The following is a 57,671-nucleotide window of genomic DNA, read 5'->3' as shown; positions in this document are numbered from 1 at the left end:
CGGCCGCATTGACGTAGCGGAGGATCTCAGTATTCCAGGGCACGAGCAGGTTTTTGCCGTTGGCGACATTGCAGCAAGCAAAAACAAAGCAGAAGAGATAGACCCTCAACTAGCGCCTGTAGCCATGCAAGGCGGCCAACACGTTGCAGAACAGATCATCCGGCACCTCAACGGAAAGCCGGCAACACCCTTCAGCTACAAAAGCCGCGGTATCATGGCAACCATTGGGCGCAATGCCGCGGTTTCTCAGCTCGACATAGGTATCCGCAACACCGGGTTTCTTGCCTGGGTTATGTGGCTCGTTTTGCACCTGATGCAACTGGTAGGTTTCAGAAATCGGTTGAACGTTTTGCTTAACTGGGCCTGGAATTATTTCACGTACGACCGTAGCGCCCGGCTTATTATGCCGGCAACTGAGGAAGCACCAGACCTGGTTGAATCTGCCCCTGATAGCCCTTCGCCGGCCCTCACAGAAGTGTAAGATTGAGCCTACCGTGCTTTTTGCACTAATCGGGCTGCGCCAATGGACCAGCCCGAGATGTGCCCCCGTAACGCAATTCTCTTTCTAATTGGCGTCTATGGCTGATTAGATCCCTTAGTTTTTTTTGTTCATTGGGAGCCCCACTACGCACCGCGGTTTCGATTCACCACCGAAGCTATCCCTGCAAGCAAAGGTTTCTACGCCGGCTCACCGATACTGCCGGCACCCTACCATCCCTGCACCACCATGCGCAGGCGACACGGCCATCCTTTCTGCAGATCTATTCCCTCCTAACTCAAAAGAATTTCAGGATGAGACGAACTTCTACCAGGTGGTGGCGCGTTGCGCTCACGCTCTTTTTCATGTTGCCGCTCATAGCAGCAACAGCTTCAGCACAAGACAACTTCCTCGCCCACGTTGAGACTGAAAATCTGGATACCTTCATATCAGATATTTCAGCAACCGGCGGCAGTATTACCAAAGTAATTCAGTTAGATGGCACCTCCGTTGTCTGTTTCAGCGGAGATCGGCAGGTAAAACGCTTTGCCCGGCAACACAAAGCGGCCAACCAGGTGGCCAACGATCCCAATGTAGCGTGGATCCAGCCAGACATGCAGGCCATCGTTGGCGCTGCAGAGACCTTCGGCAATCCACCTAACAGTGGCGATGACGATTTTTTCTTCGACCTTCAGTGGGGGCATGACGCTATCAATGCGCCCGAATCATGGCGAAAAAGGCGGGGCGCCGGCGTACGCGTGGCTGTCCTCGACAGTGGCATCGACGCAGAACATCCTGACCTTGCGCCAAACCTCAACAGTGCGTTGAGCAAGTCGTTTGTACCGAACGAGGACTGGAATATCCAGTCCGGATTTGGCTTTAACCATGGCACACACGTAGCCGGCACTATAGCTGCTGCCGACAACGGACTTGGTACCATCGGTGTTGCACCAGAAGTTGAACTGGTTGCCCTGAAGGTCCTTTCCGAATTCACCGGAAGTGGCAATTTCAGCTGGATAATCGATGCAGTGGTATACGCCGCTGACAACGATGTCGACATTGCCAACCTTAGCCTTGGTGCGGTTTTCCCTAAAGGAGGATCTGCTGGTGCTGATGGGCGGGCACTGAGAGAAATACTCAATGCAGTAGGTGAGTACGCCAACGAGCGTGGTACAATGCTAATCGCTGCAGCTGGCAACAACAGCCTCAACATAGACAACTGCTGTATCGCACTGCCAAGTGGTGCCAAGCACTTTCTGTCAGTTTCAGCAACTACACCAGTAGGCTGGGGGCTGAACCCGGGCACAAACATGGATGTACCGGCAAGCTATTCCAACTATGGAGACCGGCACATCGATTTTGCTGGCCCAGGCGGTGACGCCCTTTATGCCGGAGCGGAGACCTGTACGGTTGGCGGATTAACGCAGCCTTGCTGGGTATTCGACCTTGTCTTCAGCACAATCAACGAAGGCTGGGGATGGGCTGCCGGCACAAGCATGGCTGCCCCTCACGTGACGGGTGTTGCAGCACTGCTTAAGAGTTGGAAAAAGGGCGCCACCCCGGCACAGCTCAAAAACATGCTCAAGGCATCAGCTAACAAACTAGGTGACACACCTGGTGACGACACGTTCTTTGGCCACGGTCGCGTAGATGCAGAATCTGCACTGGGACTCTGGCGCACCAGAGACAACGGCGTTGCTGCAACGGACAATCTGGTAGCAACTGCCGGGTTTGATACAGAAACCCCGACCAGCTTTGCAATTGAGCAAAACTATCCTAACCCATTCAATCCGACAACAGCGATCAATTTCCATCTCGCAGAACAGGCAGATGTTCAGGTCGCGGTATACGACATGATGGGCCGCCAGGTCGCATCGCTGGTTAACCAGTCCATGGTTGCGGGTTCTTACACAACTTCATGGAACGGCAAAGATGCCGGCGGGCAATCGGTTGCTAGCGGGGTTTACCTGTACAAAATTGTTGCAGGCAACTTCACAGCATCCCGCGTAATGACATTGCTCAAGTAAACCAAAAAACTCAATACCCAACACAGCACCGCACAGTACCGGCGCGCCCTGCTCAGGCCGCCGGCTACTGTGCGGTTCTTTTTTAGTGAGGAGTGAGGAGTGAGGAGTGAGGAGTGAGGAGTGAGGAGTGAGGAGTGAGGAGTGAGGAGTGAGGAGTGAGGAGTGAGGAGTGAGGAGTGATTGAATTTTCCTTCGACATTAGGGGTTCCTTGTTCTGTGTTCGATATTTACCACCGCGCCTGCGCCAAACCTCCATCAATTCTCGGGCTTGCTGGCGCATGCGGCGTAGCCAAATACTGCTACACACTTCCGTCCTTGACCAATGCGACTTAAATAAGCCTGTCGTTTCTTTGGGCTGTAGTTAAAATCCCCTAAAAAGGAAGCCGTTTTGGTCTGGTTTTTGGCAGTAGTCCAAAACCAAAGCGCAAATCTCAAAAAAGGACTTCTTAGACAGCCTCCCTTCAGTCTAAACCCTTCTTGCTGCTTCAGCAACCCTCAAAACAGCTTGTCCACAGACCCAAATCAAGCCCCTACTGTAAGCCGTATGCAGTTGCTACGATTTTCTTTTTCAACAACCAGTTTTTATTTGCCGGCGCGTTTGCTGTTGGTTTTTGTCTTCTTATGCCTTGGCACACGCGTGGCGTGGGGTCAGAATAATTTTATTGCCCAGGTTTCGGACCAGCAACTTGGCGCACTCAAATCTTATATCACAGCTGAGCACGGCGAAGTAAGCAACGAAATAAATCTGGGTGCATCCCACCTGGTCTGTTTTCACGGCGACCAGGGACTTAAGGCCAGGGTCCGCAGGTTTGCTGGCGTATCGCTTGTATCCGATGATCCGGAAGTCCAGTGGATCGACCCCGCCAAAACCATTTTGCTTGGATTGCCCGAATCTGAGTTACCGTCAGAAGAGGCCGCCCAGGACCTATCCAATTTGCAGTGGGGGCTCGACGCCATCGATGCCGAGGAAGCATGGAAAAAAAGCAAAGGTCAGGGCGTCCGTATTGCAATTATCGACAACGGAATTGATCCGGACCACGTAGACATTGCGCCCAACCTCAATCAATCGCTGAGCAAGTCATTTGTCCCTACAGAAAACTGGGATGTCCAGCAAGATTTTGGATTTAACCACGGCACCCATATCGCAGGTGTTATTGCAGCCGCAAAAAATGGCAAAGGGACAACAGGCGTTGCCCCCGAAGCCGAACTGATCGCGCTCAAGGTTGCCTCACATAAAACAGGTAGTGGAGATTTCTCCTGGTTACTGGATGCGTTAGTTTATGCAGCAAACCAGGACGTTCACATCGCCAACGTCGGCCTCGGCAAGCTGTACCACAAAGACGGTCCAACGGGCATCCGGGCATCAGAGATGAAAGCGATGTTAGAAGTTGTCGGTACTTACGCCATTAAAAAAGGGGTCACCCTGATTGCGCCGGCTGGGGACGAGAAGAAAAACCTCGACACCTGCTGCCTTTACCTGCCGGCAAGTGCTACACCCTTTATAGCGGTATCAGCAACGGCACCAGTCGGATGGGCCTTTGATGCAGAAGCTAATCCTGAAAAGCCAACAAGCTACAGTAACTTCGGGGCCAATGTGATCAACTTTGCCGCCCCAGGCGGCGACATTGCTTATCCGGGGCGTGATTACTGTGTCAAAGAAGGGCTGAATCGCCCATGCTGGACTTTTGACCTTGTATTCAGCACCGTTGCCAATGGTTGGGGCTGGGCTGCCGGCTCTAGCGTAAGCGCTGCATTCCTGACCGGCGTTGCTGCATTGATCCATAGCAAAGAGAAAGACGTCACGCCCGGCTTGATGAAACACCTCCTTGTCGATCATTCCCGCGAACGGGGTTCCGATCCGGGACAGGACATGTTTTACGGACACGGTATTACCAATGCCTTTTTAGACGAACCTGCGCTTGCGCATGACCACGCAACCATCGCCATACTTGATGGCATTCTGATAGATACAAAAGAAGCGCACATTGCGCCGCAGGAATCAGAGCTCTACCAGAACTACCCCAATCCGTTTAATCCGCAAACGACGATAAACTTCCACATCTCACAGCCGGCAAGGGTACAGGTATCGGTATATGATTTGACTGGAACAGAAATCGCGACGCTGGTTGATCAGGACCTGGAAGTCGGCTGTTACAACACTTCCTGGAATGGCAGAGATGAATCCGGGCGGACCATGAGCAGTGGCGTCTACATGTACAAAATCGACGCTGAAAATTTTGTTGATGCCAAGGTAATGACTTTTGCAAACAACTAGGCACTGCATACAGCAACCGACATAATTGAATACAACATGCCATCTGATTGATTACCGAATATCGATCATGGGTTTCTGATTTGAGATCTAATGATTGATATATAAAAGATGTGATGACTGGTAATTAATTCACGAGTCAACAATCCTTGATCGATATTCGGCAGTCAGATCAGATGGCACAAAATTAAAAGGCGGACAGGGGAGAACCCTGCCCGCCTTTTTCGCACAGTAAATAAGCGGAGGAAGCTTATTTGATCAGAGATTTTGGTACACTTCTTCGGATTCAACAACATCTTGCTGCTGTGCACGCTGCGGTTTCAAGTGGTCTGCTTTGAAGTTGCTTTGCGCCCGGTGGTCGAGCACAAGCGTTTCTTCTTCCGAAAGATCTTTGGCCGGCGCTTCTTCTTCCGGCGTGTCATCTGCAGGTGCAGCAGAAGCCAGGATCATCCATCCTGCCACGCCGGCAACCAGCGATGCGACCAGAATACCTATTTTGGCGTTGTCGAGCACCGCACCTTCACCAAAAGCGAGGTTGGCAATGAACAGCGACATTGTAAATCCGATACCGGACAAAATGCTCACCCCGTAGAATTGCTTCCAGGTTGTATTGGAAGGCATGGCGGCGATGCCCATTTTAACGGCTGCCCAGGAGAAAGCAAATACACCAAGTTGCTTACCAAGAAAGAGGCCACAAATAATACCGAGGGTAACATTGCTGGTAAGGGCCGCAATGATGTCCCCTCCAACAAACGATACACCTGCATTGGCAAAGGCAAAGAAAGGCATAATCAGGAAGTTGATCCAACCGGCAAGCGCGTGCTCCATCCGTTCCATTGGAGATGAAACGTCTTTACAAGCCTGCTCCAGTTTGTGCACAGCGTGCTCCTGATCGTGTGTCAACTCGCTCTGCGAAGGCGCCGTAGAGCCCATGTATTTGTAAATCAGATCACGGCCCACTGCCATGAAGGCATAAGCACCCATCTTTTTACCAGAGGGAATTGTAAGCGCAAGTAATACACCGGCGAGGGTTGCGTGAACGCCACTCTGCAAGAACGCGACCCAAAGACCGATACCTAGCACAACATAAACAGCTGGCCGGCGAATACCCATGCGATTTGCGACCACGAGACTGGCAAGAAAACCTCCAGCAACGCCGAGCGCCAGGAGAGAAACCTCGGAGGTATAGAAAAACGCAATGACCAGCACAGCGCCGAGATCATCTACAATTGCCAGGGCAACGAGGAAGATCTTCAAGGCTGTCGGGACGCGTTTGCCTAGCAGAATTATAACCCCTAAAGCAAAAGCAATATCGGTGGCCATCGGCACACCCCAGCCACCCGCTTCGGGTGTGCCAGCATTAAAGACTACATAGAAAAGCGCCGGCACAAGCATCCCGCCTATGGCGGCAGCAATAGGGAGGGCTGCCTTTTTGGGCGAAGCCAACTCACCATGCAATACTTCTTTTTTGATTTCAAGACCTACACCCAGGAAGAAGATGGCCATCAAACCATCATTGATCCAGTGAAGCAGGTGCATCGAAATGGCCTGGTGGCCGATTTCGATCGCTATGTGGGCATGCCACATGTGAAAATATGCTTCCGCAAAAGGTGAGTTCGCCCAGATAATTGCGACCGCAGCACTGATCATAAGTAAGATCCCGGGAGCTGCTTCCATTTGGAAAAATCGCTTTATGGGGTTTCGCGATACCGGGTGTGCACTTCCAGTGTGCACCTGTGTGTCTTGGCTCATCTAATTCTCCATTTCGCCCTAGAAACTATGGGCACTCACAATCTGATATGGATGAACCTTGCCCAGCGGATATAATCGAATCTACAGCGGTGGACCGCAAATTCGGTTATGTACAATGGTTGTAACGTTTCTCTTTGAGAACGTAAACGCAGATACAGCGCCCAGGCCAAGCTATATAAACAGCGGTTTTACGGGGGTAGTGGGGACCGCCAGTTTATCCATGTATGTTTGTGAGTGCACGACTGTGCTTGTGGGGGATGTTGTTTTGGTGAGAAACAACGGGCACAGCTTGCAGTGCTCCTCGTATCGGCGCATCTGAAGAAAAGCTTAAGGGATTAACGCATTTTTAAAGGCCAATCCATCCCATTCAACGCAATGCCTGATGGATGGCGGCAGTAATTGTAGCCCCCACCTGTGCGGATACTGCATGATCTGTTATGCCCTCAATAAGAATAACCAGCACATAAGGATCGGTACCTTCAGGGTACACAAGGGCTGCATCATGGTGAATTGCAGTAATCCATCCTGTCTTATGCGCTGCACGCGCTGTTGCCGGCAATCCTGCTGGAATCATTTCGTTAAATTCCTGCGCCAGTAATACATCAACCATCTCCTGGTCTGCCGTTACAGAAACAGCCTTTCCATCGCGAATGGCAGCGAGCAAAACAGCGAGATCGGCAGCGGTTGTTGTATTGCTCATACCCAGATCAAAGGCTTTCAAGTCTTCAACTCCGCGCAGCACTTTCATATTTTTCACCCCCAGGGCTTCCGCTGTAGCCTGCACAGTGTCGGCTGACACAAAATCTATCAACAGGTTTGTAGCGAGATTGGAAGACACGGTAATCATTTGATATACGAGGGCGCGAAGGGTCATTTTTTGCCCAAGTTTTGTATAGATCGCATCGTCTGAATCATCCTCGATGCTGTAGCGGCTGCTATCCACTATAGAATGAAATGCGTTCACCACCTCCAGTTCATCATCCAGCGAAAATCGCCCCTGGCCGGCCTGCCGATACACCTCTATCATGACCGGTATTTTCATCGTGCTGGCCGCATGAAACGAACGGTGCTCGTTTAGCAGATACGTAGCCCCGGTTACCCCATCATCGAGGGCAACAGCAACCGTGGCTTCGGGGTGTGCAGCAAGGACAGAATCGACTGCGGCATCGATCGTTGCTTCAATCTTTGTCATCGGGTTGTTGCTATTTTCTGCTGCCGGCCCACATCCAGTAATCAACACCAGAACAGTCAGGAATAAAGATACACGCATGATTCGTGGGGTAAGTGGAGGCACATTTGTTAATCCATGGAATATAACCTACCTTGAATTAATGTTCTTTTATATATGCACACTGGTTCGACACCCGCAGCAATGCGGGGACGATTAAAAGGGAATCCAAGGTAGTCAGGTATTATGCCTGCACAACCAATCTGGAGCTGTACCCGCAACTGTACGCTGCTAAACGAGACAGACAACGATGAGCGTCTGGTCACTGCATGCCTGTTTGGCAAGTGGGAAGGCCAGAATGGAGTTGCCTGTTTTTCGCAGTAAGCCAGGAGACCTGCCACTGTGTATACCGTCAACCTCCGGGTTTTGAGGTTCGGGTAGAAAACAGTGTCATTCCTATCGTTAGCTTGATCATCAAGGTGGCGATATCGTGTGCATCTGCTGTTCTTGCCTGAGCCATTTTTATTGGGGTTCAGGTTTTTTTATGCGCTTTATTTTTGTCCTGCTTTTCTGTTTGCTGACATGTACCCCAGCTTTTGCCCAACCGCAAAAAGCTGATTCTGTGTATGCATTGCCGGCAATCAAGATAACAGCCCTGCGCCTGCCCCAGGCCACCCGCGATGCACCCGTCCACCTGACCACCATCAAGCGAGAAGACGTACTATCTTCGAACAGCCAAACCCTTGCCCACCTGCTCGACCGTGCCGGTAGTCCGTTTATTCGCAGCTATGGCAACGGACTTGCCTCCCTTTCTTTTCGAGGCACGGGGGCTTCCCAATCCCTCATTTTATTGGACGGCGTCCCGTTATCCGACCCACAACTCGGCCAAATTGACCTTTCCCTGGTTCCTGCGCAACTCATCAATAGCGCACAAATCCAACACGGACAGGGCGCAGCGCTTTACGGGTCGCAGAGCATTGGAAGCGTCATTAACCTGGCAACCCCCAATGCCGACCAACCGTTCTTTTTACAAACAACAGCCAGCACCGGACCGTTTGGTGAACGCGATGGATCGCTATCAACGGGCCTGTCGCGCGGGGCATGGCAGGGACTCCTGTCTTTTGCCCATAGCACCGAGCAGGGAGACTTCCCTTTTCTGAACCCATCCCTTTTCCCACCTGCCAACAGCCGGCGCGAAGGGGCTGATCGCACAACCTCTTCCCTGTTTGTCAAAGTAGCCCGGCTCCAACCAAAATCTGCCACACTGATCACGGGATGGTACAACACTGCTGAACGTGGCCTGCCCGGCGCGGCAACCACTTCACCAAAAGATGAGCGGCAATGGGATACGGGAAGCAGATTAATGGCCCGCCACCTCGTTACCCTTTCCAAAGGTGTTTTTGCCCTCACGGGAGCAACCCAGCGTGGTTCCTTGCGCTACAGCAACCCACAGTTGGCATTGGATCAGACGGGGCGAACGCGTGCTTACACACTCGACGCAGAACTCACCCTGGACCAGGCTTATGGCAGTATGAGTGCTGGTATATCCGGAAGCCAATACACAGCGCGACATCCCAACCTGTTGCGGAGCGCCCGTGAGAACAGGCTTGCCGGATTTTTAAGCAGTGTGCACCCGGTGTCCCGCCTTACCCTGTTCCCCGGACTTCGACTCGATACCTTTTTCCCTTCCAATGGCGAGCACCTGGTCTCGCTGAGCCCGTCGTTAGGCGTCAATTTTCAGCTACTACAAACAATACCACTGACTCTGAAAGCCAATGCCGGCAGCGGTTTTCGCGCGCCAACATTCAACGACAGGTTCTGGCAACCAGGTGGCAACCCAGAGCTTGCTCCTGAGCGCAGCCGGCAAATTGAAGGGGGAATCGTTTACACAATTAACCACCATGCAGTTGAAATCCTGATCGAAGCATCCGGATTCTACAACCGTATAAAAAACCAGATTACCTGGTTACCCTCTGCCGCAAACAGCAGCATATGGCAGCCGGAGAACATTGGCACAACGAAAATTCTAGGGACCGAATTCGCGTTGGGTAGCCATTTCAAAATGAACAAGCGCTGGTCAATCAGCAGCCATAACAGCTATACCCTTGCTGATGCCCGAGATATTTCCGAAGCGGATACACCGGCGTTTAACCAGCCGCTGCGCTATACCCCGCGCCATGTCGCCAAAACCCGGCTGGGCCTTTCGCACCAGCGCAACAAACTACAAGTACAGTTGGATGCCAGCCTTCGCCATATCAGCCGGCGCTACATCACAACTGATGGCCAGCAATTTTTGCCAGGATATACCACAGCAGATTTTCACCTGCGCGTTTCCAGAGCCCTCCCCAAAACCCGGGTCACAGCCGGCGTTTTTGTGGAGAACGTGACAGATCAGGCTTTTGAAGTCATCAAAGGCTATCCGGTCCCACCTCGAGCAATCCGATTTCAACTATCTATTCTGTTTGCCGGGGAAAATCAGGACACGCGCTAAATCATACACGACCACCCTAATAAAACAAACCAACATGCCCAACAAACCCGCTACTGCTATATCTAATCGGTCAAGCAAACTTGCTTGCATCCTGCTTACAGCGCTCTGCCTCCTCTTCCCGGTTAGCGCGCTGGGGCAACTATCAACCACATCGGTCTACATTGGTAACCAGGGGAATTTCTCCGATGCGAACGGTTCTGTTTCAATGTACACACCTTCGACAACCACTGTTGTAGCCGACGGCCTGCCAGACCTCAACACCCTCGTACAAAGTATCACATTGCATGAAAACACGGGGTTTGTTATGGCAAACACCTCCGACCGAATTGATATTTTTGACCTGCCCACAAACACCAGAACTGGCCAAATACTGGACGTCCCGAGCCCCCGGTATATGGCGGCTGTTTCAGACGACAAAGCCTATGTATCCAATCTGTTCAGCAGCAGTGTTACGGTCATAGACTTGACCAGCAATACTGTAGCCGGCACAATTTCCGCCGGCACAAACCCGGAAGACATCGCCGCTGTAGCCGGCTATGCTTTTGTGGCAAATAATGGTTTCGGATTCGATAGTACCCTCACACGCATCGACATCGCAACAGATGCGGTCGTTGACACTTTACAGCTCGGCTGCGACGGCCCACGATCGCTTGAAGTCGATGCAGAAGACGAGTTATGGGTTGTATGCAATGGCAAAACTGAATACAACAGCGACTTTACTGAAATCCTCGAGCAGACCAACGGGCAGGTACTCGTTGTTGACCCTGCAACCAAAGAAATAAAAGAGCGCCTAAACATTGACACCCAGGTAGGCGCCTCTTCAGCCGGCCAAGACACCTACTATGATGGCGTAAACAACGTGCTGTATCTCGTGCGCGGTAGCGAACTTCTCGCGTTCGATACAACAACCAATACGCAAGCCCCTTCAATTGCCATTGCTGGATCGGAAAGCCTTGGCGGCGTCGCTTTTGATGCTGCCAGTGGCCACCTGTACCTTGCACGTATCACCAGCTTTACAACGGCCGGCTTTGTATCAGTACATACGCCTGACGGTACTGAAGTGAGCAGATTTGACGTTGGCATCGCCCCAACTTCTATTGCACTCTGGCAGACTGGTACCTCAGTCGCAACAGAGGACCCACCTGGAGAGACGCCACAACGCTTCACGCTGAATCAGAATTACCCGAACCCATTCAACCCTTCAACAACCATAACTTTTGAGTTGACGCATGCAACCGATGTATCACTTAAAGTTTATAGTCTTCTGGGCATAGAGGTGGCAACACTAACTGACCGCGCCTACCAGGCGGGGAGCCATAAAGTTGACTGGCAGGCAACCGATTTGCCAAGCGGGCGCTATTTCTACACCCTGCAAGCCGGCGATGTTGTTGCAACGCGGCAGATGACCCTTATTAAATAATCGTCTCAGTTCCAAACCTGCAGCATATATGCTTGTTATCGATAAATGCCACTGTTTCAACCAAACCTTTGCTGCATTAAAGCGTGCTGCTGAAGCCTCAGGGAGTACTTCGATCCCTGAGCTTCAACAGCACGTGACGTTTGGACAAAACTGCAAACTGTGCCACCCATACGTCGCACGAATGCTTGAAACGGGCGAGACAGTCTTCAATGAAATTATCACATCTACGCCAACACCCTCTCAGTAGACTGTCTTAAAGCGTATCTTATGTTTCCAGATTTTCAGCAAGAATCGGGTCGTAGCAGACACAGGTTTGTTGTATTCTTGGTTTGTAACTGAATCAACACCGTCACGTGCAATACAGCCATGGAAACTGATTACGGCAGAATAGAACGCGCAATTCGATACCTGGAAGAAAATTACAAGGCCCAGCCCAATCTCGCCACCATTGCAGATCACATACACCTGAGCCCCTTTCATTTTGAGCGGCTGTTCAAGCGCTGGGCCGGCGTAACGCCAAAGCAGTTTGTACATTTCCTTACGCTGCATCACGCCAAAGACATGCTGAGCCAGGCACACTCGGTACTTGAAACGGCTTATGCATCTGGCTTGTCGAGCGGCAGCCGACTGCACGATTTGTTTGTAAAGATTGAGGGGATGACGCCAGGCGAATACAAAGCCGGCGGCGCCAGTCTGACCATCAGGTACGGGTTTCGGGATACGCTTTTTGGTTGCTGTTTTATGGCAGTAACCGATCGAGGGATCTGCAGCATGAGCTTTAATCCGCTTGATGATCGAGAGCGGGTGATCCAGGAATTACAGGACCAATGGCCCAGGGCGACGCTGCGTGAAGATACACAGGCCATTACTCCGCTCGTTGATCGCTTGTTTGTAGAAAATGACCCAAACGAACCGTTTCAACTACACGTGAAAGGCACCAACTTTCAGATACAGGTATGGCAGGCGCTGTTGAAAATACCAGCCGGACAGGTTGTGGCTTACGAAGATCTTGCGTTGTCCATTAACAAACCCAGCGCCACGCGGGCAGTAAGCTCAGCCGTTGCAAGGAATCCTGTTGGTTTTTTAATTCCATGCCACCGGGTAATAAGGAAGAGTGGGCACTTTGGGCAATACCACTGGGGTACAGCGCGTAAGAAAGCTATGATTGGATGGGAAGCCTCCCGTGCACTGGCGCAAGAAATGGAGCGTGCTGCGTAAAGCAAGCAATGCGGCTAAAAAGCCTCGCCCAACGTGAAGTAAAATGCCCCGCCATCTCTACCAACACCATAGTCGACACGGAAGTTGAGCCCTTCTTCGTTGATGAGCAGGCGAACCCCCGTACCGCCGGCCAAAACCAGATTTTCGCTTCCCAATGCATCGTACCGACGTTGCAAATCACCTACACTTCCAAACACCACAAATCCAATCGGGCCCATAACAATAAGCCGGTATTCAGCCTGTATAACGGCCAGAACGTTATCGCGGTATCTACCTTCGGAGTATCCACGCATTAACGAGCGGCCACCCACCTGCGGGAGCAACTGAAACGGCGCGGTACCTTCAACGGCCTGCGTATAGGCGCGTGCAGCGATCACGTGACGCCATCCAATCGGCCAGAACTTGCGGATGTCCATCGTCGCCCGGCTAAAGCGAAAATCGCCACCCAGCGCATCTCCAAAAAACATCCACGCACCGCGTACATAGAGACCGTTCGTGGTATAGAAAAAGTTATCTCTCGTATCCCATCGCAAAAACAGGCCAGCCCCCGTTGCATTACCCGGCATACTGCCCGGCAAGGTACCGGCCGCAAGTATACCGGTGGAATCTGTTTCTGTAATTTTCTCGAACCGGTACCAGGTCTGTAATCCCAGATTGAGGTTGGGGCGAATTTGCTGTTCGCCACTCAGCAATAAACTGGTTGTGCGCGCCGTGTACCCCTCACTATCCGAGCGCGGTGCATCATTGCCAACGCCAAAAAATACGTCGGGGAAGTTCAAGTAGAGCGCACTGGCAAAAAATCGACGCCGGCCGCCATCAAAAAACAGGTCGGGTACAAGGCTCAGCACCAACTGCTTGCGCGCCGTATAAACAAATGAAGCAGACACGCTGGAAGGTCGCACTCCAAGTTTTCTTCGAGGAAAGTATCTGACCGACCCGCCGCCGCCGAGTTTGGTTTTAGGGGAATAAAACAGGCTGGGCAACACAACCCAGCTAGACTTCACATAAAGTGCAGAATCTGCAGCGCTGCTACCACTTTGTGCCTGGCTTGCACACGGGGCAAGCAAGCCAACCATTGCCAGTAGTAAAGTTATGCGTGAAATGCGTATCCCGGATTTGAGCAGATTCATCCAACAAGAGGCCAACTGATAAGGAATAGACTGCGTACGCTATCCCAATTACATTAGATTCCTCTTACGCAGCATTTTGCAATAATACGCGCCGCCGGCATCAGCGCTACTGAAGCTCATCCAGCGCGATGGCCCGAAAGGCAATGCCCCGGTAACCATTCTCGCGGTCAGGGCCGGCTTCGAACAGGATGCCGATGCTATCATTGGGCAACCGCAACAGATCAGAATACGCGGCATGTCCGCTATGTACAAGCAGCGACTTGGGCCACGTTTTGCCGTCGTCATAGCTGGCACGCAACGTCATGTTTTCCCGGTGTGTTTTGCTTGCCGGATTAGAAAATAGCAATACGCCCTGGCCCTCATCTGCAAACTGGTAGCGCTGTAAGCTGGCCTGACAAATGGGCTCAACAAGGGTGGTGTCTGATTCCAAATCCGACCAGGTTGCGCCGCCATCAGTGCTGCTAGATATTTTACGATGCCGCTCCTCTGGCGCATAATTCCGCATGTTAAGCAAGAGGCTGCCATCTTCAAGCTCTGCTACTTCAGATTCGTTAACGTAGTGCTGTGGGGTTGACCCACCAAGCTGCCATGTTGCGCCGTTATCATCGGAGTAGATTACGTGCGAATAGTAGTGTTTTGTCTCAGCCTCGATGTGGTCACACGCAATAACCATCCGGCCCGCATGGGGACCCCGCGTTAACTGAATACCCGAACCCGGTCCGGTTGCATACCAGGTCCAGTTGGGTAATTTCACATCCGTTGTGATTTCTTTCGGAGATGACCAGCTAATCCCGTCATCGGAAGAAGACATAACGTAAATGCGGCGCGTGTCAACAGAGGTCTGATCAATTATGGCCGGCTCGCGATCTTCTCCACGATTCCACGTGGACAACAAATGAATTGTACCGGTTTGCGCATCCAAAACAGGTGCTGGATTTCCGCTTGTATTTTCTCCTGAATCCCAGACTACCTGCAATGCACTCCAGCTTTCGCCATTGTCTTCAGAGCGTTTCACGACAAGATCAATATCACCTGTATCCGAGCAACCACGTTTTCGGCCTTCTGCAAAAGCAAGCAGGTTACCGCTTGCCGTCGTGAGTACGGCAGGTATGCGGAAGCAGGCATAGCCCTCCTGTCCGGCTGTAAAAATGTAGTTGGGCACTGGCGTAACAGGCGCACCGGCATCATGCTCTGCGGCTTGCATACATCCGGTAATACCTAAAATAGCAAGAAGTAAAACGTTTGAATAAGATCGCGGGGAAGGCTTCATGGTTCAAAGGGAGGCATTTAAAAAACCGATGTGTCAAAATAAGACCGACACACCGGTTTTCCATATGTCAATGCGACTCCCGCACTTTTTGCACCTATCACACTGCCTGCATACGCAGGACGATACTCATGATTTGCCACTGCCCCTCTACTTTCATCAAAGAAATAAAATTATCAAAGCGGTAGGCTTTATTTACCATGGTTGCTTTAACACTGGCCATGTCTCCGTCAACTGCAACATGGTCGATTGTCAGCTTGCGTGGCTGGCCGCCAATTTTCTTTTGCTCGATCATGCCGAGGTAGACTGCCGTTTCGAGGCGGACCAGGCCGTTTTCTCCTTTAAAAAACTGCTGCGCTTCTTTGTGCAACACGCTACGAACACCAGCGGCATCTTGCTTATCTGCTGCGGTTGCAAACTGTTTTACAACCGCGCGTACTTCAGCATCATCTGACGCCGGCGTTGCAAATGTGGCTGCGAGGAAAATCAGGTTCATCAAAATAAAAGTTGTCATTGTTTTCAGGTTTGGATATTAACGAATGTTTATCAGGCAACAATTGCATAGGCAACTAATAATTGCTAACTGTTCACAGGCATGTCACCGACATGCAGATAACGCAGGCTCCAACTGTTTCCGCCTCGTTAAAAGCTACAGAATCAGTGTCACATTTAGTTGCCTATGTAATTATTACCAAAACAACATAAATTAAGTTTCGGACGCTTTGACTGGAGCATCGAAAAAAAACTATATTCTCCCATCCTGATTCCGTGTTCCACCGTTTAGTCCCCCCTCTAAATTCAAATAAAGTGAACCACATGAACCCAGCACTTGAGGTTTCCTCTACACCATCTGATGAAGATGCAAAACCCAATGCCTTCACCACCCCTTATGAAGGCAAGGCTGCAGTGTTACACAAAACCGCCGTTCTGAGCCTGACGATTATCCCTTTTATTGTTTTTATAGGCGCTGTTATTTACTACTGGGGGGAAGGCATTTCGCTGATGTCACTTTTGCTCCTGGTGGGTTTTTATGCAATTACAACCATGGGTATTGGCGTAGGCTACCATCGCTTGTTTACCCACAAGGGATTCCAGGTAAAACCCTGGCTCAAAGCAGTGCTGGCCTTAGCCGGCGCTTTTGCAATTCAGGGCCAGGTTATTCGCTGGGTTGCCGACCACCGCAGGCACCACGCCTTCAGTGACCGCCCCGGTGATCCGCATTCTCCTCACATCCACGAAGGTGAAACCTGGATCGACATGATCAAAGGCTTCTGGTATGCCCACATCGGCTGGTTCTTTGACCAGGAAGAGACAACTGCTTCGCGTTTTGCCCCTGATTTATTGAAAGACAAAATGCTTGTCTGGATTGATAAACAATATGGGTGGTGGATATTACTCTCGTTCCTGCTTCCCGGGCTCCTTGGCTGGTTGATCACAATGTCGTGGACCGGCTTCGTTGAAGGATTGATTTGGGGAGGGGCCGTCCGGGTTTTCTTCTTGCACCACGTTACATGGAGCATTAATTCTGTCTGCCACGTCTTTGGTTCGCGGCCCTATAAAACGCGCGATCTCAGCAGAAACAACTTCATTTTCGGAGTGCTGGCTTTTGGAGAAGGATGGCACAACAATCACCATGCCTTCCCCGCAGCTGCTGTTCACGGCTTCCGCTGGTGGCAGATTGACATCAATGGACTTGCCATCTGGGTATTTGAAAAGCTGGGGTGGGTCTGGAACGTGAATCGCGCAACTGCATCGCAAAAACAGTCAGCACACGTAACACATTAAGGCAAATTTGTACACCGAAGGCCGGCGCTAAATCCGGCCTTCGGTGAGCATAAGGTCACTTTCAGAACGATCAACGCGGCTGAAATAGAGTACGGATTCGTCGGGCGACACCGAGAATCCCCACCGGTCAAAATAATGCAGTGGACGCACCGGAATATTGCGCACCAGCGCTGATTGCCGTGCCTCAAGGTCGTACCGCCACACATTTATATGCAGGCTATCGCCTGGAGGTGTAAGATAATACAACCCGTTACCGGCCAGCGCAAAAAAGGAGGGATCTGCGTCAACAAGTTTGCGCTCCGGTCCTGAAGGTAGTGTTTTGTACCAAATACCCGTCGTATCTGCGCGCAAGAAATACAGGGTGCGGCCATCAGCAGATTCCCAGCCGGCTAGTCCGCCCGCTGTGGTCACTTGCTCAGCGTCTCCGGTTGCGAGGGTGTGACGCCAGACCTGCCATGCCCCACTTTTATCTGATCCGAAATACACAGCTTTCCCATCATGCGTCCAGGCAGGGCGCGACTCCTCGAAAGCAGACCTTGTGATTTGCTGCGGCTGGCCGCCGGCGGCATCAACAACAAAAATATCTGACTGCCCATCGCGCTGGGCTTCAAAAGCAATAAACTGTCCATCCGGAGACCAACTCGGATATCGGGTTGCCTGGCTTTTCATTGTAGTAAGGCGGATTTCCTCCTGCCCCATAGCATTGGCAACCCAGATCTCGCTATTGCCGCTTCGTGTGGATACAAAAGCAACGCGGCCGGCCGATGAAACTGCAGGCTGAAAATCGGAACGTGTAGAAGCTATAGCAGGCGTTTCGGGTAATGGATGGCTTGTCGCTACATCGAGGGGAAGGCGCCAGGTATTCACTTCATACGTCCAATCGGTGTAAACCAGTCGGCGACCGGTACGGTCGAGCACAACGCTGCCCGGGTCGTCAACACTAAAAGCACGCATCAGCACGGGATCGTAGGTGCCCGCAATGGTAGTTTTCCATAAACCATGCCGCTGCTCTCGGTTGGACGCAAAAACAATGGCTTTGCCATCAGACGTCCAGTCAAATCCGGTGATATTGACGCCATCCTGTGTGAGCCTTGTAGGAATGGCGGCCGGCTTTTGCCAATCCAGTAAATAAATATCACGGGTGGTGCGGTCGATTGCCCGTACAAAAGCGAGGGTTTTACCATCTGGCGAGAAACGGGGTGTCATGTCGCCAGCAAAAGTCGCCGGCGGTGAGGTGAGGCGGTGCTGGCTCATATTGCCCAGGTCAACAACAACAAGATGCTGGCTCTCTTCCTGCTCACCAGGCACGGAAACAACAAGGCCCTCACCATCTGGCACCCAGCCCATGCCGCCTAGGGCACAGGCGGAATCTTTGATTTTCAAGCCCTTCCCGCCGTAGGCTGGTATTTTATATAGTGCACATCCATCCCGCCCATATCCGAGGTAGGCGATGTGTTCACCATCAGGCGACCACGCGGGCAACAATTCAGCACCAACTTCATCGGTAAGTCGCACAGGCTGCGCCTCGCCTATCTGTTGCACAAAAATCTGGGAGACATCACCGCTATCTGGAAATACGACAAACGCTACCCGGCCCCCATCCGGGGAAAAAGCCGGCGAGATTTCTACACCAGACAACGTAGTCAGCGGCTGCACCCTGTCGATGGTTGTTTGCATCCCGTATTGCGGCACAAAAATCAAAAACAGTATCAGCACTATGCAGCACAATGCTGGAATCAGAACAAATGCCGTCGTTCGCCAGCGGTGCTTCCGCCCTTCCGGTTGAGCAACCATGTTTGGGGCCAGGTCATCTCCAGCAGCGCCATCTCCAGCCATACCGTCTCCGCTATGCAACAGTACCGGCGCTGAAGGCGAAACAACCGGAATGTCAACAGGAAATCGAACTGGAGCGATCAGTCGATACCCTACGCTTCGAATGGTTTCTATGTACGCCGGCTGCCGCGGCGTATCGCCAAAGAGCTTTCGGAGATCCGAGATTGCAATGGTTAGCGAGTGCTCAGTAACCAGCGCATCCACCCAAACCTGCTCAAGCAATTGTTCTCGCGTAACAACGCCGGGCGTAGCTGCTGCAAGCTGCAAAAGCACCTTCATCGTCCGCGGCTCCAATGATACAGTTCCTTCTGGACCGCTAAGCCGATTGAGCTGCGGCTCCACGTACCAATCGCCGATATAAAATGCAGTGTCTATCATGGCAAGCTGTCATGCACAGTCTTGAGAATACCTTCTTGAGAAAACCTTGCGATAGTCTTGAGGCTTGTTGATCACCGCAAAGGCTATACTGAAGCACGCATGGTAGTTCCATTCTGGTAAGGAGATGCAAACGCTCAATCCGCTGAAAGGCGGCCCAGTCCAGGGTGCAGCTTCAGCGTGTTGTAGCAAGAGTTGCATATGGGGGTGATTTTTTTGCCTGGCCGCAAACACCCCTGTATGCGCTCTTCTGGCACTTTTCTTTACGCCACAACCCACAATAAAGTTGATCATGAGAACTTGCAACAGCTATCCCCTTATTCTTGCCCTTTTACTCGTTTGTTTTGCTATCCCTGCCGTAGCACAGCCAGTTAATGACGGATATCTGTTTGACCAGGGGGTTGCGTATACCGAGCGCAGTCCACGTGCGCCTGAGGCACTCGACAAAATGAAAGATTTACTCGGGCAGTGGGATATACAGGTAACCACATTCACCCCGGATGCTGAACCGCGTGTTTCTGCAGGCATGGCTGAGGTTACCTATATGATTCGTGGCTATGCATACATGAGCAGGGTTCATGTGCCGGCGTATGACGGCGAACATGAACTAAACCTGTTACAGTTCATCAATTACAGCCCATCGCACGAAGCCTGGGTACTAGGCGAAGCCAATAGTTACACCGAGCATATTGCCATGTACAATGGCGAGCTAAAAGGCCGAAAACTGTCGCTAACTTCTGCTATCCGAAAGGGGGGCACGCCTGTACTCACCCATATTAAAATTGAGTACGCCATGCATTCTTCAGACTCCTTTTCGGTAACCCGGAGCCAAAAAACCAGCAGGGATGCAGATTGGGCAAAAACTGAAAAGCATGAATACAGCCGGCGCGAACACACTGCCGCATTTATGCAACCTCGCAAAGATACCGGCAATCCGAGCAAAAACAGGCCGGCCGCATCAAGCCAGTTTGATTTCTTGCTCGGCGAATGGCAGGCGATACATAACATGAACGTGGGAGGGCAGCAAATTCAGTTTCCCGTAAATGCTACGGCTGTACATGCAATGAACGGACATGCCATCCTTGAGCATAGCTGGTTTGATCTCGACCCTTCATTACCCGATGCCGCAACCAGCATCATTCGCCTTTACAACAGGGCTATGCGTCGGTGGGAGTCACTTTATCTGACCAACAGGGGCAACAGCCAGCTCTTTTTTGGCGGGCGACAGGAGGGGGATCAGATTGTACTGCACAATTTTGAAGCAAACACAACAGACGCAGTCATGGCGCGCTATGTGTTTCACGACATTGCAGGTGATACGTATGCCTGGTACGGGGAAAACAGCACCGATCGTGGCCAAACGTTTAATACGTTCTGGGACATTGCCTTTACTAAAAAATAGCCCGATCAGGTTCGGGTGATGAGGTGCCAGAAAAAGCTAAATTTATCTGTATGCTGGATGCTCAAATATACGCCGGCCAGCGCAATCAGGATAAACGGATTACCGAGCAATACGAGCGACGCACGCAGTAAACTGGGGCGGGTAATAGCTGCGTAGTCCCGATACGCGCGAATCGTAGCAGCAAACACAGCCAGGGTGAGCAATACAAAAACGGCAAGCGCCCAAATTGGGGCATAGGTTTTATCTAGCGTACTGATCACAATCGATGCGACCATGGCAATGATCACCGGCCATTGGGGCCAAACGATGAGCATAAACGTTTGGCCGGGCAGCAAACGACGCCGGCTCCGGGCGGTAATGGCCGACAAAATAGACGTCCAAATTGTAATTGCCACCGCAAAACAACTGCCCAACACCAGGGTCATCACCAGCTGATTTGACAACAAGGCAACCAGCGTGGTGCGCAGTGTTGCCGGCATCCAGCGCACCAAAGCGGAGAACGCTTCAGTCACCCGAACGGTATCCAGAATAACCGCACCAGCAATACCGAATGCCGTCATTACAGTAACAAGGAGTAACATGGTTGGCCCAAACAGCAGCTCCCTGCCTTCCTCTACTGCAGATCGATAAAAGCCATGTGCACCAAAATACCGCCGGACATTGGGGCCAAAGCGGGGGAAATACGCAAAACAAAATCCCAGCATGGCAACCGTAAGCCACCCGAGCAAGATGATCCAGGATGCCCCGGGCTGCTGTTCTTCTCCAACGGGAAACGCAAATACCTGCTGCGTTCCGGTGTAGATACCCTGCACAACATAAAACGACGCCCGACTCTTGCCCCTGTTCGTCTTCACTCCATACGGATGCCGGTAGGGATACTTGAGGTTGTGGGCAACCGAGGGAAAAGACAGCCTGATATCCCGCCAGCGATATACAAAAATCGAGGAGAGATCAACTGGATTGGTTGTTGAAAACAACTGATTCAGGTTGTGCTCCAGGTAGCGGGCCTGATACGAAGGGGAGTTAAGCAATTTATACCCATCGCGGGTTTCGTCAAAGGCATCTACCCACGTGCCCACTGCACCAAATCCAACGGGAGCATCGGGGTGGGTCTGTTTCCACCGCGTAACCATCGCCGGCAGGTCGGCCTTGTTGAGCCCATCGATAAGTACATAATCAACGGTGCCGGCACACTGGTCGTCTTCGATAAAGGTGGTTTCGTAATAGAACCGCACGGGTAGGCGCGTAACGCGGCGCGCCTCCTCTACAAGGGATTCAAAAAAAGCACAGGTGCCCGGATCGCTGGTATCAATATGTTTGGCGAGCCCGATGTCGCGTACAGAAGGATGGCGCTCAGCCCATTGCATGAGGTCACGTATTAACTGAAGCGCGGTATCCAGGGTATCTCGCACAGCGCGTTGCGAGAGATAGGAAAACGGAAGGTCTTGATAGAATTGCAAGCCGAGGGAATCAGCAAGGGTATACAGGCTTGATTCAATCAGCACAGGCGTCCGTACGGCTTCAACGCCGGCGGCCTTAATTTCGAGGAGTTCTGCCTGGGCACGCTCGGTATTTACGGGAGGATTCCAGACGATGCCGCGTGTGGGCTGGGCAAGCGCAGAACTGGCGCAGAGACAGGCGCAGGCAAACCAAAAAAGGAGCCCAAGAGCGGCAATATTATACCTGAATCCCGGCATGCGGCGTGGATAATGAAAAGCAGGAAGCAATACACAACAGGCCGGCAAAAACCGCGGCAAAACAAGCAGAATTGCCGTAATACCTGCTACTGGCAAATACCATGCACCGTCCAACGCGCCGGCTTCCGGCATGTTTTGCAAAACATAAGAAACCCCACTCGCCAGGGTGGGCGGACGAGTGGGGTAACGGCCTTGCTCAGGGGCCGTAAAAGGACCGGAGGGCCCTCTAGTAAAACTGGAGTGCGATGCCGAGTATGGAAAAGATGTCGATCAAGCCAATGGGTGCTTCACTCGGCCATTGGCAATCGCATATTACCTAGTCGATCATTTTGCGTAGGAACGCAGGCACATCAGTGTTGCCTTTGTTGATGCGTTCCCGGCGCTCTTTCATGTCATCACCTTGCAGTCGGTTGACCTTGCCAGCTTCTTCATCACCCCCGGCTTCAGCATCCCGATTTCCTGCAAAGTTGATCGTGTTGTTGCGGCGTTCAAAGGCTGGAATATCCAACTGACGCAGGTTTTCTTCGCCTTTGTAGCTCATGAAGGACTGCGGCGGCTCTTTGTCGAGCATCGTGTCGCGGTTGCGCTGGTCTGTCGTTGTGCGGCCTGGCTTGTCAAAGCCCGTAGCAATAACCGTCACGCGGAGGCTGTCGCCCATCGCTTCGTCGATCACCGTACCAAAAATGACTTCCACATCATCACCAGCCTCGCGCTGAATGATGCTGGTTGCCGTAGTGGCTTCGTGGATACCAAGATTTGATCCGGCAGTAATGTTCACGAGTGCATTCCGCGCCCCCTGGATGGCAACGCCATCAAGCAGCGGGCTTGAAATTGCCTCAACGGCTGCACGTTCAGCGCGGTTTTCACCAGACGCCGTAGCAGCACCCATGAGGGCAGTGCCACCGTTTTTCATGGTGGTCTCAACATCTGCAAAGTCGAGGTTGATCAAACCATGTACGGTAATCAGATCGCTAATGCCGCGGGTAGCATTGTACAGCACTTCGTCAGCTTTTGTAAATGCTTCGATCATGCTTGTATTTGGCTCTGCGATATCCAGCAACCGTTCGTTCGGAATAATGATCAGCGTATCCACCTGCTCGCGAAGCAGTTCAATGCCTCCCATTGCAGAATCCATGCGCCGACGGCCTTCACATTCGAAGGGTTTGGTAACAATGGCAACCGTCAGGATGCCCAGTTTGCGCGCAATGGCGCAAACAACGGGTGCACCACCGGTCCCCGTTCCACCGCCCATACCAGCGGTGATAAAAATCATTTCGTACCCACGAATGAGTTCTTCAATCTCTTCGCGGCTTTCTTCGAGCGACTCTGCGCCCTTGACGGGTCGTGCGCCTGCCCCCAATCCTTTGGTAAGATTGCGGCCGGCCTGCACTTTGTAATTTGCTTTGTTGACATCAAGCGCCTGCTTGTCTGTATTGATGGCGATAAATTCTACGCCATTAATGCCTTTGTCAACCATGTTATTGATGGCGTTTCCACCGCCACCGCCAACACCTACCACGGCGAGCTTCGGCCCATCCCCGGAGTCGCCTTCAAATGTAAATCGTGAGCTAATTAAGGTATCCATGATCCCTCCAGTTTTACAGTGCGATTTTTCGCGTTGTGATTATCGAGCTGAGCGGGCCCGATTTTTTGAGCATCGATTGTCAATCGATGGATTGTTGAATGGGTTTTGGCTTAATCAATCAACAATCCTGATTCGGCAATCGTTTTATTGTTAGAGTTCCTGAAACCAGCGCGTCATGCGTTCAACGATGCTGCGTGATCCAGAGGCTTCGACGCTCCCGTTGCTCCACTTGTCTTTGGTTGCCAGAAATTCCCTTCTGACAATTTCCGGACGCAAACCGTAGAGTACGAGACCAACAGCGGTTGCATATTTCGGATCGCTGACCTCTTTCACCATGCCGCCGCCGAGTCCGGTTGGTGTACCTACACGTGCTTCCACGCCAAGTACTTCAGCCGCCAGTTGGGCAGTGCCAGGAATCAGTGAACCACCACCCGTGATAACCACCCCGGTACCGAGATGACGGGCATAACCACTGCGTTTAATTTCGATGCCGGCAATCTCCAGAATTTCTTCCAGCCGTGGCTGAATGATCTGGGAAAGTGCACTCCGGCTAATCGTTTTTTCAGTGCGACCCCCAATTCCAGGAATGGTGATCAGTTCATCCGGCTGATTTACATCAACCAGTGCAACACCAAATTGGTGTTTAAGCTGTTCTGCCTGATCTTTCATCAGGCCGAGTCCTTTGCGGATGTCGTCGGTGACTTTGTTGCCGGCAACGGCAATCACACCGGTGTGGCGGATTGTGTTGTCTTCAAACACCGCGATATCCGTGGTGCCACCGCCGATATCGATCAGTGCAACGCCAACTTCTTTCTCATCGGAATGCAACACCGAGTAAGAAGAAGCCAGAGGCTCCAGTACAATATCTGCTACACTGTAGCCGGCTTTCTCTACGCAGCGATAAATGTTGCGCGCTGCAGATACCAGGCCGGTTACGATGTGGACATTGGCTTCCAGACGCACACCGCTCATCCCGATCGGATCAACAACGCCATCCTGGCCATCCACAATGTATTCCTGAGGCAGTACGTGCAGGATCTCCCGGTCGGCAGGCATCGCAACGTGGGTAGTGTCTTCCAACAGACGCTGTACGTCGTGCTGTGTGACAACACTGTCACGATGGGTTGTGATTACCCCGCGGCTCTGAAAACTCTGTACATGGTCGCCGGCAATACCGACAATCACGCTGTGCACCGTAACGCCGGCGGCACGTTCAGCTTTTTCAATAGCCTCCTGAATGGCAGCAACCGTCTTGTCGATATTCACGACAACACCCCTGTTGAGGCCTTCGGACTCCGCTATACCGACCCCCAGGATATTAATCCCTTCAAGATCATCTTCGGCAGCAACAACGGCACAAATCTTTGTGGTGCCGATGTCCAGGCCTACTACGATTTCTCCATCCATGATGGCTTCCTGTCTTTTTATGTTATTGGCTTAATCGAACTTCTTTTGTAATGATCTGGCTGTCAAAACGGAGGTCAATGGACGCAAAATCTACGTCCTCTTTTTCAAGTACCGCCTCGTGCCAGAAGGCATACAGTTTGGATAGCTTCTCCACAAACTGGTCGCGGCCGAGCAATACCTCGATCGATCCTCGCCCCGGTTTGGGTGTCGTATGCAAACTGATCTCACCACTCTCCTCTATCTCAAAGGCAGAGACAAGCGCATCTACCTCGGGAGGTACACGCTGCATGTCTTGCAACAATTTTTGTAACGCGCGGTGCATAATCGGCCGCATGCCCTGCATGGGTTCATTGAATCCGTGCAGCAGCGGGACATCATAGATGGCCCCTTTTACAAAAGGCATCTGAAACCCATCTACGTCCAGATATCTCACTGGCGCTCCACTATCATCCAGCGCAAGCAACGCCGGCACGCGTTCTTCGACGTCGACCTGCAATGTCGCATTTGGATAACGCTGTACCCGCGCCTCTTTCACCCAGGGGTGCCGACGCAACCGATCCGACACCATCACCGGATCAATGTCAAAAAACAGGTGGCTCGAATCGACCCGCATCATTTCTCGCAAGACGGTCTCTTCTGCATGCTGCACCCCTTCAATTTGTACATTTCTGACGACCACTTGCCCTTTCCACCACCAGCCAAAGCCGCCGGCTACAAGCACCAGCACAATGGTCAAAAAGCTCCTGAAGGGCCAATTTTTGTCTTCTGCACGCTGTTGGCGTATCGATTTTTTTGGCGCCTTTTTTCGAGATTTTGGTTTTGAGCCTCGCCGGGTCTTTGGGTTTGATCCTGATTTCGATCGCATATACGTAGGGCGTCCAGGTGATCTCTCGATCACCAGCGCATTAAGGTTGAATTTCCCACGGAAAGGTGTTTACCCGGACTACTTGTCGGGCCACCTTGCAAGGTTCATGTGCAGCCCAGTGGCTGCTGGTTCATGTGCAGCCCAGTGGCTGCAACTGCGGATGAGGCGTGTGGCCGGGTTAGGTACCCAGCGCGTTGAAAAATTTCCGGCTATAGCGCCAGATGCTGCCTGCGCCCAGCGTGATAACCACATCGCCGGGGAGGACTATTTCTTTGAGGTATTCGGCAAGCTCCTCGAGATCCGACACAAAGTGTACGTCTCGGTGCCCGTACTGCAAGGCAAGATCAGCAAGCATGCGCCCTTCTATCCCTGGTATCGGGGCTTCTCTCGCGCCAAATATTTCGGTTAACACAACAATATCTGCGTCAAAAAATGCCCGTGCAAAATCTTCTTTACAATCGCGCGTTCGCGAATACAGATGCGGCTGGAAAACCGCTACGATGCGCCGCTCGGGCCAACCGGCACTGGCCGCGCCAAGTGTTGCCCGCACTTCGGTAGGGTGGTGCGCATAATCATCAATCACGGTGATGCCATCCTGCTCCCCAATCAACTGGAAGCGGCGATTGACACCGGTGAATTTGGACAAGCCGGCGCAGATCAGTTCAAACGACATATCCAGTTCAATGCCTACCGCAATGGCGGCAAGTGCATTGTACACGTTGTACACGCCCGGGGCATTCAGCAACACATCACCAAGCTTTGTCTGATCGAGGTACACTTCAAACTTTGTTTGCAAGCCTACCGCCTGGATGTGCTCTGCCCGAACCTGTGCCTGGCGTGACATCCCGTAGGTTCTAACACGCCTGTCGATTTTGCCCATAATGGCCTGCACATTGGGATCATCAAGGCAAACAATTGCGGCACCAAAAAAGGGCACGCTGTTGGCATATTCGACAAATGCCCCCTTGATGTCGTCAAGGTCTTCGTAGATGTCGAGATGATCCACTTCAATATTCGTGATCACGGCCAAAGAGGGTGTGAGGCGTAAAAACGTTCGATCGTATTCATCAGCCTCGATCACAATGATGTCGCCTTCGCCAGCTACTGCGTTTGACCCGAAGGTGGCAACTTTGCCGCCTACAATAATGGTTGGATCAAAACCGCCTTCCGCTACAACCAGACCAGCCATGGTCGTTGTGGTTGTTTTACCATGCGTTCCGGCAATACCAATGCCGTACTTCATCCGCATCAACTCACCCAGCATAACAGCACGGGGGATCAAGGGAATGCGGTTTCGCTCAGCTTCCAGGGTTTCCGGGTTCTGGTCAGCTTTAATCGCACTGGAGTGTACCACAACGTCAGCGCCTTCAATATGCGCAGCGTCGTGGCCTTCGTAGATGGTTGCCCCCATCGACTCAAGGTGCGCGGTAATGTCGCTTTTTGTGAGATCCGAACCTGACACGTTGTATCCGCGGTGCAGCAAGACTTCCGCTATCGAGCTCATCCCGATGCCGCCGATACCGACCATGTGCACGCGGCGAATACGCCCAAGTGAAGGTTGCCGGCGTGCTACAGATTCCATTGTTTTCTCGTGTTTCAAAACAACTTCTCCAAAAGTTGTGTTTCTCTCCGGTAGTTCTCTCTCCGGTAGTTATCTCCCCGACCCCGAAATTGCCAGAACCGACGATGCGATGTGATCTGCTGCGTCTGGACGGCTCAGCGCCTGCGCAGCTGTTGCCATCGCGTTTCTGCGTGGCGCATCCTCTAACAGATCAGTAACCGTTTTTATCCAGTTGCTTTTCAGATTCTCTTCCGGCAGCAGCAATGCGGCGCCAGCATCTTCCATACTTCGCGCATTTTTGGTTTGATGATCCTCCGCTACGTTGGGAGAAGGGACCAGCACAGCCGGCGCCCCTGTAACCATCAACTCACTGCATGTGATCGCGCCGGCACGTGCCAGCACAAGATCGGCCGCAATGTAAGCCAGATCCATCCGGTCAATGTATCGTAGTAACCGCAACCGCGGATGTGTCGCTACCCGGGCCTGCAGCTTTTCGAAATAAGCAGAACCTGTTTGCCAGATAACGACCAGCTTTTCATCTTGCAGCAACTGTTGAATGCCTGCTTCCATTGCTGCGTTCAGTGCAGCACTACCGAGTGAGCCACCGAACATCAACAACACGCGATGATCGTCCGGGACCTCATAATAGTCCATTGCCGCTTTCCTTTCGCCGTGTTGCAATATCTGGCGGGTTGGATTTCCGCTCAGCACACAACGGTCTGCAGGAAAGAATCTTTTTGCCTCCTCGAAGGCCAGGTGTACCGTATGGGCATATTTGCCGAGGAGCTTGTTTGTCACACCAGGGAAAGCATTTTGCTCCTGCACGACAATTGGGCGCTTCCGTAAATGGGCAGCATACAATACCGGGCCGGCAACATATCCGCCCGTACCAACCACCACATCGGGGTCAAAATCACCAATCAGTTGCCAGCTTTGCCACAAGCCCTTTGCAAGTTTGAAAGGGAATGCCAGGTTGCGGGACATCTGCTGCCGATGAAAACCCTGTATGGTTATCGGATGGATGGCATACCCTGCTTTGGGCACAGCCCGCCACTCAATTTTGTGCTCGGTACCTGCAAACGCAATGGCAGCCTCAGGCACTTGCCGGCGAACGGCGTCTGCAATGGCAATTGCGGGGTAAATATGCCCGCCCGTTCCTCCTCCAGCAAACAATATGCGGGGTGCTTTGGATGTCATTGACCTTTGCATTCGATTAGTCTCTAAGGGCGTGCCGTGAGATATTCAGCAGTATGCCCATCAAGATCCCGTTAGCCAGGAGCGACGTGCCCCCGTATGAGACAAACGGCATCGGTAACCCGGTTACGGGTAACAAGCCGCATGTTACCGCAGCGTGCACAAACCCGTATAAACAAACAAGGGTTGTGATACCCACTGCCAAAATTAATCCGAGTGGATCTGCCGCCCTTCGCCCGATGCTCAGAAAGCCTCGAACGAGCAAAATGCTGAAGAGGGCCAGTAGCCCAAGCGCCCCCCACAAGCCATATTCCTCTGCAATAATTGCGAAGATGAAGTCGTTATAAGGTGCCGGCAGGAAGTCGCGCTGGGTACTTTTCCCAGGGCCGCGGCCGGTAAGCCCGCCCATTGCGAATGCAATTTTTGCCTGATGGGCCTGATAGCCATCTCCTTGCGGTATTTGATCAGCAGCCTCTGTTGTTTGTCCGCGCCCCAGGTATTCGTCTACGCGCGCCATACGTGCCGGCGAGCTAAAGAGGAACAGCGCAGCAAGCAGCAAACAGACGGCACCTAAACCCGATAGCTGCAGCACGTGGACCCGTGCTACAAAACACATCATAACCGTTGCGCCAAAAACAAGTGAAGCCGTTGAAAGGTCTTCGATACCTATCAGCACAACTGTAAGGATGATCCAGAGGAAGAGCGGCGTAAAGGCGCGACTGAAACTCTCAATGTAGGCCTGCTTTTTTGTAAGCAGGAATGCCACGTAGAGGAGCAGGGCCACTTTAGCCAATTCTGCCGGCTGAAACATGATAAATCCGAGATCGAGGGCGCGAACAGCACCTCCCGACTTGATCCCCACAAACTGCACAAGCAGCAGCAGGGCCGTCATCGAGATCAGCGCAACGCGGCCAAAACGCGCGAGGATCCTGTAGTCAATGCGACTAAAAATAGCCATTGCCCCGAGCGCCAGTCCGACATATGCCAGGTGGCGCAGTAGAAATTGCTCAGTGTTACCCCCAGCTTTAGTCTCTGCCAGAAACGCAATTGCACTGTATACGGCAATCACACCTACGGCAGACAAGACCAGCACAACCCAGATGACATATTTATCTGGTGGCGGTCGCTCGGGTGTCTGTTTGGATTGCCTTCGTTTCTTCATGCTGGTTAGGGTTAAGGATCAGTATGGGCCTGGCCCACAAAAACACTGCGCCTTAAAGGTTCATTACCGTTGTCTTGAACACATCACCCCGTTCTTCATAGTTGTTAAACATGTCGAACGAAGCACAGGCAGGACTTAGCAAGACCACTTCTCCGGAACGGGCCAGCAAGTGTGCTGCCCTGACCGCTTCTTCGAGCGATTCCATGATCATGTGTTCTTCAGCCAGTTCGCCTAATTCCTTGTCCACTTTGTCAGCGCTCTCTCCAATGGCAAGTACCATCCTGACATTGCGCTTTATGAGTGGTTTAAGGCTCTGATAATCGTTGCCTTTGTCGCGTCCGCCGGCTATAAGGATAATTTTCTCCTTGAAGCTTTCCAGTGCGTACCAAACTGCATTTACATTGGTCGCTTTGGAGTCGTTGATATAGCGGACGCCTTCCAGTTCGCGCACCAGTTCCAGGCGGTGCGCTACTCCTTCAAAACTCGACAGGCTTTCGCGAACAAAGAGACTGGGTATCTCCATCACACGCGCTGCCACTGCTGCCGCCAGGGAGTTGTACACGTTGTGCGGCCCCTGAAGGGCCAACTCTTCCTTGCGCATAAGAATTTCCTCTGCTTGATTAAACCGTATAACGAGTTCGCTTCCTCTAAGGAAAGCGCCATCGCGAATCTCCTGTTCTTGGCTTATACCGAGGGTTTTTACACAGTTAGGTCGAGGGGTGGCATCTGCTTTACATGCTTCCAGCAAATGCAGCACTTTCTCTCGAACAAACGGATCGTCGTAGCAATAAATCAGGGTATCTTCTTCGGTTTGATTCTCAAAGATCCTGAGCTTGCTCGCCGCATAGTTTTCGAACTGATATCCGTAGCGATTGAGGTGATCGGGCGTGATGTTGAGCAACACGCTGATATCAGGCCTAAATGTGTCGATGTGATCGAGTTGGAAGCTTGATACTTCCAGAATAACCACATCCTCTGACGAGGTATTTTTTGTTATATCTGAAAACGCCTTGCCAATATTGCCGGCCACATGTGTCTTTCGCCCAGCGTGGGCAAAAATGTGAGCCGCCAAACTTGTTGTTGTTGTCTTCCCGTTTGAGCCAGTTATGGCCACAATCGGTGCTTTGCAAAACCACGAGGCTACTTCTATTTCTGAATAAATTGGGATGCCCCGTTTCACTGCTTCGTGCAGCAAAGGAATGGTTGAAGGTACACCCGGACTTACAGCGATAAAATCGGCGTCAAGCGCCCGATCGGTGTGCCCGTCAAATTCTGCGGCAACCTGCATGGTTGCAAGCTGCGCCTTCACATCAGATGTGCCGGCACCAAATTCGGTAAGAAAAACCTGGGCAGATGCTTCATCCAGTAAACGTGATACAGCGATACCGCTGCGCGCAGCACCAACAACCGTTACTTGTTTGCCCGAAACCTCATGAGCTTCCATAATACCATCCAGGGAAGTGCGCCAGTAAAGTAAATGTCGGCCCCCTACAAACGTTGTAGTACTGGGGCATGATTGCAAGATCCAGGATCAGCGTGTAAGTTGCTTGCGCTGCGCGTTTCGTGCAGCTTTGTTTAGTGTAGGCGTAATATCAGAAATGCCGCCAGCACCGTAATTGCGGTTACAATCCAGAAACGCACCACAATTTTTGCTTCATGAACCCCTTTGGCTTCATAGTGATGATGGATAGGTGCCATCCTAAAGACACGCTTGCCTTCGCCTGTTTTTCGCCGGGTATATTTGAAATATGACGTCTGGATCAGTACCGAAATGGTTTCGATAAAAAACACGGCGCAAAGTATGGGCAGTAAAAGTTCTATTTTAATCATCAGCGCCAGCGCGCCTACTGCAGCGCCTATGGCCAGCGAACCCGTATCTCCCATAAACACAGAAGCGGGATACCCATTGTACCATAAAAATCCGAAGCAGGCAGCAGACATAGCGATGGCAAAAACGGCCAACTCGCTTGCACCAGGAAGGAAAATCAAATTCAGGTAATCTGACAGGTCAGCCCGGCCGGCTATGTAACTGATGGCAGTTAGGCCCAGCATCACAATTGCGGTGACACCTGTTGCGAGCCCATCCAATCCATCTGTAAGGTTCACGGCATTTGAAACCGCAGTGACGATAAATACCGCCGCCAGGATGTAGACAATCCAGCCAAGATCCAGAGGCCCAAACCAGCCTTCGTAAAAGTAATAATCGAACCTGTCTGCGCGTAAAAATGGAATATAGGGCAGGTATGTGATCGAGTTAATTGCGCTGAATTTGGGATGGAAGTACATCACACTGCCGACAATCACGCCTATGCTTACCTGACCAAACACTTTAATCCGTGCCGGCAGCCCACTTTTATCCTTTTTAATGACTTTGATATAATCATCAGCAAACCCAAATGCCCCCATCCACACCGTTACCAGCAGGATCAGCCATACGTACACTTCTGCGATGGCGCCCCACAACAGAGTAGCACCAATAACAGAAAACAGAATGACAACCCCACCCATCGTTGGGGTACCTGCCTTGTGTGAGTGATCTACTGCACCAGCAGCCTCTCCTTCGCGCGTTTTTTCTCCAATTTGCTTTTCGCGCAGCCAAACAATGAGGCGGCGGCCAAAGAATAGAGAAATAGCCAGCGCGGTTATAGCGGCCAGGGCAGCCCGGTTGTTGATAAATCGAATCAACTGAAACCCGGGCGGTTGGTAGAGTTTTTCTAGATAATCAATCAGATAATAAAGCATGGATCGAATTTAGAACTTCGATTGCCAAATATCGAGTTTAGGGTATAAACTGGACGTTTGAATCTAGGGAATTGACACCAAATGTCTGTGAAATTCCCGGTAGAACGGGGTATTTGGACAAATTATGCACCAAAAGCAGCTTTTGCCTCGAGCCGGTCGTCAAAGTCTATTTTTTCTGTACCTACAACCTGGTACGTCTCGTGCCCTTTGCCAGCAAGCAAGATGACATCTCCCGCACTTGCATGATCTGCAATTTCCTGAATTGCTGCTTTTCTGCTTACAATCCAGCGCACCTTATCCGGTTCAGAAATGCCGGCCCGGATATCGTTCAGAATCGCCTCAGGATCTTCCGTACGTGGATTGTCGCTCGTTGCAACGACAAAGTCGGCAAAGTGCTCCGCTATCCGGCCCATCATCGGACGTTTTTTTGCATCCCGATCGCCACCGCATCCAAACATGCACCACAAAGATGCGGTTTCGGGCTTCATTGAGCAGATGGTCTGCAGTACATTTTCCAAAGCGTCTGGTGTGTGTGCGTAGTCTACAATTACATGGCGGTTTTTGCTTACCAACAGCATTTCAAACCTGCCGGGCACAGGCATCGCCTGCATCAACACAGCCAACACCTCTTCTTTTGCAAAGCCAAGGGCAATACCCACGCCATATGCAGCCAGCAAATTGTAGGCATTAAAATGGCCTACAAGCTTGAACCGCCGGGGTTTGCCGTCTATTTCGAGCAGCAAACCTTCAATGGCATTTTCCAGGATGGTCGCCTGTAAGTCTGCCGGCTTCAAACAACTGTATGAAATGCCGGTTGCTGCCGTACCCGCGACCATGCGCTTGCCAGCCGCATCATCAATATTGTATATAGCCTTTGCCTTCTCATCCAGGTTATCAAACAATTTCTTCTTGGCCTCCAGGTACGCATCCATGGTTCCATGATAGTCCAGATGGTCCTGTGTGAGGTTGGAAAAAACAGCAACTTCGTAAGGGATGGTTCGGACGCGGTCTTGCATCAGGGCGTGTGAGGATACTTCCATAACACACGCTTTGCAGCCAGCATCAACCATTTTTCGCAACAGCCGGCATGTATCAAGCACATCGGGTGTTGTATGCGTGGCTTCTTCAACCTGCGCACCGATGCGATACTCAACCGTACTGATTAATCCGGCTTTAAGCCCCAGTCCCTCAAGGAGATGGTGCACCAGAAATGCCGTTGTCGTTTTTCCATTGGTACCCGTAATACCAACCATGCGCAGGTGCCTTGCGGGGTCGCGGTAAAAAGCGGCCGCTAGCTCAGCCAGCGCAGTTCTTGCCTGAGAAACCTGTACGAAAACGACGCCGGGGAAGCGCAAATGCACTTCCGCCGGCATCGCTTCGCACACGATGGCAATGGCTCCGTTTTGAACAGCCTTTTCAATGAACAGGTGCCCGTCGACGAGCTCGCCTTTAATGGCGATAAACAAGCCGGCCGGCCCGACCTTCCGGCTATCATTAGCCAAATGGTCGATATAAACTTTATTTACATCTCCAACCTGATCGACAAGCAGCCCTTGGGCTGAAAGCCGACCAACCAGAGTCAGTAAGTCAATCATAGATGATCCAGGATGCGTTTAACAGCTCCCTGTTAAACGTTTCAGGTTCCAATGGATCACCGACATCGCAAAACGGCAGTTGCCGCAAGTGGCTCACCGGGTTTTGGGGTCTGGCTGACCACCATGCCCTGGCCTTCGAGTTTCACGTCGACACCAGTTGCATGACTCCAAAAAACAGCTTGCCGGGTACTCAGGCCAGTTAAGTCTGGCATTAGCGCCGCCGGCATGGTATCCGCCGGCGCAATTTCAAGGTTGACTCTTTTGCCAAAAACCAAATCGTCTTTGACCGGCTGTTCCACTGCATGGACAGCGTGCATCGGTGCAGCATCGCGCACTTCAAATCCTGCTGCGCGCAACCGTGCAGCGGCAACCGCTACGGGTTGTCCGCCAATTTGTGGTATCAGGCGCGCAGGTTCAGATGCATGTTCTTCAGCAGCAACCTGCGGCGCAACCAATGCATCGGGTGATGAACTCATCCATCGCATGGCTAACCGCTTGAAAATTGGTGTTGTGATCGCGCCGCTATTTCCCTTCACTTTCGGGCGCGCCAGCATAAGCATGACAGCCACTGAAGGCTTTTCTGCTGGAAAAAATCCTACAAAGGAAGCGCGGTGTATTTCTTTGTTGTAAGCGCCATCTACAATGACACGCGCAGTGCCGGTTTTACCAGCGATTGTCAAGCCGTCAATGCGGGCCAATTTGGCAGATCCTGAGTCAACTACATCAACAAATGCCGGCAGCAAGGCTTTCACAGTTTCGCGCTTCAAGGCACGGCGAATAGAGTCCGGTTTGGCACGCCATAACGTCCGGCCACGCTGATCGCGCCGCTCGGAAACCACGTAGGGCTTCATCAGCAATCCACCGTTTGCAAGCGCACTGTAGGCAGTCAGCATCTGCAAAGGGGTAACATCCACCTCATACCCGATGCTCATCGAAGCGAGGGAAGCACCCGTCCAGTCTTTTGGTTTGCGCAACGTACCATCAACTTCGCCAGGTAAATCGATCCAGGTTTTTTGTCCAAATCCAAGGTTTCTGGCGTATTGATAGAATACACCCCGATCTAGCTGTACTGCGGTGCGTGCAACTCCGATGTTGCTCGATTTTGCAATGGCTTCCTGAAAATTTATTGTGCCGTAAGCATGAAGGTCGTGCATCCCGCGCCGACCAACGACGGCATACCCGTTACCAGTCTCCAGCGTGTCGCCCATGCTAACAATTTCTTGCTCAATGGCAGCAGCAGCCGTAACCAGTTTAAACGTAGAACCAGGCTCAAGCTGGTCAGCAATTGCTCTATTCCGGCGCGCCGATACATCCGACTTGTGGTATTCGTTGGGATTGTAGACTGGGACGCTTGCCATACCCAAAATGGCCCCGGTTTCCGGATCCATTGCAATGGCCGTACCCCAGGCTGACTTGGTTGCCGTAACGCCGGCCATCAATTCATCTTCAAGAATTGCCTGCAATTCCAGATCAATGGTCAGGTACAAATTCTGCCCATCTTCAGGTGTGACCGTATGGCCGGCTACATAAGCTTTGATTTCGCCATTGCGGTCCCGCTGGACAGCGCGCTGTCCAGACGTACCTTTTAAATAGTCTTCATACTGCAGCTCAAGTCCGTCGATACCCCGACCATCCCGGCTCAGGTGCCCAATTACATGGGCAGCCATTTCCTCGTAGTTATACCGGCGGGTTAGCGTACGGACAAGCAAAAGGCCCGGTACATCCCATTCGTCAACAACCTGCTTCTCAGATTCGATCAGACTGGTCCACAGCAGTACATATTTGGGGCTCGTGCGACCCTCGACTTTTTTCCTGAAGTAAGACGCTGACTGCCCGGTCAGTACAGCCAGGTTATCGAACAGTTGTTTTTCAACTTCCGACGTATAGCCATCAACAGTAGGATCGAGCGCGAGGTTGTAGCTTGCTGCATTTACAACCAGTTCGCGGCCGGCGCGGTCGTAAATCGATCCTCGCATGGCGGGAATATCCACCATGGTGCTCGCCTGCCGCTCCCCTTGTGCACTCAACTCTGTTCGGTCCGAGACATAGATCCCCAACAGCTTGAGTACAACAAGCAAGGGGAGGAAGCCAAGCCCCACCATGATTGCGTACATTCTCAACTGTATGTTTTCCTGGAGTTCCATTCTAGGATCTTACAATGCAGGCTATTTAGATTCTTTTAATTCCCAATGGACAACCGGCTCAAAAGCCAACCCTTCTTGCAGACCAAGCTCAAGTGCGCGTCGGTAAACGGCATTGGGGCTAATTTTTTTGTCCAGTTGTCCTTTCAGCTGGTTGTATTGCAGTTCGAGCCGCAAATTGGCGCGGCGCTGTTGCTCAAGGAGCGAAAGTGTATCTCTTGTGGCAAAAACATGGCTCACATAAAACCCAAGACTGATTGCCGCAACGAGCAGAACGATCACAAATTGGCCAGTAGATACACCACTTAACAAGGAGTCGACCTGCTTTCTGACGCGGTTTGACTTTTTCCTTTTATTCTTGCCGGTAGAAAGATCTGTCCATTCAGGCAGGGTAACCGATTCGCCGCCTACCCCAAGTGCAATCCAATCAGCTATACCAATACCACTCGAGGGTGCGCGTTTTTTTGCGACACGACGGCGCGTTGCCGGCCGCTTGCGGGCCTGCGTCTTACGCTTACGAGATTTGGTTTTTTGTGTAACTGTACTATTCATGATATGCTTGCACTCAGAGCAAAAGGTCAAGAATTGGATGATCTCGCCCGATCCGCTGCGGAAGAGCCATCTGGGGGCAATATTCTTTCTGCAATGCGCAATCGAGCACTTCGGGCCCTCGGATTTTGGTTAATTTCCCGATCATCAGGCTTAATTGCCTTTCGGGTTACAAGCCGCCACGGCGTAACCAGATGACCGTAGAAATCGCGGACGGGCGTTCCATCCAGATTTCCGTATTTCAAAAATCTTTTGACGCGCCGATCTTCGAGCGAGTGATAACTAATCACCGCGATTCGGCCACCCGGCTTTAAAAGGTCCACACTTAAAGCAAGCGTGTCCTCAAGGACCTGCAATTCATCATTCACCTGAATGCGCAGGGCCTGAAAGACGCGGGCAAGCGTCTTGTTTATCCTGTTGCTCGAAACCGTGGACCGTATGACATCTGCAAGTGCACCAGTAGTTTGCAACGGCCTGGCCGCTACAATCTGCTGCACAATCCGACGTGCACTCGGCTCCTCTCCATACTTGCGCAGCAAGCGTGTCAAATCCTGTGGCGCCCAACCGTTGACAATGTCAGCAGCTGTCACCCCTGTCCGGCCATCCATCCGCATATCCAATGCACCATCTCCAGCGTAACTGAATCCACGAGAAGCGGTATTCAATTGGTGGGATGAAACACCCAAATCCAGGAGTATGCCGTCAACCTGACTGACACCCTGGGCGGACAATAGCTCACGTGCTTCTGCAAAATTCCCGCGCAATGCCATAAATCGACCATTGCGCTCATCTTCCTCAAGTCGTACACGTGCCGCGGCAATGGCATCTGCATCCTGATCAATGCCGGCCACTTTGCCCGCCGGCTTCAAATAAGCCAGCATCGCTGCAGTGTGACCGCCACCACCGAGGGTAGCATCTACATACAAGCCTTCACGGTTCTCAACGAGCCCTTGAACAACAACATCACAAAGAACGGGGGCATGATAAGATGAAGCGAATTCCTGGGAATCACTCCCCTCATCAGATGTATTATCATGTGCTTCAGACATAAGGCATGTCCGGCTCAGTCTCCTCCGCCTCCCATCACACGCTCAGCCAACACCTCGTAATTCTCAGCACTTTTGTAAACATGTGTATCAAAGGCTTCCGGATCCCATATCTCTATATGATCCAGTGCACCTATGATGCGTGCATTTCCGCTGGGCTTGATGTTAGCAAACTGCAGCAACGGCTTTGCAACCGAAATTCTGCCCTGCCCATCGAGCACCACCTCATCTGCCCACATCAGAATAGTTCGGAGGAAGTCGCGCGACTCACGGTTGTACATATTCAGTGAGCGCATTTTAGACTCCATGCCGTCCCATACATCAAGTGGATACAGGAAAACACACTTTTCAAAACCGCGGGTGACAGTAAATGTATTCTTCGCCTCCGGATTAAGGGCAGCACGCATTTTCGAGGGAATCGCTATGCGCCCCTTTGCGTCAACTGAATATTCAGCCTGTCCCTTAAATCCTGCCATGTCTTTCTTAATGCCATAGCGCCCAAAGGCAGTTCATCCGTACCGTCGTGCGTAACAAAAGGAGATACTACTCCCCACTTTTCCCCACGATTCCCCAAAACTACATTATTTGGGATCAATATCAAGTGATTACAGCGGTAAAAGTTCTCTTTTGTGGAAAAAAAGTGGGTTAATGTGGAAATACTTTCCAGCAAAAATATGTAAAAACATATGTGATATACATAAATTTACCTACACACTGTATACTGATTTACATCATCCCACCCTCTACCGGCGGCTGATTTTAAAACAAATTTTTCGTCCATAAGCCATTGATTTATCGGCTTTTATCTAAAGTAACACATCAACTAACAAACAAATCATGTTGAGTTTTCCACAAAATGTGGGGAAACGTGGGGAAATGTGGATAACCTATCCTAAACCCCGTCGAGCCGGCAAATCCAGGCCTTTCGCTATCCGTATTGATATTAACAACTTGACACATTAATCACGATATCATATATTTCAATATCGAAATATATCTATATACCATGGGCACACACTATTCTGGTGCAATCGACGAACGCCTTGCACTTAACGTCTACATCAAGCTTTCCAGGGCCACAGAAACCATCTCGGGCATGGTAAATGGACACCTGCAAAACCATCGGCTGACGATCAGTCAGTTTGGTGTCTTGGAGGCACTGCACCACCTGGGTCCACTGCAGACCAGCGAACTGGGTAAGAAAATCCTCAAGAGCAGCGGCAACATGACCCTCGTCATCGATAACCTAGAAAAACGCGACCTGGTGCGGCGCGAGCGAGGTCAGAAAGACCGGCGCTGTATCGAAATTCATCTAACAGAAGCCGGCGCACAGCTGGTGAAAGACATTATGCCGGCGCATGTAGCAGGCATCACCGACGCCATGGCGGCCCTCAACTCTACCGAACAAGAGCAACTGGAGGCCCTCTGCAAAAAACTTGGCAGACAACAACTGTAACAATTTTTTTGATAATTTATCTTAACATCGGAATAAACAACATCAAAATAAATGCAACCGATTCAGGGACTACACCACATTACCGCGATGGCGCGTGATCCACAGAAAAATGTCAGTTTCTACCAGCACGTGTTAGGGCAACGCCTGGTTAAAACCACGGTAAACTTCGACGACCCGGGCACCTACCATCTGTATTACGGCGACAAAACCGGTACGCCAGGCACAATAATGACCTTCTTCCCCTGGCCCAACATGGTTCAGGGTACACCTGGCGCCGGCGAAACCGGGGCTGTGGCCTACACGATCCCCGCCAACGCACTGGATTACTGGACCGACCGGCTGCAACAAATGGGTTATACGCCAGAAGCCGGCGGCACCAGATTCGGCGAAGCTGTACTCTTATTTCGGGATCCCGATAACATGAACCTGGAGCTCATTGCCAGTGCATCACCTGGCAACATTTCGCACTGGGAGGCCGGCCCGGTACCGGCTGACAAAGCCATCCATGGCTTCCACAGCGTTACGCTATGGCTCACCAGTGTCGCCGAAACCGCTAAACTATTAACTACACACCTTGGCTATACGGCTATCGGACAGGAAGGCGACCGACATCGTTTTAAAGCTGCCGGCGTGGATACGGCGGTCTATCTTGACTTACTGGAAACACCAGCACTCCCGCCGGGCAGGTTTGGCGCCGGCTCTGTGCACCACATTGCATTCAGAACCCGCGATGACGCCGAGCAAGCAAGATACCTGAAAACCTTGCGCGAAGCAGGACAGCAGGTAACCCCCGTCCGCGATCGCCAATACTTCCACTCGATTTACTTCCGTGCACCGGGCGGCGTATTGTTCGAAATTGCCACCGATGCACCCGGGTTTGCCTACGACGAACCCGTTGAATCACTCGGGCAAGACCTGAAACTACCGCCCTGGCTCGAGGTGCAGCGTAAAAAAATCGAAAACACCCTCCCAACCCTGAACCGATAACCAAAAGCGATCGATGCCACATAGAAATCAGCCTTTGTTTTATGCCGGCACCCCGGTAGCCGAAGCTACATCAGCCATGGTTTTAATCCATGGCCGGGGTGCACTGGCCCAGGGCATGCTCGACCTCGAACGCGTGCTACAAAAAGAGCAGATGGCCTACGTTGCGCCGCAAGCAGCCAACGGGAGCTGGTATCCGTTCAGGTTTATTGCAGACATTGCCCAAAACGAGCCGTACCTTACCTCTGCCCTCGACTTGATTGACCAGACGGTTACGCAGTTGAACGAGGCCGGCATCGCCACAGACCGTATTGTATTGGGGGGATTTTCGCAGGGCGCCTGCCTGGCAAGTGAATACATCGCACGAAACCCCATGCGATACGGTGGTTTACTGGTCTTCAGCGGCGGCCTCATTGGCCCGCCTGGTCAATTACCAGACTACGCGGGCAACCTCAACAACACACCCGTGTTTATCGGCTGCAGTGATGTCGATGCACATATTCCACTGCACAGGGTCGAGGAAACCGCTGATATTTTCACTGACCTCGGCGGACAGGTCACAAAAACGATCTATCCAGGTATGGGGCACACCATTAACACGGATGAAATCAAGGCAGCCCAAAAGATCCTGACAGCGCTTGATGCGTAACCTGGTAAACATCCGCTACCACAACATACCTTTATGCAGAAAACTGTCCTTGCCCTCATCCTGCTGTGCGCTTGCTGGAGCAATACACAAGCACAAGTAGCACCGGCTGTAGATTCTATAGCCCCCAAACCCATGCTAGAAAATATCCGCGCATACCTCGCAATAAATGATCAGCTCTCCACCTCTGGTCAGATCACCTACGACGAAATTGCCGTACTAAAAGACGCCGGCTTCGAAGTGGTGATTAATCTGGCGCCGGCTGATGAAGAACGCAATGGCTCTGAAGGCTTTCTCGTTACGCAGCAAGGAATGACCTACATCCAGATTCCAGTCTCCTGGAAAAACCCGGCACCACGCGATCTAAAGCTGTTTTTTGATGTGATGGAGGCAAACAAGGACAGGAAAGTCTACGTCCATTGCTTTGCAAATATGCGGGTATCTGCATTTGTGTACCTGTACCGCACCCTGCAATTGGGTGAACCAGAAGCCGCGGCGCGTGCAGACATGGAGAAAATATGGGATCCCAATGCGCAGGATCAGTGGGTGCGCTTCATCGAACAAGCCAGGGAAGCGCCCGCATCGGGATCATGAAAGTTCTCTCGGCCTACCAACGGCAAATACCACAAGATACTCGTGCGTACTTCTTACACAGATCAGCCATCATTTAGTGTCTACTGATGCTATCTTACGCCGCTACAACCAACCATAAATTCCCAGTCCTCAAAGACCGTTGCGCATCCTCGCGTCGTATCGTAAATCGAGCCCCTCGGTTTACCATTTTTGTCATTTAAAAACAATCTGATCTTAGATCCTCTTTCTTTAGTGGATACCTGAACCTGAAAATTGGCTGGGAAATACATCCGGAATGGGGTCACCTTTTCGACAACACAGGGCTGGTTGTTTGATATCTGAAACTTGACACCAACATCAACGGGACCCGGAGTAGGAGAATACTCTTCCACATTGATGGAGCCAAAAGCGTTGTCAGATGAAACGAGCAACTCACACGAATCGACAATCAAACCGTCATTAGATAAGTCGGAGCTTTCCTCTTGAGCAAAGCAAGGGATACTGATAATCAGTGGAAGCAAAATTGATATGGACTTAAAAATCCTAATCATGATTTAAGCACAATGCATGCGATTTGAGATTAAGCGTTAGTGATAGAAGTCCAACAACGGAGGCTACCTAAGGCATGACCCGCGGCGTTTTGCGTACCAGAAAAACGCCTTCAGTGATGCTGCTCACGACAATCGTCCCGCTTTCGAAGTAAGGATAGTTGCTCCATGAGCCGGCAAAGCCCGGCGCATTTTCACCCCACGGCACCGTATCAAACGAGCCAACCTGCGTTGGATTCAGCGGATCAGAAATATCCAAAATCTGCAAACCGCTCACATAGTTCGATTGGTACATCAGGTTGCCGCGAATGTAGAAGTTGTGGTCACTCGCGGCCGTTGTGCCAAGATGGGCCTTGACAAATACGGGGTCATCGAGGTCTTCTACATCCCAGATCAGTGTACGGGTACGTGGCGTCAGGCCGCCTACTTCATCTCCTTCGTCGTTGATGTAGAAATAGCGCTGGTCTTCGGTTAACCAGCCCTGGTGTACGTATGCCACATTGGGATAGTCGAGGGCTGACAATGTTTTCGGATCCTTTTTATCAGATACGTCAGCGATAGAGAAAACCGAGGCATTGGCGCCAAAGCAGATTTCCTTGCCGCGGTGGTCTTCATCTGGTCCGTCGTAGATCACACATTGGGCGTCGTGGATGTGGTTGCCTCCTGCACCCGCAGAAGGATCGCTGAAGCAACCGGCAAACGTAGGATCTGCCGGATCACTTACGTCAACCATGTGGTAGCCAGCACCACAGGTTTCACCGCCGCCACTGGCTGCAACAATGTATACGTGGTCCAGGGCTTCATCGACAACAACATTGTGTGCGCTATAGACTTTATCGTAGAGGGCTGTTGCCTCAACAGTGGCTGGCACATCTTCCAGATTACGTAATTCACGCATGTCGAATACCTGCATGCCATGTTTCCCTACATTATCAGCCACAACATACACATGGTCCCGGTGTACTTTCACATCACGCCACGCATTGGGAGACGAACCGACAGTGGCCGGCAAATCAGCAACATAGACCGGGTTAGAAGGGTCAGTCACGTCGATGAATGAAGTCCCATTTGACCGACCAACCACTGCGTATTCGCGCTTCGTCTGCGGGTCGGTCCACCCCCAAACATCATTTACTATAACACCGCGGCCCCCGCCAACATCATCAATGGGCAGAAACGAGAGCAGGTCTACTTCTTCACAATCAAACTGATCAACTTTGCCTTCAAGACAGCGCATCTCGCTCCCCGTCATGGCTTCGAGACCGCGCCCTGCATCATTAATAGGATGTTGTTCTTCCCATGTGTCATCGGTGCGCGTGAATACAACCCCGCGCCCCTCACCGAAGTCTGCCCGAATTGCACCTACAACGCCAAGGTCATCTTTAAACGCAAGCTGGCCGCCAAAGCCGGCGCCTACTGCAAGCGGGCGCGTTGCCAGCACCTGTGTGTTTTCCCAGCCTGTACGCGTCAAATCATAAGTATAAACAGCGCCGGCGCCCGAACCACCAAAAGGTGCACCAATCCAGGCTTCATTACCCTGGAGCGCGATTGCTGTGCCATAGCCGTAAGCCTGGTGAGGAGGCTGATCGGGTGACAGAGCCAACTCAAGAATAGATGTTGATGTCCAGCGGGCCACATCATCGTGGCCAAACAGAAAGACTTTGCCGGCAACCGGGCGGCCACCACTTATTTCACGGGCGCGTAGTCCGGGTGCAGCAACCAACATACGGTTACCATCTACTGCGATTTCGAGGCCAAATAGCCGTACTGATTCATCTTCTGAGGCAAGCGTTTGCACAGGGGTTGTTGCGTCGCGCGCATACACATAAACCTGACCAGCGCCATCTGCTGCATTTGGTGCACCGACAAACAGCATGGATCCCTGTGCAGCGAGGCTTTCGCCAAAGGCTGTGTTTGCCTCCGGGCTATCCAATTGTGCGGCCAGGAACCAGCTTTCATTTTCAGATTGAAAAACGTGTACAGCACCACTGCGTTCGTCATTGCCAGGAGCGCCGGCATACAGCTTGTCGCCGACAAAAGCCATTGACCAGCCCATGCGCTCGTCCATTTCGCAACCGTTGTTTTCCAAACGGCCTACAGCCTCCCAGGGCACCCGATCTGCACGTTCAAATAGAATAATCGCGCCACATCCTTTATTGGCACCCGGTGCAGATACCGCCAGCAAGTCACCGGAAAGCACTGCTGCATGACCAAATCGGTCGCCAATCTCTATGTCATCCGGTACAAGCTCATAAACCTGTTGCCAACCCGTTTCCGTATCCGAAAAAATGAATACGCCACCTTTTTGGCTGGCTGGCGACGGAAACATCACTGATTCACCCGTACGGGTGGCAATAACCTGATTCCCATCAATTACAATTGACTGACCAAATCCAGCCAGGCGGGAAAATTCTATGGCGCCAGGTATCCAGGTTTGCCCGGCGACGGGCGAGGCCAACAGCAGCATACCAAGCACTGCCAACCAGAAAGGGAAGCGTTTCATATACTAGACGTAACAGAATTGTGGGGAGAAAGGGGGGACTTCCTTTATTTTCTGTAAATTTACAAAAAATAATAACTTAAACGACGGGCCACTGTACTGAAGTGGAAGTAATAATACTTGCAATATCGCTTATTCAAGCGCGAATGTCCAATATACCGGGCCTTACGAAACAGCAGGTGTGCTTCTTGCCGTATACTGACACTGCGAAGTACAACCCCTATATTGATCCAATTTTTAGCATCATTATTTCCAGAAAAAAATCCAGGTATGACACGATTTGTCTGCTTTTTAGCCCTGATGGTCTTTCTTAGCGCGTGTACGTTGCGTGTGCGTGAGCCCTCAGGTGAAGAGAAAAACCAGCTCACCAGCGAAGTACTTGCCCTTACCAATGAAATCAGATTTGCTGCTGAAAATGCTGATGCTGATGGGCTCTTTCGCTACCACAGCGATGCACTTGACGCAGCACACATTATTGATGGCAAACGGTTTATTCGCAGTCAGATGGTTAACAATTACCGCAGCGTATATGCCAGCGTAGCAAGCCAGGAAATCAACATCGGCGAACCGGTTGTGAAAGTACTCACGCCAGACCTGGTGCTCGTGGTTTCTGAAGGCAACTTTACCACAAATTCCAAAAGTGGCAGCTCACTTTCTGGCGGTGTAGCCTGGACCTACCTCTGGCAAAAGAAGAAAGACGGCTGGGAGTTACTGCATGCCCACCAATCTTTCCCGGGCCCTATATCTCGTGCAGGGCAATAGCTTTTGCGCCAAAACGTTATATAGCGCGTAGTCTATTCCCGAAACTGGCGGGCAGTACAGTCGTTTACGCTTTTTTCCGCTATCCACTAACTGAGATTTGTTTTGAACCCTTTAAATAGAATTAAAACCCTCTTTTTTGCGCTCCTATGCACCACCTTTATCATCGGATGCGCAAAAACAGATGAGACGCAGGCGCAGACTGAGGTTTCCGGGGACATCCAGATGTTCTCTGATCCCAACCAGTTCGCCGGCTCTCACATCCTTATTGCCTATGCCGGCGCCATGCGCGCGGACTCTAGTGTGGTCAGGACCAAAGAAGAGGCACTTGAAAAAGCCAGCGAGCTCATTGCTCAGCTAAAAGCGGATCCATCTAAATTTGAAGACCTGGCGCGCGAAAACTCCGATGGCCCAAGCGGTCCTGACGGTGGCGACCTGGGCACCTGGCCAAAAGGTCAGATGGTACCAGAGTTCGATACCGCCATTGAAGCACTTGCTGTTGATGCCATCTCTGAAACAGCTGTTGAAACCATGTTTGGCTACCACGTCATGCGCCGCAATGATGCCAGCGCAGCACACTTCGGCGCTGAAGGGTTTATTATTGGTGTAGCAGGCTTGCAGGGAGTCCCCCCAACTGTAACCCGCGATTCAGCAGCTGCTGCAACGCTGGTTGACGAACTTAAAGCAAAAATCAGCGGAGACAACTTCGATGAGCTTGCCACAGAGTACAATGATTTTGCAGAAGGCAAGATGTTCATCGGCGCCTTCAAGGACTGCGACCCTGTTTCCCCTGAAATCATGTCAGCTATCCAGGCACTTTCGTTTGACGAAGCTGGTGGCCCGATTGAGCTTCCTGTAGGATACGCCTTTATTAAACGTGTTAAACTGGAGCAGCGTGCTGGCGCGCACATCCTCATTGCTTACCAGGGCGCCATGCGGGCAGACACAGACATCACCCGCACAAAAGAAGAAGCAAAAGCTGAAGCTGAGCGCATCCTGGCTATGGCAAAAGAAGATCCAGCCAACTTTGCCGAACTCGCAAAAGAGCACTCTGATGGTCCAAGTGGCCTGAATGGTGGTGACCTCGGCGTGTGGTTCCGTGGCGCCATGGTACCGGCGTTTGACGAAGCCCTCGACACCATGGAGACAGGTGACATCACCGACGCTCCTGTTGAAACAGACTTTGGGTATCATATCATCATCCGGGGCGATACCAGTTCCTGATCTGCATACCTATCCGTTTAAACAGAAAAGGCCGAATCAAGTGATTCGGCCTTTTCTGTTTGTCACCATTGTGGGCTTCAAAATCGTGGGCATCAAATAAGCTAATCACCCCAGTTTTAACTTCATCCCTTCGTGTGACGCCACAAACCCAAGCGAAGTATAAAACGCCAACGCATCCGGACGCTTTTTGTCTGTTGTAAGCTGTAGCAAGTGGCAGCCTTTTTCGCGAGACAGTGCAATAGCGTGTTCAAACATCAGCCGGCCAATGCCTTTTCGGCGGTGTGATTCAGCAACCCGGACCCCTTCAATCTGCGCGCGCCAACCGCCCATGTAACTAAGATTCGGGAGGAAGCTTAGCTGGAAGAAACCCGCCAACACGCCTTCAAACTCACAGATAATGAGCAGATGGTTGGGATCTGCATCAATGGTATCAAAAGCCAACACATAAGCCAAAGGGATAGGCAATTCATATTGTTCGCGGGTTGCCCCCAGCGGATCAGCAGCCAACAATTTGACCAGTGTCTCAAGGTCGCGCCGGCTCGCTTCACGAAACACTACAGCCATCAGGCATCCCCCACGTGCGTCTCACCCCGGGTTTTGGCTAAATCTATCTGCCGCTGCCGCTCCCTAAAGCTCGCAATCTGCCCTTCTGTAAGGATGTTATAACACCGCGGGCACGTTACGCCACGCTCATACAGTTCTGATGCCATATCGTCTGGTGCCAGTGGCTTCCCGCATCCGTGGCAGGCGCCGTATGTGCCCGGCTCGAGTTTGTGGTCGAGGCTCACCCTGTCGTCAAACACATAGCACTCACCTTCCCACATGCTACTCGATGCCGGCACTTCTTCCAGATACTTAAGAATGCCACCTTTGAGGTGGTAGACTTCTTCAAACCCTTCTCGCAGCATGTACGCAGTGGCTTTTTCACACCGGATACCCCCCGTGCAAAACATCGCTACTTTTTTGTGCTTTGCAGGGTCGAGATTTTTGGCAATGTACGCTGAGAATTCCCGAAACGAGGTGGTATCGGGATCGATCGCGCCTTTAAAGGTACCCAGGTTAACTTCGTAATCATTCCGTGTGTCAACCAGGGTCACCTCCGGGTCGGAAATCAAGGCATTCCAGTCTTCTGGCTCCACGTATTGCCCGACCTGCTCCAGGGGATCAATAGAGGGGTCACCCATCGTGATGATCTCGCGTTTCAAGCGCACGCGTAGCCGTTTGAAGGGAGACGCCTCGCAGAACGACTCTTTGTGCTCAAGATCTGCCAGTCTTTCGTCGTCACGCATGTACTTCAAAACAGCATCGATGCCTTCACGGGGGCCGGCAAGCATACCATTGATCCCCTCATGTGCAAGCAGAATTGTACCGCGTACGTCATGCGCGCGGCATATATCGTAATATGCAGATTGCAGCGACGCAAAATCGGGAATGGGTACAAATTTGTAGAATGCAATAACAACCAGCATGGGCTTTCAAACCTTAAACGCTAACAAGGAAGCTTATAAAATGGAGTGAATGACGCGCAGGGGCATTTTACCCACTGAATTTTGAGCCTATATTTACCCGGCAACAAGATCTCCCGTTCCACACTGAAATTCAGATACATTGAACCTCGCACTTAACGACGCCCAGCACTTCATGCAACAACATGCCATCGATGGTTGGCTGTTGTACGATTTCCGTGGCAGCAACCCCGTATTTTGGCAAACCCTGGGTACAACGTGCCCAACTTCACGCCGCAATTACCTGTGGATTCCGGCAACGGGCGATCCGTGTTTGTTGCTGCACAACCTCGACCGGCTTGAGTTCGCTACCATAGACTTGCCTAAAAAAACCTACGTCACCTGGCAAGAATTACAGGCCGCATTGCGCGCGCTCACATCCGGCTCAGGCCGCGTTGCAATGGAATACTCCGCTGGTGGCGCCATCCCAATGCATTCCTGGGTTGATGCCGGCACCATCGAGAGCGTGCGGGCCATGGGGCTTGAGGTGGTCTCCTCTGCCGATCTGTTCCAGGCAGCTGCCACCGCCTGGTCCCGTAAATCCCTCGATTTACACCGGAAAGCCTGCATCGAAGTCAATGAAATCAAAGACCTCGCTTTTGCTCAAATTGCAGATACGCTTTCGCAAAACACATCGGTGACAGAGTTTGACATTGCACTTTTTATCCGCAACCAGTTTGATCGCCGCGGCCTCTATTTCGACCATGGACCCATTGTAGCCGCCAATGAACACAGCGGAGATCCGCACTTTGAACCATCAGCAGAAAACCATTCACCCATTCGCAAAGGGGATTGGATCCTGATTGACTTGTGGGCCAAATACCATGACCCGGATGCCATTTATTGCGACATCACATGGCTAGGTTTTGCCGGCAACCAACCATCCGATAAACACCAGGCCGTATTCAACCATGTCACTGGTGCAAGGGATGCCGTTGTTGATGCCCTGGAAGACGCATGGCAAACTAACACAACAGTGCAGGGATGGCAGATGGACCGGGTAGCCCGCACCTTCATCGAAGAAACTGGCTATGGCGCCTATTTTTCTCACCGCACCGGCCACAGCATGGGCATTAGTCCAACAGCACATGCCCTGGGTGTAAACCTCGACGACCTCGAAACACACGACACGCGTGCGATCTTGCCCGGCGTGGGCTTTTCGGTTGAACCGGGTATCTACCTCGAAGATTTTGGTGTTAGATCTGAAATCGACATGTATATTGACCCAGAAAATGGGCCGGTAGTAACTTCTTCCATCCAACATGACATTATCTGCCTGGACGTTTAATGCTATCGCTTCATTAATACTATCGCTTCACACAAAGCTTTACGTTTATGATTAATCGCCTGTTAGTGCGCCGGATGTTTCCCCTGCCATGGTGCCTCCTCCTGTTTTGCAACCTCGTACTGTTTTGTAACATTGCCTTCGCCCAGGTCTCCTACCACGTCACGTTCCCTAATGTCGTCCACCACGAAGCTGAAATCTCGATGACGCTCGATGGTGTCCCTGACGGGCCGGTTGCAGTACGCATGAGCCGCACGTCGCCCGGACGGTACTCCCTACACGAATTTGCAAAAAACGTGTACAACGTACGGGCTGTTGATGGGAAAGGGAACGCGCTCGACATCAGCCGGCCCAATCCTCACCAGTGGGATATCGTGGGGCATGATGGGACCATAACCGTTACCTACACGCTCTATGCTGATCGCGCAGATGGCACCTATTCACAAATTGACGCCTCCCACGCGCACATGAATATGCCGGCTACGTTCATGTTTGCCCGCGATTTCCACAACTGGCCCATCACAGTACGCTTTGATCCGCCGGCAGCTTCTGGATGGAAAGCAGCAACGCAGCTTTATCCTACGGAAGATCCGATGACGTTCACGGCACCAGATCTGCATTATTTCATGGATAGTCCAACGTCGCTGAGTGACTACGACATGCGCTCGTGGACCATCCCGCAAGAACCCGGCAGCAAAGAGACCTACCAGATTCGCCTTGCCATCCATCACCTGGGCACTCAAAAAGAAGTGGACGAATATGCCGACATGGTCCGGCGCGTGGTTGAACAACAAAATGCTGTCTTTGATGGCCCGCCGGCATTCGATAATGGTGTCTACACATTCATAGCGGCTTACCTGCCCTGGGCTTCAGGTGATGGCATGGAGCATCGCAATTCAACCATCCTTACAAGTTCGTCATCGCTTGCCAGCAACGCGCTGGGGTTATTGGGCACGGTTTCTCATGAGTATTTCCATACATGGAATGTAGAGCGCATCCGGCCGGCAGCACTTGAGCCTTTTGATTTTGAAGCAGCCAACATGTCACCCGACCTCTGGTTTGCAGAAGGCTTCACCAGTTACTATACCCCGCTGATTATCCGCCGTGCAGAAATAACCGACGACGCTGCATATGCCAGGGCTTTGGGCCGCAGCCTGAACACGGTATTCAACTCACCGGGCCGACATATTTTTAGTCCAATTGAAATGTCTATGTTAGCGCCATTTGTCGACCGCGCTTCCGCATACGACCCGCGCAATTTCAGCAACACCTTCATTTCCTACTACACCTGGGGAGCCATGATTGGGCTCAACCTCGACCTCACCCTCCGCCAGCACGACAAATCCCTTGATGGCTTCATGAAATACCTGTGGGAAAAACACGGCAAAACGTTTATCCCTTACGCAGTGGCCGGCCTTGAGCAAGCGCTGGCGGAGTATACAAACGATGCCCAATTTGCCCGCGACTTTTTTGCCAGCTACGTACGCGACAGTAAACTGCCAGACTATGCAGACTTGCTTGCACAAGCCGGCTACATGCTGCGCAAACAACATCCTGGCAAAGCCACCTTCGGCTTTCCAACCCTGGCATACACAACAGACGGCACCACGGTAAGCGACAACACCCGTAAAGGGACACCGGTATATGAAGCCGGCCTCGACCGGGGAGATACGATCATCAGCATCAATGGGCAGCCACTGACCAATGCAAATCAGCTCCAGGCACTTGAGTCTGAATTAAAGCCTGGCGAAAGCGCTGAGATTACATATCAGCAACGCGGCAAGACGCACACCAAAACGCTTACTGCTGTAGAAAACCCGCAGGTCGAAGTGGTCCCATTTGAAGACGCTGGAAAAACGCTGACCGACGCACAACGTACATTCAGGGCATCGTGGCTTGGAAAGAAATAAGGCAGCCCATTAAAAAATCGGAAAATATGCGGATACTTTGCTTCTTTTGTTTGCTCCTTGCCGGGTGCACGCCCGCGCAACCCCCAAACATCCTGTTCATCATGGTGGATGACCTGGGCCCGGAATGGATCAGTGCGTACGGCAGTGAGGTTGTTGAAACCCCCAACATAGACAGGTTGGCAGCAGAGGGGGTATTGTTCAACAATGCCCATTCCATGCCACAATGTACGCCCACGCGGGTCACACTGCTTACAGGACAGTACCCTTACCATCATGGGTGGACCAACCACTGGGATGTGCCGAGGTGGGGCGGCGGGGCGCACTTCGACCCGGATTTGAACTTCTCCTTTGCCCGTCTTTTTCGAGACGCCGGCTACCGTACTGCTGCTGCTGGCAAGTGGCAAATCAACGACTTCCGCGTGCAGCCCGAAGCGATGGTCGAACACGGCTTTGACGCCTACGCCATGTGGACCGGCTACGAAGGCCAGCCGCCGGCAAACCAAGATACCCCTAACCCAAGCGCAGAACGCTTTCAAAATCCTTACATCCACACAAAAGAAGGAAGCCGCACGTATGCGGATGAATTTGGCCCGGACGTTTTTGCAGACTTCCTGATCTCGTTCATGGAAGCCAATCACGATCAGCCCATGCTGCTCTACTTTCCGATGGTGCTCACCCATCCGCCGCTTGTCCCGACACCACATGAACCTGATGCGGAAGGCATAATTGGCCGACACAGCGCCATGGTCCGGTATACCGATCACCTGGTAGGCCGGCTAACCGATACGCTCGACGCCCTCGGTATCCGAGACAATACCTACATTTTCTTTACCACGGACAATGGGACCTCACGAGGTATTAATGGTCGAATGAATGGTAGAGACGTTGCCGGTGGTAAAGGGTCGCTCGGCCAGAACGGCATGCACGCACCCTTTATCGTTAGTGCTCCAGGCCATATCCCTGCAGGCACAACAACTGATGCTTTAATGGATTTCTCAGACCTGTTTCCCACGTTTACTGAACTGGCCGGCATCGCTTCACCCGACTCGCTGCTGCTGCACGGGTACTCTTTTGCCAATGTTCTGAAAGACCCAGCACAAATGGGGCAGCGCAACTGGGCGCTCAGCATGGGATTTGGGCCGGCGCGGCTCACAGCAGATGGGGTTGTACCTGTACAGTCGTTCACCGACCGGACCGTGCGCAACGAACGGTATAAATTATGGGTAGAAGATGGTGTATCGTCTGCATTGTACGACCTTCAGGCAGACCCCGGCGAGACCAACAACCTGCTCAATAGTCCTGAACACCAGGATGCGCGCGCCAAACTGGAAGCGATCGTGGCGAGCTTCCCTGCAAATGATGCTGCACCGCGCTACACACCTTTGCCTCCTCAGTCGTGGGTGTTGAGGAGTGAGGAGTGAGGAGTGAGGAGTGAGGAGTGAGGAGTGATTGAATTTTCCTTCGACATTCAGCGTTCCTTGTTCGGTGTTCGATATTCAAAAGGGCTGCTCGTCCTCACGAGATCCTTCGCAAGCTCAGGATGCGATGGGTAAAGAACGTTGCCAACCCTGACCCATTCGACATTCGAAACTCGCATTTTCCTACGCCAACAATCCGGAAACTACTTTGCCATGCACATCTGTCAGCCGGAAGCGCCGGCCCTGGTGCTTGAAGGTGAAGCGTTCGTGCTCGATGCCTAACAGATGCATCAGGGTTGCCTGGAAGTCGTGTACGTGGACCGGGTCTTCGGCAATGTTGTAGCCAAACTCATCGGTTTTGCCGTAGGTGGTGCCGGCATTGATACCCGCGCCGGCCATCCAGATTGAGAAACACCTCGGATGGTGGTCTCTTCCATAGGTCTCGTTTGTGAGCTTGCCTTGTGAGTAATTCGTTCTGCCAAACTCTCCGCCCCAAATAATCAGGGTATCATCTAGCAAACCACGTTGCTTCAAGTCTTGCACGAGGGCTGCTGATGGCTGGTCCGTTTCCTGCGTCAGCTGGGTGATATGTTTGGGCAGTTGGTCATGGTGATCCCAGCCCTGATGATACAACTGCACAAACTTGACGTCACGCTCGATGAGCCGGCGGGCAAGCAAACAATTAGCGGCATATGTCCCCGGCGTGCGCGCGTTTTCCCCATACATATCGTAAATGTAATCGGGCTCACCAGCCACATCCATGGTCTCTGGCACTGAGGTTTGCATGCGGTACGCCATTTCATACTGCGCAATCCGCGAGCTGATCTCCGGATCCATCACGCGTGCCGCCTGCGCTTCCTGCATTTCTTTGAGATAATCCAGCATCCTGCGCCGGCTACCCGACTTGATGCCCGGCGGGTTATTCAAATACAATACTGGATCTTTGCCCGAACGAAACTGCACCCCCTGGTGCTGGGAGGGCAAAAACCCGTTGCCCCATAGCCGGGAATAAAGCGGCTGTCCGCCGCTCCAATAACTGCGTGATAGCAATACGCAAAAAGCAGGCAGGTTCTGATTATCAGATCCCAGGCCATAGCTGATCCATGATCCAATGCTGGGCCGACCGGGCTGCTGGGAGCCCGTCTGGAAAAATGTAATGGCCGGGTCGTGATTGATGGCTTCGGTGTACATGGTATTGACGAGGCAAATATCATCAGCCAACCCGCTGATGTACGGCAACCGATCACTGAATAACATGCCGCTTTCCCCATACCGATTGAATTCAAACTGCGAACCGGCGAGAGGGAATGACTTCTGGTGCGCGGTCATCCCGGTCAGGCGCTGCTCACCGCGAACAGAAGCCGGCAGGTCTTCACCATTCCGCTCTCGCAACAACGGTTTGTGATCATACAGATCGAGCGGGGATGGCCCTCCACTTTGAAACAGGTAAATAACACGACGAACTTTAGCTGGGAGATGTGGGCCACCCAACACGCCTTTGTCCGGATCTGCAGCAAATAGCTCCTGGGGTGAGAGCAAAGAAGCCAGTGCAGTAGCACCGAGGCCAAGGCTGGTCTTGGTCAGGAAGTCGCGGCGGGTATATCGGGATTCAAAATTATTGCAATGCATTTCGGATCGATGCTTTGTATTTCTGAGGACGTCGACCTGCCGGCAATTCCCGGCAGTCATTCAACACACGCCTAGCGCTTCATATAGGCCTCATCAAAGTTCATTATGGTACTTGCGACAACCGTCCGTGCGGCCAATTCACTCGCCTCAACAGAACGGTCGCGCGGATATTCTCCTACGGCCAGTAGCGCAACGGCTTCTGCGGGGTCTGCAGCAAAGCCGGCGCGTTCTTCCTCAAAGAGCCTCACCAAGAGCCCTTGCTCTTTTTCCGTGGGATATCGGCTGGTCAGCAAACGAAATGCAAACACAACCTGCTCCTCGATGCTGGCGCCCCCCTGTTTTAACATCCGCTCCCCCAATACACGGGCTGCTTCCACATATTGTGGATCATTCAGCAATACAAGCGCCTGTAATGGGGAATTGGTTTTTTGCCGCTCCACAATACAGAAGTTACGCTCAGAGGCATCAAAACTGATCATTGAGGGGGGTGGCGTACTGCGTTTCCAGATGGTATACATACTCCGGCGATACAGCTTATCGCCTTCGTCTTGTTTGTACTCCGTTGCATTCCGCGTGGCAAGTTCTTTCCACAGGCCTTCGGGTTGATAGGGGTGTACACTCGGCCCACCTACTGCCGGCACCAGTAACCCGCTTACAGCAAGGGCATTATCACGGATCATCTCAGCCGTCATGCGATAGCTCGGCCCCCGGGACAGAAACTGATTTGCAGGATCAATTTCGAGCGTTTCCTGGGAAGCGACAGAAGATTGTCGATAGGTTGCTGACATCGCAATGGTTTTCAATATCCCTTTCACATCCCAATCGGACGCCATGAATTCCACCGCAAGCCAATCTAACAAAGCCGGATGGGTTGGTAGACTACCCTGGTTTCCAAAGTCATCTGGCGTCGCCACAATGCCCTGACCAAAGAGCATTTGCCAGTAGCGGTTTACGGTCACGCGAGCAGTCAGCGGATGCGAAGGATCCGTTAGCCATTTGGCCAGGCCGAGCCTGTTTTGCTCCTCATCTTCCTGAAAAGCCGGCAACACTTTCGGCGTCCCGGGCACGACCTCTTCCATGCGCGCATCGTATGCGCCACGATCTAGCACAAAGGTCTTGCGGGGTTTCTTCAACTCGCGCATCACCATCACTTCCTGCTGGGTTGTGATAATTTCGTTTTGTTGCCCGTTGAGTGCCTCAACTTCTGCCGCGATCCGTCTGTAAGTCGGGCTCACCCGGTGTACATAGTGGGTACGCAACGCCTGCTCTTGCGCTTCTGTCCAGTCATCTTTGGGTTGCTTAACAATCGACGCCAGCGGCTGCGCCAAGCCTGTAAGTTGCTGCACTTCAAGCGATGTCAGCCGGCTTTCAAAAACCTTGAGTTCATCAACAAGCACATCCTCCATGCGCGTCTGGTTCGGATCAATGCGCCCCAATTGCAGCTTTTCGTCTCCGCCCCAATTCCGGATTTGTTTGTCGTAGAAGTAATACGACTCCAGAATACTCTTCTGCAGGTTATCAACAACTATTTCGCGCGCGGCTTCCTCCCCATCCAGATACAAGCGGATACCAGCAGCACGGCTTGAGCCATCATACGTCAGCACCAAATGATGCCAAGTATCAAGAGCCAGCGACGCTTTTGTCCGTATTTCGATGGTATTATCCGGCGCAACGTGGTTCAGGCTGGCAGACAGTGTGCCGTCTTCGTTGAGTACCACCATGTAGCCGCGATTGCCATTGAACACGCCATATGAGCGTCCTACAAGTGGGCCGGCAAGGCTGTCTTCCTGCAGATTAACCCACAGACTAAGCGAGAACATTTGGTTCCGTTCAAACGCGTGGCTCCCCTGCGCTGTAGCAAACCAGCTCTCTCCATTGAGCGCAATTGCTTTGCCAGATTTGCCCGCAACCAGTTCGATGAGCATTTCCCGGTCACCTTCCACTGTGGCAGGTTTGTTGGGTGCTGCAAGGTTATCGATTTTAAAATCGTTGATGGCCTCCATTTGATAATGACCAACCAATCCGGGTATGGCCAACTGGCTGCTTTCATTCAAACTGTTGAGCCAACGCTCATAACCTTTATCGTAGTCTGGATTACTCACCGCAAGCTGTGAGCGCAGTGGGGCAAGCGCTTCTTCAATTGCGCTTAGCTTTTCTTGAGCATCCTGAGAAGGCAGGATAATCGTTGGGCTTGCTTCGCCGGCATAAGGGATAATTCCCAATTCGTTGACACTATTGAAGTAGCCAAACATTTGGTAGTACTCCTTTTGCGAGATGGGGTCGTATTTATGGTCATGGCACCGGGCGCATTCGAGGCTTAATCCCATAAAAGCCTTGCCCAGTGTATGGGTGCGGTCAGCGACATACTCAACGCGGTATTCTTCGTCCACAACGCCGCCTTCCTGGCTTTGCATGTGATTACGATTAAAGCCGGTGGCCAACACCTGATCGCGTGTGGCATTGGGCAGCATATCGCCGGCGAGTTGCCAGGTCAGAAACTCGTCGAACGGCTGGTTATTGTTGAATGATGCAATCACCCAGTCGCGCCAGGGCCACATATTGCGCATCCCGTCATCCTGGTAGCCGTGGCTATCTGCATACCTCGAAATATCCATCCACTCAGCAGCCATCCGCTCGCCGTAAGCCACATTGCCGAGAAATTGATCGACCACTTTCTCATATGCTTCAGGACTGTCATCAGCAAGAAACGCATCAATCTGTGCCAGCGTGGGCGGGAGTCCCGTAAGATCCAGGGCCAGCCGGCGGCCGCATGGGTGCTCATGCCAGAAAGCGTTGACAACTCCAGCGAGTTTTCGGGAATCGTCTCTTGAAATTTCGCCCACGCCTGGAGTATCGTCACCGACTTGCGTATCGCCGACGGATTCATCGCCATAGCTTCTTTCTTGGGAAGCCCCAAAATCAACTCAACCAAATCCAAGCCGTCTCGTCGCTCGAGCAATCCTACCTTGTAGCGGTGCAAACTGTCCTTGACTCTGGCAAGGCACACTTTTGCCGAAAACTCACTTTTTGTCTTAAGAGATTTTGATACTTTCACACCATCCAGGCGAAATG

At 52.0% G+C, this 57,671-nt stretch carries 43 protein-coding genes and 1 riboswitch (1 of these 44 running past the window's edge); of the genes, 18 read left to right on the top strand and 25 right to left on the bottom strand.

All coding sequences use genetic code 11. The annotated features are described in order from the left end of the window. The 3 genes from AAF564_01930 to AAF564_01920 all read left to right on the top strand — a co-directional run. A protein-coding gene (locus tag AAF564_01930; protein MEM8484273.1) for an NAD(P)/FAD-dependent oxidoreductase crosses the window boundary here: on the top strand, nt 1-481 show its 3' end. The gene continues 827 nt to the left of window position 1, outside the view; 481 of the gene's 1,308 nt are visible here — the last part of the coding sequence; the start codon falls outside the window, past its left edge; its stop codon occupies nt 479-481. Between the two features lie 311 nt (nt 482-792). After that, entirely contained in the window at nt 793-2,505 is a 1,713-nt protein-coding gene (locus AAF564_01925) for a S8 family serine peptidase (protein MEM8484272.1), read from the top strand. 544 nt (nt 2,506-3,049) lie between these two features. Further along, nucleotides 3,050-4,780 carry a S8 family serine peptidase gene (locus AAF564_01920; GenBank protein MEM8484271.1) on the top strand — a complete coding sequence of 577 codons (1,731 nt, stop codon included), beginning with the start codon at nt 3,050-3,052 and terminating at the stop codon, nt 4,778-4,780. Between the two features lie 255 nt (nt 4,781-5,035). Here the strand turns inward: AAF564_01920 and nhaA are convergent, their stop codons facing one another. Both nhaA and AAF564_01910 read right to left on the bottom strand, forming a co-directional pair. Then, nucleotides 5,036-6,454: a Na+/H+ antiporter NhaA gene (gene nhaA / locus AAF564_01915; protein MEM8484270.1), complete on the bottom strand. Its 1,419-nt coding sequence runs from the start codon at nt 6,452-6,454 to the stop codon at nt 5,036-5,038. A gap of 442 nt (nt 6,455-6,896) precedes the next feature. Then, entirely contained in the window at nt 6,897-7,799 is a 903-nt protein-coding gene (locus AAF564_01910; GenBank protein MEM8484269.1) for a serine hydrolase, read from the bottom strand. Between the two features lie 66 nt (nt 7,800-7,865). Continuing rightward, a riboswitch (cobalamin riboswitch) is annotated at nt 7,866-8,114 on the top strand. Between the two features lie 127 nt (nt 8,115-8,241). On the opposite strand from AAF564_01910, the gene AAF564_01905 reads away from it, so the two are divergent. The 4 genes from AAF564_01905 to AAF564_01890 all read left to right on the top strand — a co-directional run bounded on the left by AAF564_01905 (nt 8,242) and on the right by AAF564_01890 (nt 12,826). Then, nucleotides 8,242-10,188: a TonB-dependent receptor gene (locus AAF564_01905; protein ID MEM8484268.1), complete on the top strand. Its 1,947-nt coding sequence runs from the start codon at nt 8,242-8,244 to the stop codon at nt 10,186-10,188. Between the two features lie 34 nt (nt 10,189-10,222). Further along, entirely contained in the window at nt 10,223-11,608 is a 1,386-nt protein-coding gene (locus AAF564_01900) for a DUF5074 domain-containing protein (GenBank protein MEM8484267.1), read from the top strand. A gap of 28 nt (nt 11,609-11,636) precedes the next feature. Further along, nucleotides 11,637-11,855 (top strand): (2Fe-2S)-binding protein, encoded by a 219-nt coding sequence (locus AAF564_01895; GenBank protein MEM8484266.1) that lies wholly within the window; start codon nt 11,637-11,639, stop codon nt 11,853-11,855. Nucleotides 11,856-11,974: 119 nt separating this feature from the next. After that, on the top strand, nt 11,975-12,826 hold the full coding sequence (locus tag AAF564_01890; GenBank protein ID MEM8484265.1) for a methylated-DNA--[protein]-cysteine S-methyltransferase: 852 nt from the start codon (nt 11,975-11,977) through the stop codon (nt 12,824-12,826). 14 nt (nt 12,827-12,840) lie between these two features. Here the strand turns inward: AAF564_01890 and AAF564_01885 are convergent, their stop codons facing one another. The 3 genes from AAF564_01885 to AAF564_01875 form a co-directional block, all read right to left on the bottom strand. Then, nucleotides 12,841-13,956, bottom strand: coding sequence for a BamA/TamA family outer membrane protein (locus AAF564_01885; GenBank protein ID MEM8484264.1), 1,116 nt, complete (start codon nt 13,954-13,956; stop codon nt 12,841-12,843). A 106-nt stretch (nt 13,957-14,062) separates the two neighbouring features. Next, nucleotides 14,063-15,160, bottom strand: a complete 1,098-nt coding sequence (locus AAF564_01880; GenBank protein MEM8484263.1) for a sialidase family protein — start codon at nt 15,158-15,160, stop codon at nt 14,063-14,065. Nucleotides 15,161-15,323: 163 nt separating this feature from the next. Further along, entirely contained in the window at nt 15,324-15,737 is a 414-nt protein-coding gene (locus AAF564_01875; GenBank protein ID MEM8484262.1) for a nuclear transport factor 2 family protein, read from the bottom strand. Nucleotides 15,738-16,039: 302 nt separating this feature from the next. On the opposite strand from AAF564_01875, the gene AAF564_01870 reads away from it, so the two are divergent. Beyond that, nucleotides 16,040-17,008 carry an acyl-CoA desaturase gene (locus AAF564_01870; GenBank protein MEM8484261.1) on the top strand — a complete coding sequence of 323 codons (969 nt, stop codon included), beginning with the start codon at nt 16,040-16,042 and terminating at the stop codon, nt 17,006-17,008. A 27-nt stretch (nt 17,009-17,035) separates the two neighbouring features. On the opposite strand, the gene AAF564_01865 is transcribed toward AAF564_01870, so the two are convergent. Beyond that, nucleotides 17,036-19,219, bottom strand: coding sequence for a winged helix-turn-helix domain-containing protein (locus AAF564_01865; protein ID MEM8484260.1), 2,184 nt, complete (start codon nt 19,217-19,219; stop codon nt 17,036-17,038). Between the two features lie 289 nt (nt 19,220-19,508). Here AAF564_01865 and AAF564_01860 point away from each other — a divergent pair, with 289 nt between their 5' ends. After that, nucleotides 19,509-20,618 carry a DUF1579 family protein gene (locus AAF564_01860; protein MEM8484259.1) on the top strand — a complete coding sequence of 370 codons (1,110 nt, stop codon included), beginning with the start codon at nt 19,509-19,511 and terminating at the stop codon, nt 20,616-20,618. 5 nt (nt 20,619-20,623) lie between these two features. Here the strand turns inward: AAF564_01860 and AAF564_01855 are convergent, their stop codons facing one another. The 14 genes from AAF564_01855 to mraZ form a co-directional block, all read right to left on the bottom strand. Further along, nucleotides 20,624-22,456, bottom strand: a complete 1,833-nt coding sequence (locus AAF564_01855) for a hypothetical protein (protein ID MEM8484258.1) — start codon at nt 22,454-22,456, stop codon at nt 20,624-20,626. A 175-nt stretch (nt 22,457-22,631) separates the two neighbouring features. Further along, complete coding sequence (gene ftsZ, locus AAF564_01850) at nt 22,632-23,900, bottom strand: cell division protein FtsZ (protein ID MEM8484257.1); 1,269 nt, start codon at nt 23,898-23,900, stop codon at nt 22,632-22,634. 150 nt (nt 23,901-24,050) lie between these two features. Continuing rightward, on the bottom strand, nt 24,051-25,307 hold the full coding sequence (ftsA, locus tag AAF564_01845; protein MEM8484256.1) for a cell division protein FtsA: 1,257 nt from the start codon (nt 25,305-25,307) through the stop codon (nt 24,051-24,053). A 22-nt stretch (nt 25,308-25,329) separates the two neighbouring features. Then, entirely contained in the window at nt 25,330-26,034 is a 705-nt protein-coding gene (locus AAF564_01840; protein ID MEM8484255.1) for an FtsQ-type POTRA domain-containing protein, read from the bottom strand. Between the two features lie 316 nt (nt 26,035-26,350). Further along, on the bottom strand, nt 26,351-27,754 hold the full coding sequence (murC, locus tag AAF564_01835; protein ID MEM8484254.1) for a UDP-N-acetylmuramate--L-alanine ligase: 1,404 nt from the start codon (nt 27,752-27,754) through the stop codon (nt 26,351-26,353). Between the two features lie 69 nt (nt 27,755-27,823). Further along, nucleotides 27,824-28,930, bottom strand: a complete 1,107-nt coding sequence (gene murG / locus AAF564_01830) for an undecaprenyldiphospho-muramoylpentapeptide beta-N-acetylglucosaminyltransferase (protein ID MEM8484253.1) — start codon at nt 28,928-28,930, stop codon at nt 27,824-27,826. Between the two features lie 16 nt (nt 28,931-28,946). Beyond that, nucleotides 28,947-30,089, bottom strand: a complete 1,143-nt coding sequence (locus tag AAF564_01825) for a putative peptidoglycan glycosyltransferase FtsW (GenBank protein MEM8484252.1) — start codon at nt 30,087-30,089, stop codon at nt 28,947-28,949. Between the two features lie 52 nt (nt 30,090-30,141). Then, nucleotides 30,142-31,533 carry a UDP-N-acetylmuramoyl-L-alanine--D-glutamate ligase gene (gene murD, locus AAF564_01820; protein MEM8484251.1) on the bottom strand — a complete coding sequence of 464 codons (1,392 nt, stop codon included), beginning with the start codon at nt 31,531-31,533 and terminating at the stop codon, nt 30,142-30,144. 131 nt (nt 31,534-31,664) lie between these two features. After that, on the bottom strand, nt 31,665-32,831 hold the full coding sequence (mraY, locus tag AAF564_01815) for a phospho-N-acetylmuramoyl-pentapeptide-transferase (protein ID MEM8484250.1): 1,167 nt from the start codon (nt 32,829-32,831) through the stop codon (nt 31,665-31,667). Between the two features lie 122 nt (nt 32,832-32,953). Next, nucleotides 32,954-34,426 carry a UDP-N-acetylmuramoyl-L-alanyl-D-glutamate--2,6-diaminopimelate ligase gene (locus AAF564_01810; protein MEM8484249.1) on the bottom strand — a complete coding sequence of 491 codons (1,473 nt, stop codon included), beginning with the start codon at nt 34,424-34,426 and terminating at the stop codon, nt 32,954-32,956. A gap of 56 nt (nt 34,427-34,482) precedes the next feature. Further along, nucleotides 34,483-36,540, bottom strand: a complete 2,058-nt coding sequence (locus tag AAF564_01805; GenBank protein MEM8484248.1) for a penicillin-binding protein — start codon at nt 36,538-36,540, stop codon at nt 34,483-34,485. 51 nt (nt 36,541-36,591) lie between these two features. Further along, the gene (locus AAF564_01800; GenBank protein MEM8484247.1) at nt 36,592-37,119 is read right to left on the bottom strand and encodes a hypothetical protein; all 528 of its coding nucleotides are present in this window, start codon (nt 37,117-37,119) and stop codon (nt 36,592-36,594) included. Nucleotides 37,120-37,145: 26 nt separating this feature from the next. Then, complete coding sequence (gene rsmH / locus AAF564_01795; GenBank protein MEM8484246.1) at nt 37,146-38,165, bottom strand: 16S rRNA (cytosine(1402)-N(4))-methyltransferase RsmH; 1,020 nt, start codon at nt 38,163-38,165, stop codon at nt 37,146-37,148. A 14-nt stretch (nt 38,166-38,179) separates the two neighbouring features. Continuing rightward, entirely contained in the window at nt 38,180-38,638 is a 459-nt protein-coding gene (gene mraZ, locus AAF564_01790; GenBank protein MEM8484245.1) for a division/cell wall cluster transcriptional repressor MraZ, read from the bottom strand. 530 nt (nt 38,639-39,168) lie between these two features. On the opposite strand from mraZ, the gene AAF564_01785 reads away from it, so the two are divergent. The 4 genes from AAF564_01785 to AAF564_01770 are packed head-to-tail and all read left to right on the top strand — an operon-like array spanning nt 39,169 to nt 41,842. Beyond that, nucleotides 39,169-39,618, top strand: a complete 450-nt coding sequence (locus tag AAF564_01785; protein MEM8484244.1) for a MarR family transcriptional regulator — start codon at nt 39,169-39,171, stop codon at nt 39,616-39,618. Nucleotides 39,619-39,669: 51 nt separating this feature from the next. Further along, the gene (locus tag AAF564_01780; GenBank protein MEM8484243.1) at nt 39,670-40,605 is read left to right on the top strand and encodes a ring-cleaving dioxygenase; all 936 of its coding nucleotides are present in this window, start codon (nt 39,670-39,672) and stop codon (nt 40,603-40,605) included. Between the two features lie 13 nt (nt 40,606-40,618). Then, nucleotides 40,619-41,251 (top strand): dienelactone hydrolase family protein, encoded by a 633-nt coding sequence (locus AAF564_01775; GenBank protein ID MEM8484242.1) that lies wholly within the window; start codon nt 40,619-40,621, stop codon nt 41,249-41,251. A 33-nt stretch (nt 41,252-41,284) separates the two neighbouring features. Continuing rightward, nucleotides 41,285-41,842, top strand: coding sequence for a protein tyrosine phosphatase family protein (locus AAF564_01770; GenBank protein MEM8484241.1), 558 nt, complete (start codon nt 41,285-41,287; stop codon nt 41,840-41,842). Between the two features lie 597 nt (nt 41,843-42,439). On the opposite strand, the gene AAF564_01765 is transcribed toward AAF564_01770, so the two are convergent. Next, nucleotides 42,440-44,872 (bottom strand): choice-of-anchor B family protein, encoded by a 2,433-nt coding sequence (locus AAF564_01765; protein MEM8484240.1) that lies wholly within the window; start codon nt 44,870-44,872, stop codon nt 42,440-42,442. Nucleotides 44,873-45,139: 267 nt separating this feature from the next. On the opposite strand from AAF564_01765, the gene AAF564_01760 reads away from it, so the two are divergent. Both AAF564_01760 and AAF564_01755 read left to right on the top strand, forming a co-directional pair. Continuing rightward, on the top strand, nt 45,140-45,631 hold the full coding sequence (locus AAF564_01760) for a nuclear transport factor 2 family protein (protein ID MEM8484239.1): 492 nt from the start codon (nt 45,140-45,142) through the stop codon (nt 45,629-45,631). A gap of 102 nt (nt 45,632-45,733) precedes the next feature. Next, nucleotides 45,734-46,852, top strand: a complete 1,119-nt coding sequence (locus tag AAF564_01755; protein MEM8484238.1) for a peptidylprolyl isomerase — start codon at nt 45,734-45,736, stop codon at nt 46,850-46,852. 105 nt (nt 46,853-46,957) lie between these two features. Here AAF564_01755 and AAF564_01750 read toward each other — a convergent pair whose 3' ends face one another. Then, a complete protein-coding gene (locus AAF564_01750) occupies nt 46,958-47,416 on the bottom strand; it encodes a GNAT family N-acetyltransferase (GenBank protein ID MEM8484237.1) in 459 nt (152 codons plus the stop codon). Further along, entirely contained in the window at nt 47,416-48,321 is a 906-nt protein-coding gene (locus AAF564_01745; GenBank protein ID MEM8484236.1) for a rhodanese-related sulfurtransferase, read from the bottom strand. The genes AAF564_01750 and AAF564_01745 overlap by 1 nt, the downstream gene beginning before the upstream one ends. Nucleotides 48,322-48,460: 139 nt before the next feature. On the opposite strand from AAF564_01745, the gene AAF564_01740 reads away from it, so the two are divergent. From AAF564_01740 to AAF564_01730, 3 genes are read left to right on the top strand one after another with little or no spacing between them, the layout of a single operon-like run. Beyond that, nucleotides 48,461-49,645 (top strand): Xaa-Pro peptidase family protein, encoded by a 1,185-nt coding sequence (locus AAF564_01740; GenBank protein MEM8484235.1) that lies wholly within the window; start codon nt 48,461-48,463, stop codon nt 49,643-49,645. A gap of 47 nt (nt 49,646-49,692) precedes the next feature. Continuing rightward, nucleotides 49,693-51,552 (top strand): PDZ domain-containing protein, encoded by a 1,860-nt coding sequence (locus tag AAF564_01735; protein MEM8484234.1) that lies wholly within the window; start codon nt 49,693-49,695, stop codon nt 51,550-51,552. A gap of 26 nt (nt 51,553-51,578) precedes the next feature. Next, complete coding sequence (locus AAF564_01730; GenBank protein MEM8484233.1) at nt 51,579-52,973, top strand: sulfatase-like hydrolase/transferase; 1,395 nt, start codon at nt 51,579-51,581, stop codon at nt 52,971-52,973. Nucleotides 52,974-53,153: 180 nt separating this feature from the next. On the opposite strand, the gene AAF564_01725 is transcribed toward AAF564_01730, so the two are convergent. Beyond that, nucleotides 53,154-54,599 (bottom strand): DUF1501 domain-containing protein, encoded by a 1,446-nt coding sequence (locus AAF564_01725; protein ID MEM8484232.1) that lies wholly within the window; start codon nt 54,597-54,599, stop codon nt 53,154-53,156. Between the two features lie 71 nt (nt 54,600-54,670). Further along, the gene (locus tag AAF564_01720) at nt 54,671-57,442 is read right to left on the bottom strand and encodes a DUF1553 domain-containing protein (GenBank protein MEM8484231.1); all 2,772 of its coding nucleotides are present in this window, start codon (nt 57,440-57,442) and stop codon (nt 54,671-54,673) included. Nucleotides 57,443-57,671 lie beyond the last annotated feature (229 nt).

It is taken from the genome of Bacteroidota bacterium (assembly GCA_039111535.1).
Taxonomy (GTDB): domain Bacteria; phylum Bacteroidota; class Rhodothermia; order Rhodothermales; family JAHQVL01; genus JBCCIM01.
The sequence above is the reverse complement of the archived record's forward strand: the minus strand, read 5'-3'. Positions and strand labels throughout refer to the sequence as shown.

What these genes read in the sequence shown, in the direction of transcription:
- AAF564_01925 (MEM8484272.1), top strand. Translation starts at nt 793, where the DNA reads ATGAGACGAACTTCTACCAGGTGGTGGCGCGTTGCGCTCACGCTCTTT.
- AAF564_01920 (MEM8484271.1), top strand. Translation starts at nt 3,050, where the DNA reads ATGCAGTTGCTACGATTTTCTTTTTCAACAACCAGTTTTTATTTGCCG.
- nhaA (MEM8484270.1), bottom strand. Translation starts at nt 6,454, where the DNA reads ATGGAAGCAGCTCCCGGGATCTTACTTATGATCAGTGCTGCGGTCGCA.
- AAF564_01910 (MEM8484269.1), bottom strand. Translation starts at nt 7,799, where the DNA reads ATGCGTGTATCTTTATTCCTGACTGTTCTGGTGTTGATTACTGGATGT.
- AAF564_01905 (MEM8484268.1), top strand. Translation starts at nt 8,242, where the DNA reads ATGCGCTTTATTTTTGTCCTGCTTTTCTGTTTGCTGACATGTACCCCA.
- AAF564_01900 (MEM8484267.1), top strand. Translation starts at nt 10,223, where the DNA reads ATGCCCAACAAACCCGCTACTGCTATATCTAATCGGTCAAGCAAACTT.
- AAF564_01895 (MEM8484266.1), top strand. Translation starts at nt 11,637, where the DNA reads ATGCTTGTTATCGATAAATGCCACTGTTTCAACCAAACCTTTGCTGCA.
- AAF564_01890 (MEM8484265.1), top strand. Translation starts at nt 11,975, where the DNA reads ATGGAAACTGATTACGGCAGAATAGAACGCGCAATTCGATACCTGGAA.
- AAF564_01885 (MEM8484264.1), bottom strand. Translation starts at nt 13,956, where the DNA reads ATGAATCTGCTCAAATCCGGGATACGCATTTCACGCATAACTTTACTA.
- AAF564_01880 (MEM8484263.1), bottom strand. Translation starts at nt 15,160, where the DNA reads ATGCAAGCCGCAGAGCATGATGCCGGTGCGCCTGTTACGCCAGTGCCC.
- AAF564_01875 (MEM8484262.1), bottom strand. Translation starts at nt 15,737, where the DNA reads ATGACAACTTTTATTTTGATGAACCTGATTTTCCTCGCAGCCACATTT.
- AAF564_01870 (MEM8484261.1), top strand. Translation starts at nt 16,040, where the DNA reads ATGAACCCAGCACTTGAGGTTTCCTCTACACCATCTGATGAAGATGCA.
- AAF564_01865 (MEM8484260.1), bottom strand. Translation starts at nt 19,219, where the DNA reads ATGATAGACACTGCATTTTATATCGGCGATTGGTACGTGGAGCCGCAG.
- AAF564_01860 (MEM8484259.1), top strand. Translation starts at nt 19,509, where the DNA reads ATGAGAACTTGCAACAGCTATCCCCTTATTCTTGCCCTTTTACTCGTT.
- ftsZ (MEM8484257.1), bottom strand. Translation starts at nt 23,900, where the DNA reads ATGGATACCTTAATTAGCTCACGATTTACATTTGAAGGCGACTCCGGG.
- ftsA (MEM8484256.1), bottom strand. Translation starts at nt 25,307, where the DNA reads ATGGATGGAGAAATCGTAGTAGGCCTGGACATCGGCACCACAAAGATT.
- murC (MEM8484254.1), bottom strand. Translation starts at nt 27,754, where the DNA reads ATGGAATCTGTAGCACGCCGGCAACCTTCACTTGGGCGTATTCGCCGC.
- murG (MEM8484253.1), bottom strand. Translation starts at nt 28,930, where the DNA reads ATGACATCCAAAGCACCCCGCATATTGTTTGCTGGAGGAGGAACGGGC.
- AAF564_01825 (MEM8484252.1), bottom strand. Translation starts at nt 30,089, where the DNA reads ATGAAGAAACGAAGGCAATCCAAACAGACACCCGAGCGACCGCCACCA.
- murD (MEM8484251.1), bottom strand. Translation starts at nt 31,533, where the DNA reads ATGGAAGCTCATGAGGTTTCGGGCAAACAAGTAACGGTTGTTGGTGCT.
- mraY (MEM8484250.1), bottom strand. Translation starts at nt 32,831, where the DNA reads ATGCTTTATTATCTGATTGATTATCTAGAAAAACTCTACCAACCGCCC.
- AAF564_01810 (MEM8484249.1), bottom strand. Translation starts at nt 34,426, where the DNA reads ATGATTGACTTACTGACTCTGGTTGGTCGGCTTTCAGCCCAAGGGCTG.
- AAF564_01805 (MEM8484248.1), bottom strand. Translation starts at nt 36,540, where the DNA reads ATGTACGCAATCATGGTGGGGCTTGGCTTCCTCCCCTTGCTTGTTGTA.
- AAF564_01800 (MEM8484247.1), bottom strand. Translation starts at nt 37,119, where the DNA reads ATGAATAGTACAGTTACACAAAAAACCAAATCTCGTAAGCGTAAGACG.
- rsmH (MEM8484246.1), bottom strand. Translation starts at nt 38,165, where the DNA reads ATGTCTGAAGCACATGATAATACATCTGATGAGGGGAGTGATTCCCAG.
- mraZ (MEM8484245.1), bottom strand. Translation starts at nt 38,638, where the DNA reads ATGGCAGGATTTAAGGGACAGGCTGAATATTCAGTTGACGCAAAGGGG.
- AAF564_01785 (MEM8484244.1), top strand. Translation starts at nt 39,169, where the DNA reads ATGGGCACACACTATTCTGGTGCAATCGACGAACGCCTTGCACTTAAC.
- AAF564_01780 (MEM8484243.1), top strand. Translation starts at nt 39,670, where the DNA reads ATGCAACCGATTCAGGGACTACACCACATTACCGCGATGGCGCGTGAT.
- AAF564_01775 (MEM8484242.1), top strand. Translation starts at nt 40,619, where the DNA reads ATGCCACATAGAAATCAGCCTTTGTTTTATGCCGGCACCCCGGTAGCC.
- AAF564_01770 (MEM8484241.1), top strand. Translation starts at nt 41,285, where the DNA reads ATGCAGAAAACTGTCCTTGCCCTCATCCTGCTGTGCGCTTGCTGGAGC.
- AAF564_01765 (MEM8484240.1), bottom strand. Translation starts at nt 44,872, where the DNA reads ATGAAACGCTTCCCTTTCTGGTTGGCAGTGCTTGGTATGCTGCTGTTG.
- AAF564_01760 (MEM8484239.1), top strand. Translation starts at nt 45,140, where the DNA reads ATGACACGATTTGTCTGCTTTTTAGCCCTGATGGTCTTTCTTAGCGCG.
- AAF564_01750 (MEM8484237.1), bottom strand. Translation starts at nt 47,416, where the DNA reads ATGGCTGTAGTGTTTCGTGAAGCGAGCCGGCGCGACCTTGAGACACTG.
- AAF564_01745 (MEM8484236.1), bottom strand. Translation starts at nt 48,321, where the DNA reads ATGCTGGTTGTTATTGCATTCTACAAATTTGTACCCATTCCCGATTTT.
- AAF564_01735 (MEM8484234.1), top strand. Translation starts at nt 49,693, where the DNA reads ATGATTAATCGCCTGTTAGTGCGCCGGATGTTTCCCCTGCCATGGTGC.
- AAF564_01730 (MEM8484233.1), top strand. Translation starts at nt 51,579, where the DNA reads ATGCGGATACTTTGCTTCTTTTGTTTGCTCCTTGCCGGGTGCACGCCC.
- AAF564_01725 (MEM8484232.1), bottom strand. Translation starts at nt 54,599, where the DNA reads ATGCATTGCAATAATTTTGAATCCCGATATACCCGCCGCGACTTCCTG.